Genomic DNA, 57,671 nt, shown 5'->3' with positions numbered 1-57,671 from the left:
CCTGGATGAACATCTTGGCATACTCACCAGACTGAATGCGCTTGAGTGCGTTGCGCATGGCTTCACGGGATTGCTCGTTGATGACTTCCGGGCCGGTCACGTACTCGCCATACTCTGCATTGTTGGAGATGGAGTAGTTCATGTTGGCAATGCCGCCTTCATACATCAGATCGACAATCAGCTTGAGCTCATGCAGGCATTCGAAATAAGCCATTTCGGGCGCATAACCGGCATCAACCAGTGTTTCAAAGCCAGCCTTGACCAGCTCAACCGTACCGCCACACAGTACGGCCTGCTCACCAAACAGATCGGTCTCGGTCTCATCCTTGAACGTGGTTTCGATGATACCGGTACGGCCACCACCGATGGCTGCTGCGTAGGACAGGGCAATGTTCTTGGCCTGGCCGGAAGCATCCTGCTGAATCGCGATCAGATCCGGGATGCCGCCACCGCGTGTAAATTCGGAGCGAACCGTATGTCCCGGCGCCTTCGGTGCAATCATGATCACATCCAGATCGCCACGCGGAATAATCTGGTTGTAATGAACGTTGAAGCCGTGGGCAAATGCCAGAGTAGCGCCCTGCTTGAGGTGCGGCGCAACATGCTGCTCGTAAATGTCCTTCTGGTTTTCATCCGGAGCCAGCAGCATGACAACGTCAGCAGCGGCAGCGGCTTCAGCAACGTCCGCTACTTTCAGACCGGCACCTTCAGCCTTGGCAACGGAAGAGGAGCCCTTGCGCAGTGCCACGGTGACATCAACACCCGACTCTTTCAGGTTCAACGCATGAGCATGGCCCTGGGAGCCGTACCCGATGATGACGACTTTCTTGTCCTGAATCAGCGAAAGATCGCAATCCTTATCGTAATAGACCTGCATGTCGTGCTCCTGAAATCATGTGAAGTATAAACGTGTCAGCGTTGAGCCCCTTTCGGGCGTTGCACCGTCTGCTGCAGTGCTTTGATACCTACGATAGCGCCTGAAACTCATTGCGTAAAACGCTATATTTGCAACGAAACATTGCAGGAAATGAAACGCCATGGATCTTAGACCGCTGACTCACTTTTTAAGTCTTGCAGAGCACCTGCACTTTGGACGTGCCAGTGAACAATGTCATATCAGCGCCTCTACCCTGAGCCGTTCGATCCGCCAGCTTGAAGACAGTGTCGGCGCAGCGCTGTTTGAACGGGACAACCGTACTGTTCGACTGACTACCGCCGGACGGCGCTTTCAGCAGTTTGCGCGTGACACCCTGGAACAGTGGGAACTGCTGCGTCACTCCCTCATGGAAGAACAGGCCACGCTGTTCGGAGAGATCAGCATCTACTGTTCGGTTACCGCCAGCTACAGCTTCCTGTATGACCTGCTCAGCGAATTTCGTCTGAGACATCCTCGCATCGAGCTGAAACTGCATACTGGTGATCCGGCAGATGCCATTGCCAGGGTCATGTCCGGCGTAGAAGACATGGCCATCAGCGCACGGCCCGACCATCTTCCCCACAGCATGGCATTCAAGCCCATTGCCCGTACTCCCCTGCTGTTCATTGCCCCAAGGGATGCTCCTGACTGGATGCCGGAAACGCTGACGACGACGTCGTGGCATAGCATTCCAATGATCCTGTCGGAATCCGGGCTGGCCCGGGAACGGATCAACCACTGGTTTCGGGATCAGGGCATCAAGCCGCGCATCTACGCACAGGTATCCGGCAACGAAGCCATTGTCAGCATGGTGGGCCTGGGGTTCGGAGTGGGCGTTGTACCGGAAATGGTCTACCAGAACAGTCCTCTGGCAGACCGTGTTCAGCGGCTGGATGTTCATCCGGAACTGATGGCTTACGATGTCGGCCTGTGTGTCAATCAGCGCAAACTGAAAAACCCTCTGATCATGGCCCTGTGGTCTCAGATTGATTCGCCGCCACCGGCATGAAAAGGGCCGCTCCATGGAGCGGCCCTGATAGATCAATATGCGCTGAAAAAACCTTACAGGTTCAGCACCTTGTCACCACGTGAGACGCCAGAGACGCCGGTACGCGCCACTTCAAGAATCCCTACCGGCGCCATGGCCTGCACAAAGGCGTCCAGCTTCGAGGCATCACCGGTGATCTGCACCGTATAAATACTCGGTGTCACGTCGACAATCTGCGCCCGGAAGATATCTACCGTCCGTTTGATCTCATCGCGCTGAGCGCCGTGCGCCTTGACCTTGACCAGCATCAATTCACGCTCGATATGCGCCCCTTCCGTCAGATCCACCAGCTTGACCACATCAATCAGCTTGTTGAGCTGCTTGGTGATCTGCTCGATTACCCGCTCATCCCCCGTGGTCGTCACGGTCAGACGAGAAAGCGTGGCATCATCGGTCGGCGCCACATTGAGCGTTTCAATATTGAAATTACGCTGCGAGAACAGGCCTACTGCACGTGACAGGGCGCCCGGTTCGTTTTCCAGCAAAATAGAGATGATATGACGCATCAGGAAGTCCGCTCCGTCTTGGAAAGCAGCATGTCACGCATGGAGCCCAAAGGAACATGCATCGGATAAACGTGCTCACGCGGGTCCACCTGCACATCAAGAAATACAAGCTCATGCTTGTCTGCGAAGGTTTCTTCCAGCGCCGCCTCAAGCTCTTCCGGCGTACGAACGGTTATGGCGCGAAACCCGTAGGCTGACAACAGCACTTCAAAGTCCGGCAACGACTCCATGTAGGACTGGGCGTGGCGCGACTTGTAGTTAAGGTCCTGCCACTGCCTGACCATCCCAAGGGACTGGTTGTTGAGGTTCACGATCTTTACACCGATACCAAACTGCTTACAGGTAGACAGCTCCTGCATCATCATCTGGAAGCTGCCTTCGCCGGTAAACAGCACCACGTCATCGTCCTGATAGCTCAGCTTGATACCCATGGCCGCCGGCAGCCCGAACCCCATTGTGCCGAGGCCACTGGAGGACACCCATCGATTGGGCTTGTTGAACTTGTAGTACTGACCGGCAAACATCTGATGCTGGCCGACATCAGTCACGACATAGGCATCGCCATGGGTCGCCCGGTGAACTGCCTCGACCACCTGTTGCGGCTTGAGCGTCTCGCCCTCGCCCGCCGGCTCGTACAGCTTGCCTTCACGCTCGCTGCGCCATTCATTGATGCGCGACCACCAGTCATCCAGCGACACATGCTGTTCGGGCTCACGTTCGGACAACAGCCCAAGCATGTCATTGAGTACATGATTGGCTGCCCCCACGATCGGCACATCTGCTCGCACCGTCTTGGAGATGGAGCTGGGGTCGATATCAATATGGATGATCTTGGCAGTCGGGCAGAACCGGGACACGTTATTGGTAACACGGTCGTCAAAACGCACGCCTACCCCGAGAATGACATCAGCATGGTGCATGGCCATGTTGGCTTCGTAGGAGCCATGCATGCCCAGCCAGCCCAGCGACTGGGCGTCCCCCTGCGGATACCCCCCGAGCCCCATAAGGGAAGTGGTCACCGGCATATTGAGTCGTCGCGCCAGGTCCGTAAGCGCCTCGCTGGCCTTGCCGGTCACGATACCGCCTCCGGCAAAGATAACCGGCCGCTTCGCCTTGAGAAGCAGGTCGACGGCCTTCCTGGTCTGTCCGGCATGCCCGCGGGTCACCGGGCTGTAGGAGCGCATTCGAACTTTTTTGGGGTACACGTATTCATAACGCTCGGTGGGTGCCGTCATATCCTTGGGAATATCGACAACAACCGGCCCCGGACGCCCCGAACTGGCCAGATAAAAGGCCTTCTTGAGCACCACCGGGATATCGGAGGGATGGCGAATCGAAAAGCTGTGCTTCACGATCGGTCGCGTCACGCCGACAATATCGGTCTCCTGAAAGGCATCTTCGCCGATCAGATGGCTTGCTACCTGACCACACAGCACTACCATGGGAATGGAGTCCATGTAGGCTGTCGCAATGCCGGTCACCGCATTGGTCGCGCCAGGGCCCGAGGTCACAAGGACCACCCCCGGCTTGCCGGACGCCCTGGCATAACCATCTGCCATGTGCGTCGCCGCCTGTTCGTGACGTACCAGAATGTGCTTTACATCATCCTGACGAAACAGCGCATCATAAATATGAAGCGCGGCACCGCCGGGGTAGCCGTATATATATTCAACGCCTTCATCTTTCAGAAAGCGGGCAATCATGTCTGCGCCGGAAAGCAGTTCCACAGGTATTTCCTCTAGGTTAGGTCTCGATGGCAATCACAGGGCGATGCGCACTGGAGTTCGAGGGTGGCGATGCCACCTGCCCCTTGCCCATGGCAAGCAGCACCTGATGTCAGACCTGACGCGCAGACCAGGGATCTAGGTCTGCCGGCTGTACGCAACTCGATAGACGTGCGTACGGGCATCAAGGGCGGGCGAGTAATACCCGACCCGGACAGTCTTTCGACAGGAAATGAAGCCAGGCTTCATCTTCACGCAGGCATCGGGGGTAACCCGGTGGCCTACGCCTGCAATCAGGAGGCCCCAAGATTCCAACAGCCTTCCCCGGCTGTCAACCTTGAAGGCGACGAGAAGCGTCGGCATAACGTAAAAGAGCAGAAAGGTACCGAACGGTGGTATTCAACAGAACCACGTACTGCCATTATCATACATAGACGTTGGTTGAACCCGGGCCCCGACTCGACAGGAGCCCCCAAACAGAGCCTTATCGACGGATACCATGGACAGGATCAACGACACCGCCCAGGACAGCAGTCCCATGCACAAGACGACGCCGCCCCCGCCGATACTGTGGGAGGACCTGTTTTACGACGTCCAGAACCGGCACTTGTTCGATGACAGCAAGACCTTTGTGGACATGATCCCGACCAGCGCGCCGGACACCATTCTGTCGCTGTATCACGGACTCAAGCTCGAGCAGGGGCCGCTGACTGATCATGCCCTGAAGCTGTTTATAGAGGCTCACTTCATCGAGCAGGATGCCGGGCACGACTATACCCCCGCCCCGAATCAGTCCATTACCGAGCACATTGACGGCTTGTGGCCAGTGCTGACGCGTCATCTTGGCACTGACATGAATCCGTTTTCATCTCGCCTGCCGCTGCCTTACGACTACATCGTACCAGGTGGGCGCTTCAACGAGATGTACTACTGGGATACCTACTTCACCATGCTGGGGCTGCAGATCAGCGGCCTGACCGACATGGTGAAGGAAATGACCGACAACTTTTCCTTTTTGATCGATACCTACGGGCATGTGCCCAACGGTAACCGCACCTATTACCTGTCCCGCTCCCAGCCACCATTCTTTTCCGCCATGGTCGCCATGCGGGCACTTCATGAAGGTGACGAGATATATACCCGTTACCTGCCCTCCCTGGTGCGGGAGTATGAATACTGGATGGAAGGCAGCGACACACTGCCCCCCGAACATGCCCATCGCCGGGTGGTGAAGCTCAGTGATGGTACCCTGCTCAATCGCTACTGGGATGATGAGGACACCCCGCGTCCTGAATCCTTCCGTGAGGACATCATCACGGCGCGGCATATTTCCAGACCTCACGAGGAAGTCTGGCGCAACATTCGAGCCGCGGGCGAAAGCGGCTGGGACTTCAGCTCACGCTGGCTGGCCGATGGACAACATCTGTCCACCATTCGCACCATCGATGTGGCACCGGTCGATCTCAATTGTCTGCTGCACCGACTGGAGGCCATGATTGCCAAGGCCTTCGAAATCAAGGGTGACGAGCCGATGGCGCGCCACTACCAGCACTGCGCAGACCAGCGACGTCACGCCATTCGCACCCTGTTCTGGGACGATAGCACCGGCCTGTTCAGGGACTACCTGTGGCGGGAACGCACGCAGACCATGACTGTCAGTGGCGCCACTGCCTTTCCGCTGTATGTTCAGGTAGCCACCGACACGCAGGCAGAGCGTACAGCGCACGCCATAGCGCACTACCTGCTCAAGCCAGGCGGACTCAGCGCGACCGATACGGACACGATCGAGCAGTGGGACAAGCCCAACGGCTGGGCTCCGCTCCAGTGGGTAGCCGTCATGGGTCTTCGCCATTATGGCGAACGGGATCTGGCTCACACCATTGCCAGCCGCTGGATCACCACCAACCTTGATCGCTATCGCGAAGAAGGCAAGTTGATCGAGAAGTACAATGTGATTGATGACAAGCGTGCGGAGGGGGGGGAATACCCCGCCCAAGATGGGTTCGGCTGGACCAATGGCGTACTGCGCGCCCTCATGGCGCTCTACCCGGATGTCTCCCCGACCGGACGATAGCCTCTTCCGTCGAGCTCAGGACCTACTCCCGATCAATGGATACCTGTACATGAAAAAAGCCCCGCATTCGCGGGGCTTTTTTTGCCTCAGGCTGACGTCTTGTGCTCGAAAGCCAGATGGTCGTCCTTCATGACGACCTGAATGGTATCGCCTCCACTGAATCGGCCGGATAACAGGGCCTGTGCCAGCGGATTTTCAAGCTGTGCCTGAATGGCCCGTTTGAGGGGACGCGCGCCGTATACAGGATCAAAACCGGCTTCTGCCAGACGAACCAGTACCTCATCGGTCAACTCGATTCCCATGTCCCGCTCGGCCAGTCGTGTACGGAGTCGCGCCAGCTGGATGGTAGCGATCTTCTGAATCTGTGCCTGAGCCAGCGGATGAAATACGACCACCTCATCGATCCGGTTGATCAGCTCGGGGCGGAAGTGCTGCCCGACCACCTCCATGACCGACGATTTCATGGCCTCATAGTCATAGGAGTCGCCCTGACCGGCAAACATCTGAATGACATCGCTCCCCATGTTGGACGTCATGACGATCACGGTGTTGCGGAAATCAACCGTTCGGCCCTGACCATCAGTCAGACGACCATCCTCCAGCACCTGCAGCAGGATATTGAAGACATCGGGATGGGCCTTTTCCACCTCATCAAGCAACAGCACCGAGTAGGGCTTGCGGCGAACCGCTTCGGTCAGATAGCCCCCTTCCTCATAGCCGACATAGCCCGGCGGCGCGCCGATCAGACGAGCAATGGAATGCTTCTCCATGAACTCGGACATGTCGATGCGCACCATCGATTCTTCAGTATCAAACAGGTAATTGGCCAGCGACTTGCACAGCTCGGTCTTGCCGACGCCTGTTGGCCCAAGGAACAGGAACGAGCCATTGGGACGGTTCGGATCACTGATCCCGGCACGAGAGCGGCGTACGGCATTGGCTACCGCCGTCACGGCTTCATCCTGACCGATCACACGCTCATGCAGTGCCTGTTCCATTCGCAGCAGTTTCTCGCGCTCGCCTTCAAGCATCTTGGATACCGGAATGCCGGTCCAGCGGGCAACCACCTCGGCGATTTCTTCCTCGGTGACATTGGAGCGCAGCAATTGCAGCGGCGTCTGTTCGGCCTCGGTCGCCTCACTGATATGCTGCTCAAGCTGGGGAATCAGCCCATACTGGATCTCGGACATGCGGCCCAGATCGCCCTGCCGCCGTGCCGCTTCCAGATCAGTACGCGCCTTCTCCAACTCGGCCTTGTACTGCGCTGCCCCCTGAAGGCTGGCCTTCTCACCGGTCCAGATGTCGTCCAGGTCCGCGTATTCGCGCTCCAGTTCATTAACCGTGGCATCAAGCGTATCCAGCCGCTTGCGTGACGCCTCATCGGTTTCCTTCTTGAGAGCCTCGCGCTCGATCTTGAGTTGAATGAGTCGACGCTCAAGACGGTCCATTACCTCCGGCTTGGAATCGATTTCCATCCGGATGCGTGAAGCGGCCTCATCGATCAGGTCAATGGCCTTGTCCGGCAGCTGACGGTCAGTGATGTAGCGTGCAGACAGACGAGCAGCGGCAATAATGGCCGAATCGGTGATATCGACACCGTGATGAACCTCATAACGTTCCTTGAGGCCACGCAGGATGGCGATGGTATCTTCTTCGCTCGGCTCATCCACCAGCACCTTCTGGAAACGACGCTCAAGCGCTGCATCCTTCTCGATATCCTGGCGGTATTCATCCAGCGTGGTGGCTCCCACACAGTGGAGCTCACCCCGCGCCAGTGCCGGTTTCAGCATGTTACCGGCGTCCATCGAGCCCTCTGCCTTGCCGGCACCGACCATGGTATGCAGCTCATCGATGAAGAGGATCACCTGACCTTCTTCCCGCGACAGCTCCTTCAGTACGCCCTTGAGGCGCTCTTCAAAATCACCGCGAAACTTGGCACCGGCCAGCAATGAGCCAAGGTCCAGCGACAGAACCCGCTTGTCCTTAAGCCCTTCCGGCACTTCACCGTTGATAATACGCTGCGCCAGCCCTTCGACGATGGCAGTCTTGCCCACCCCCGGCTCACCGATCAAGACCGGGTTATTCTTGGTTCTGCGCTGCAGCACCTGAATCGTGCGGCGAATTTCCTCATCACGGCCGATGACCGGGTCCAGCTTGCCGCTGGCGGCCATTGCCGTTAGATCCGTGGTGTACTTTTCAAGCGCTTCACGGTTTTCCTCGGCACCGGCATCGCTGACCTTCTCGCCACCACGAAGCTGATCGATGGCTGTTCGCACGCTCTTGGCGCTCAGCCCTGCCTGCTTGAGCAGCTTGCTGACCGCATGGTTCATTTCCAGCGCAGCTACCAGCACCAGCTCACTGGCTACATACTGGTCACCACGCTGCTGGGCCTCGCGGTCTGCCAGGTTAAGCAGCTGGCCCAGCGCCTGCCCCATGCCGACATTGCCATCAAAATTGCTGACCGTCGGCAGGCTCTCCAGTTGCTCACTCAATGCAGCGCGCAGCTGGCCGGGATTGCCTCCGGCCTTTTGAATCAGTGATTTGAACCCGCTATCGCCGGCATCAAACAGCGACAGCAACAGATGTACCGGGGCCAGTTCGTTATGACCATGACCCACGGCCAGTGACTGGGCATCTGCCAGAGCATTTTGAAGTTTACTGGTCAGTCGATCCATTCTCATATGTCATCCTCCAGCGTCTGGGCCGGCAGGCTCTAAAGCCTGACGGTCAGCGACGCGCATTTATTTCAACGATGACTTATATATGAGGTCAAAGCGGGGAATTTCAAGGTAAGGACTACTCGAAAATGACGAAAATCATGCGCCTACTGCAACCAGATCACGCTGGCCATGCGCCCGGTTTCACCATCACGGCGATAGGAATAAAACCGCCCGTCCGAAGCTGTACAGAAGTGGCCGCCATACACCTTTTCAATGCCCAGCGCAGCAAGCCGCCCTCGAGCCAGCTTGTAAAGATCGCCCATGTAGTGGCGCAGCCGATATGGACTGGGGTCGAAGGCATTACCGGCATCAGGCTGGGCCTTGAGAAAGGCATCCCGCACTTCTTCTCCGACTTCAAACTGGGCATTTGAAATGGCAGGCCCCAGCCAGACCAGCATGTCATCAGCGGGAATTGCCATGGCACTGATCGTGTTTTCAATGATGCCGTTCAACAGCCCCCGCCAGCCGGCATGCGCCACTGCTACCCGGGTACCGGCACCATCACAGAAGAATATCGGCAGACAATCGGCAGTCAGCACCGCGCAGGCATATCGGGCGTCATCTGCCATCGCGGCATCCGCACGCGGAAGCTCGGCCCAGCCGGACTGCACCTCCGTACCGTGAACCTGATCAAGCCACAGTACCGGTCGACCATCCCCGATTTCATCACTGATCAACTGCCGACACTTCGCTACCACCGCGGGATCATCCCCCACATGAGCAGCGGGATTGAAGGCCGCAAACGGACCAGTGCTCGGGCCACTCTCACGTGTGGTAACAAAGGCTCCTACCGTGCTGGGAGCTTCCCATTCAGGCAACAGCAGGGTCGGACATTCACGATCGCTCACGGCACACCTCAGGCGTTGTCATTGTCCAGGCGAAGATGATGCAACAGCACGGTCATGTCGTCAGGTAATTCTGCCTCGACCGTCACGGCCTCGCCGGAGGCCGGATGCACAAATGCCAGCCGACGGGCATGCAGGGCCTGGCGATGAAAATGGCGCAGAGCCTCTTTCAATGCCTCGCTGGCCCCGGCCACCATCTTGAGACGGCCGCCGTAGGCAGGGTCTCCCACCAGCGCATGGTGTACATGTGCCATGTGAACCCGGATCTGATGCGTTCTGCCGGTCTCGAGCCGACAGCGTATATGGGTATGGCCTCGGAACCGTTCCTGCACTCGATAATGAGTCACGGCCGGCTTGCCGGTACTGACCACGGCCTGGCGCTTGCGATCCCGGGGGTGGCGACCAATGGGCGCGTCAACACGACCGCCTGCGATCATGGTGCCCATGGCAATGGCGTCGTACTCGCGCGTGACGGTTTTTTCCTGCAACTGCTCTACCAGCGACGTCTGCGCAACCAGTGTCTTGGCAACAACCATCAGACCGGTCGTCTGCTTGTCCAGCCGATGAACAATACCGGCACGCGGCAGGGCTGCCAGCGGCGGACAGTGATGCAGCAGCGCATTAAGCAGGGTGCCATCCGGGTTACCGGCAGCGGGGTGCACGACCAGGCCGGCAGGCTTGTTGATGACCAGCACATGGTCATCCTCATAGCGAATATCAAGCTCTATTGCCTGAGGCGTCCAGCGCGCACTGTCTTCCAGACGCGCATCGATGGTCAGTGTTTCGCCGCCCAGCAGCTTGTTCTTGGGTTTGGACGGGGCTCCGTCACAGGTCAGGGATCCATCCTTGATCCACTGCTTGAGCCGCTCGCGCGAAAAGTCGTCGAACAGGTCTGCAGCCGCCTGATCCAGCCGCCAGCCCATCATGTGATCGGGGACTGTCCGGGACTGTTCTATTGTTTCCGCCATGAATTCTCCTGCACGATGGCAAATGCCCCGTATGGTGTCTTATCGCCAAACGATGCTTTATAGTAGCCGGTCAAAGCCTTGAGGGCTTGACTGTTCATTGCGGCGGATTCTACCACGCCCATCAAGAAATGCCCGACATGAGGAAGATGATGCGCGCCATTTCCCTGAGTGTTATTACACTGACGCTTGCCCTTCTGGCAGGTTGTGCCAGCAATGGGTCAACGCCGAAGGATCAGGACGTTCCGGAACAGCAGCTGTACCAGCAGGCACAGCAGGCGCTGGACCAGGGCCGTTATTCCGCCGCGGTCAATTATCTGGAAGCCCTCGACAGTCGCTACCCGTTCGGTGACTACGCCGAGCAGGCCCAGCTCGAGCTGATATACGGCTATTATCAGGTGGAGAACTGGGACCAGACGCGTGCGGCGGCCAGCCGATTCATTCGACTGCACCCGGATCATCCCCAGGTGGATTATGCCTATTACCTGCGCGGCCTGGCTGCATGGCAGGCAGGACGATTCAGCCTTGAAGGGCTGGACCTGATCGATATTTCCAAGCGAGACCTTGGCGCCACGCGTGATGCCTACGTTGATTTCAGTGAACTGGCACGCCGCTTCCCGAACAGCATTTACGCACCGGATGCGCGCCAGCGCGTCATCTTCCTGCGAAATGTACTGGCCCGCAACGAGCTGCAGGCTGCCGATTTCTACCTGCGCAAGCAGGCATACCTGGCAGCAGTCAAGCGTGGCCAGTGGGTAATTGACCACTACCCGCAGACTCCGGCTACCCGTGACGCCCTGGCGGTCATGGTGGAGGGTTACATGGGGCTGAACATGGATGATCGCGCCAATGAAGTGCTTGGTGAACTGATCAAGAATGATCCCGATAACGCTCGTCTGAGCGGCACGACCTTCCACCCCGAATACGTTGATGCCAAACCGTTGGTGTGGAAGCCATCGTCCTGAGTCCTGACGTGATATAAAAAAACCTGCCGAATCGGCAGGTTTTTTTTCGGGCATTTCCTGATTACTCGCCCGGTTTCCAGCCATTGACGATCGGATAACGCCGGTCGCGCCCGAAACCACGTCGTGTCACGCGAACACCTAGTGGCGCCTGGCGCCGCTTGTACTCGGTACGATCCACCAACTGAATCACCCGCGCCACATCGTCGGCGTCATACCCCCGTGCCACAATGGTCGACAGGCTTTCATCCTGCTCGATGTAACAGTGAAGGATGGCGTCAAGCACGTCGTAGTCAGGCAGGGAATCCGAGTCCTTTTGATCCGGTGCCAGCTCCGCAGATGGCGGACGCGTAATGACCCGATCAGGAATTACCTCACCATCGCCCTGGGCATTACGCCACCGGGAAAGCTGATAGACCCGGCTTTTGTAGACATCCTTCAGACCGTTGTACCCACCCACCATATCGCCATAAAGCGTGGCATAGCCCACCGCCATTTCACTCTTGTTGCCGGTGGTCAGAACCATCAGCCCCTTCTTGTTGGAAATGGCCATCAGCAATACCCCGCGACAGCGGGATTGAAGATTTTCTTCCGTCGTGTCCTGAGCCAGACCATCAAAGCTTTCGGCCAGCGTTGACGTAAAGGCCTCAACCATGGGAGCGATCGGCATGACGTCATAACCGACACCGAGGGTTCGGGCCTGCAGGGCGGCATCTTCCCGGGATATCTCCGCCGTATAGTGGTAGGGCATCATGACGGCATGAACCCGGTCGGGGCCAAGCGCATCCACGGCGATGGCCAGTGACAGGGCCGAATCAATGCCACCTGAAAGCCCCAGCACCACGCCCTTGAAACCGCTTTTGTTGACATAGTCACGTACGCCCGAGACGAGCGCGCAGTACAGGGATTCATTGTCGTCCGGCCAGGGATAGCGCTCACCCGCCTGCGGCTGGAAACGATGGGCGGCATCGCGCTCGAACAACGCAGGCATCAACCCGACTTCCCAGGCCGGAGAGCGCGTGGTGCACTCCCCTTCGCGGTTCATGACAAACGAGGCACCATCAAACACCAGTTCGTCCTGACCACCAATCTGATTGACATAGACAATCGAGGCATTCGCCTGACGTGCCCTGCGGGCCATGATCGAGGTGCGCTCGTCGAATTTGTCCAGATGAAAGGGGGATCCGTTCGGGGAGAGAATAATGTCGATGTCCTGGCCTATCAGCGACTCGATCGGTGCGTCGTCCCACAGGTCTTCGCAGATAAGCAATGCCAGACGAACACCCCGGAAGGTGAAGATACAGGGCGTCGTGCCCTTGCTGAAATAGCGCTGCTCGTCAAACACCTGATAATTGGGCAGGGCCTGCTTGAAATATTCCTGCTGCCATTGGCCGTTGTACAATACCCCGGCCGCATTGTAGCGCTTGCCGTGACGCACAATCGGATACCCGATAACCACCATCACATCACGCACTACCCGGCTGGCCAGTTCATCCAGCGCCGTTTCGATACGTCCCTGCAGCGCGTCGCGCAGCAACAGATCCTCCGGGGGGTAGCCGGTCAGAAACAGCTCGGGCAAAACCACTATGTCAGCCCGGTGCTCGATACGCGCCTCACGAACCGCTTCGACGGCCCTGGCCGTATTACCCGAAATATCACCGACCAGCGGATCAAGCTGGGCCATGACCACAACCAATGAGGCGTCGGACGCCCTGGTGCCGCTTTCCTTCTCCATGAACAACCCGTCTTTTTTCCTGAAGATGGCACATCAGCACAAGGAACAATGACAATTCCCCCGCGCCTCGCTAAGGTACAACGCGGTGCTAGATGCAGCATCTGTCTGATTGATTACCTGCGGTTATTGTACTCGCCAAAACCGCCTGCCTACCAAGGAATATCCATGGCTCGTTTTCTGGTACTGCTCGCTATTGTCTGGCTGGCATGGGTTGCCTGGCGCGGCTGGCAGCGCAAGCGCATGTCTTCCGCAGCCAAAAACCCTTCTCGCGCCACCCCGTCAGCCACCCGGCTTGTCGTGCCCTGCGCCTACTGCCGTCTGCATGTACCCACCGAGGAAGCACTGCATCATGGCCGGCATGCCTTTTGCTGCCAGGATCATCGCCAGCGCTTTCAGGAAAATCAGGGAAAGCGCGATCAGTGAGCTGCTGCCACCGACCTCACCTGATATGGCGCAGGGTCAACACAGCATGTCTGGCCGGTCATCTGCTCGACCAGCAGCCGGCTGGCCCCCGGCGCCAGCACTACCCCATTGCCAAAGTGGCCACTATTGACCCACAGATGCCGGACCTCGGGCACCGCACCAATAAAGGGGATACTGTTCGGCGACCCCGGTCTCAGCCCTGCCCAGTGATGAACGACCGGGCAGTCCGCCAGCCCCGGCATCAAGTGCAGGGCCTGTCTGTACAGCATGCTTCTTGTTGATGCCGTCGGGGTCTTGTCATATCCCGCATGTTCGAAGGTACTGCCAAACAGAATATGGCCATCCTGCCGCGGGATCGCATAGAACCCTTCGGACAGCACCACGTGCTGCAAGCGTCCGGGCGCGGCCTTGAACAACAGCATTTCGCCCTTTACGGGATAAACCGACAACTGCACGCCAATATCGGCCAGTAGCTCACCACTCCAGGCCCCACTGCACACCACCACCTGACGCGCGTCCAGCACGGCATTATCAGTCTCGACACCCGTAGCCCTGTCGTTGTCGATGCGTATACGGCGGACCGTCACCTCCTCCAGCAGCCGCACATACGGTGACGACATGGCCCATTGCCTCAGTGCCTTGCCCAGCCGTGGTGTGCGAAGGCTCCCAAGGCCCGGCATGTAAAGCGGCGTGCGGGCCTCACGGACAAGAGGCACCCGAGCACGGAAGTCAGCCTGATCAAGCTGTTCAAGCTCCTTTCCGTGGCGCCGGGCCCAGGCATGAGCATGGCCGGGGTCATCAACATTGACGTGAAAGATGCCAGGGGTGTGGTACTCGGGATCAATGCCGGTGTCAGCCCTCAACGTATCCACCAGCGGGCGGTAGTCTGCGATGGCCTGATCCGACAGCACGGTAACCGGGTCACTGTAGGTCCAGGGATAGAGAGGTGAAATAATCCCGCCCCCCGCCCAGGACGACTCTTGAGCGCATTGACGACGATCAATCAGCGAGACACTGGCACCGGTCTGCACAAGATGCCACGCCGTCATAAGGCCTGAGACCCCACCGCCGATAATCAATACATCACTCAATTAACTTCTCCTGATGGCAAGGACGTCTTTCATGTCACTGCACTGTCGCCCGATAAATGCTCACACCCAAAAAGGCATGTCACTGATATCCAGCATCATTTCACTGGTCTGTCTCGGCCTGCTGCTATCGGCAGGGCTCTCATCGATATCCTCGGGCCATCATCAGCGCCTGCTACTCACCGAGAGCCAGTCACTCAAGCAACTGATCACGACAGCCAAACAATACAGCTATTCGGAACAGCACCCCGTGACGCTCTGCGGATCGCGTGATGGCACAGTCTGTCTGAAACAGGGCATTTGGCAATGGGCACTGGTCATTGATACGCATACAAGAACCATCATTACCCGGCACGCAGTAGCTGATTCGCTGACTGTAAGCTGGAAAGGGTTTCGCTCCCGGCTCGACTTCAACCCCACGCCCTGGCGACAGGCACTGAACGGCCGACTGACGATATGTCATCCCGATGCACCGGAGGCCCAAGCCTACCAGCTGATCATCAATGCCATGGGACGTGTTAGAACGCAGCAGTCATCACGTGAGTGCACGACTTCCTGATACCGACAGCAGCGTATCAAGCGACTCGGGTACATGCATATGATACCCCTGTGCATAATGCACTCCCATCCCCTGAAGCAGGTCATATACTGTCTGATTTTCAACATACTCGGCCACTGTAATGGCCTTGATGTGGGCAGCCACGCCCAGAATCGATTCGACAATGGCACGATCAAGCGGCTGGCTGTCCAGCCGCCTGATGAAGGCACCGTCGATCTTGATGATATCGACATCGAATTGCTGCAGATAGCTGAAGGAACTGAGTCCACTGCCAAAGTCATCCAGCGCTACCAGACACCCCTTGTTTCTCAAGGCCGCGACCAGCTGGCGCGCACTGTCAAGATGCCCAATCAGCGCGGTCTCGGTAATTTCAAATACCAGCCTGGAAGGCGGAAGACATGAAGCGCCGAGGGTATGACATAAAAAGGCCGTGAAGTTTTCATCCCCCAGCGACGCGCCGGATACGTTGATACTGATTCGGCCATGGGTTTCCGCAAGCCTGGGGCCATACCTTATCAAGGTCTGATGAATGACCCAGCGGTCTACTGCCGGCATCAGCCCATACTGCTCTGCCACCGGGATAAATACGGCCGGAGAGACCGGGTTATCATCCTGGTCACGCATGCGCAGCAGAATTTCGACGTTACGAACCCCGCTTCCCTCCAGTGAAACAATCTGTTGTCCATACAGCATGAAACGCTCCTGTCGCAGCGCCTCACGCATATCTACGGCCACGTTCATCCGGCTGGCATATTGCTGCACTTCCGGCTGGTTCAGATCGAACACGCATACCCGGTCCCCCCCGGCATGACGGGCACTCAAACAGGCAATATCAGCCTTGCCCAGCAATTCACCGGTCTCAAATGGCATCCGGCCGAACAGCACCAGCCCCACACTAGCGGTGATATCATGCATTCGCCCTCCCCATTCAAAGGGACGCGCCCGTATTTTCTGAAGCAGGGCATCAGTAAACAGCCGGGCCTGCTCAAGGCTGTCAAACGGGGCAATGATGCCGAATTCATCACTTCCCAGCCTGGCAACCATGCTGCCTTCACTGACCTGGTCACGCAGGAGCTGGCCGACATCACTAAGCAGGCGATCACCGGCGTGATGACCAGCCAGGTCATTGATGAGCTTGAAGCGGTCAATATCCAGCACGATCAGTGCACACAGGACGGATGACGCTTCTGCATGAGACAAAATGCACTGCAGCCGCGCCTCAAGGCTTCGCCGGTTGAACAGTGAGGTGAGCGTATCAAAGCGAGCGCTGTGATCGAGTTGCTGAAGCAGAGAAATGGAATAGGTCACATCATGAAGCGTCAGTACAGCACCGGTTGTATCTCCCTCCGGGGAACGCGTGATCAGCAGCGTGCCTCGCACCTGAAACCGTCGGCCGCGATAATTGACCAGTTCGACAGGTGAGGCCAGTGTCAGGCTTTGTCCGGTCCTGAGGCACCGCATCAATGCAGGCTCATCAGCAGATGTGGTGCCATTTGACAGGCTGAACAGGGACGTCGCATGACATCCCAGAGCATCACCTTCAAGCCGGCCGGCCAGATGCTCCGCCGCCGGATTGAAAAACGTGACCCGCCCTTCACTATCCACGGCCATGACAGCATCCTCGATGGAGGTGAGAATGGCGCGCAGCCGTTCCTTTTCCTCCATCAGAACACTGTTGAGCCGGTCCCGCTCATCGGCGAACTGCTTTTCCGCCGTAATGTCCACCAGGCTCCCACACAGCATCTGCTGCCCGTGAAGCATGACAAGCTGACCTCTGGAGAGGCACCAACGAAGACGGCCACCGGCCTGTCTTATACGGTATTCGCAGCGAAAATCATCATGCACTCCTTCCAGACACTGACGCAGGGCATGCCTCAATCGAGGCTGGTCTGCCGGCTCTGCATGGGAAAGCCATTCCTCCCAGGCAATACTTCGCTCAGCCCAGTCGGAGGAGAAATGGGGTGCTTCCCTGTTGACCCGCACTGACCAGTCACCCGGGTCAAGCCACCAGATACTTTGTCCACTGATAGCCAGCGCAGCTCGCCAGGGCGTCTCGACACGCTCCCTGGCATCCAGCACTCGGCCGCGCACATGCCGCATCAGTATCAGACAGCCACAACACGTCAGTACCAGCAAAAGACCGCAAAAGACTATTAGGTTCACTGATAGGACACCGAAAAAAGAACCAGAACCGGGCAACAATACGCGAACCTGCGCCAATCGTCAGCGAAACACAAGAAGGCTCAATGCCCTACTCCCGATACCAGTATGCGGGGAACACTGCCCAGGACGTACGAACACCTCCCTTCTCGTCAAGTGGCACCGCTTCCCCGTCAGGGGTTACGTCTTTGACGACAGAGACCATGTTATCTGCGTCGACACCGGCAAGATAACTTGCCTCATCGCGCACAATAACCCGTGGCGTTTCCTGAATATACTGGCCCAGCAGCGTGGACGAAGTACGGACAACCGTGGTGGTCTTCCCCCCCCTCAGCGTCAGACCATGGAGATAGGTTTCACCTGCAGAGGGTTCACAGATGGACAGGGTTTTTCTGGGCACATAGCTCGTATAAAACAACACGTCAGACAACACGTTTGACGGGGAAAGAATCTTTTGCCCGGGATTCTCGAACAGGACCTGCCAGCCCCGATCGCTACGGGAACGCGGCGTAGTCGATGCGCCCGAGACTGATACAAGTGCCAGCTCGGAAGGCGTAATGACATCGCTTACGGCATGTTCTCCGGACAACAGCCGAGTAACATTCAGCAGGTAAAGTCGGTCATCCGTGATCACCGATTGCGGCGAGGCGCGATTGCCACTTCCGATGACCAGCACGTCGATGGCCTGATTATCAAGGGTGGTACGCCACAGATAGGGGCGATTGAAAAAGCGACGATCCGAGGCCGGGCTGCCATTCTCATGGCGCCCGAGTGATGCCACCTGTTGCAGTTCCCAGCGAGATACATCGCTGTCCTGCAGCACGCCCATCCAGACATTGCCACCGGTATCGCCAAAAAACAGCCGGTCGCTGGCACCATCACCATCACTGTCCACCATGAGCACATCGGAAGGCACACTGTCCTGCAGCTTGCCCGCTGTCAGCACACGAATCAGCGTACCGGTGTCGGCCTCCACAATGAAAACGCCCTTGCCGCGAGTATCGTTGCTGCCGAGTCCCGCCCCATCCTTGCCAGTGTCATAACCGGCGCCCATGACAAAGACCTTGCGCGAACCGCGATCCCCCGGGACCAGGGCCGGGGCAGGCGTTGACCAGCTCTGCCCCGGTACGAACCCCTTGCCGGCCTTGCGATCAGGCGAAATCTGCCAGGCAAGTGACGGGGATTCCGGGTCAGTGATATCCAGCGCATAGTAGCCAAACCCGCCACGTCGCATGCCAAAGGCCAGAATGGTTTTAAAGCCGCCACGGCCATCCGGCAGGGTATAACGTGCAAGGCTTCCATCCAGCCCGTAGCGCTGCCCCTGGGAAAAGGCGACGCCCGATGGGTCATGGTATAAGGGCGGCAGATTCAGCATGCGATATACCGCAATATCGGCCATGGCCGACGGCCAGAATGCCCAGAGCTCTTGACCGCTGTCACCGTCAAAGGCGTGCAGCATGCCTTCGTTGGTCGCGGCAAACACCAGTGTGCGGATTCCATTCGAGCAACCGGCACAGGCATAATTTATAGCCATCGGTGCCGAATGAAGGATATCCCCCATCAGCCATGGCCTGACATTATCATTGGCTACCGTGGCCCTCTCACCGGTGATATCGGCTCCCAGCAACCAGTCGATCACGTTATCCATATCGTAGGTTGTACCATCCAGGTCGCGGCGCGCCTCGTCACTCAGCGACACCCGATTGCCATTGATGTCAGCCAGCAATGGCAACCCCTTCCCGCCCCCGGAAAGGTCGGTATAAACCGTGCGAAGCCTGCGATCAAATACATACCCCTGGCCACGTGCAAATCGGGCGCGCAGCAGGCCGCCTGCCCCACCGGACTCCACGGCACTTGAAGTACTCTGCCTGTCCCAGAAATCTCCGGAGGCACTGTGCTGAAAACGGTACTTCTTGAGGTTGCCCACCCAGCGCTCACTGGGCCGAGGCTGGAAAAAGGGCTGATAAATATATTCGCCATTCTGAAAGCCATCGGCCGTGGTCGTCGTCGAAACACTTTTCTGCTCCGGCGAAAGGCCCAGAATAGACGTCACGATCGTTGTAAAGGCTTCTGTCAGCTCGTCCTCGTTCTGAGCCGTGAAATACCCCTGATCAACGACATCCGGCGGCTGGGCTGCATCCTCCAGCAGTTGCTGCTCGGTGGTAAATCCGATGGTAAAGGTATAGGCGTGCTGCTCCCCTGTCAGCCGGTCAGACAGATCCCTTTCTTTCATGAAGGCTGTCAGGGTCGGCAGGCAGTTTTCCACCCGCCTGATCCTGTCTGAATTGATCGGATCAACGGCATCATAAAAGCCGCAGGCGGACCCGGTCAGCGACTTAACAGCATTATTGGCGGTGGTATCCCATTGCGGCAAACCATCCGTCACGTAGACAACGTAGATGTTTTCACACTGCCGCAATGGCGAGATGTAATTGCCGTCTCCGCTCCGAGCACTGCCGTCGGCATTCGGTATATCGGAAGATGCCCTTTGATTGCCATAAAGTACTCTGGTACCCGCGAGGTAGCGATACACTTCATACATTGTTTCGCACAACGGCGTGGACGTTTGTGCCTGCAGGCCCGCCAGCGTGGACTGAAGCTGCTGCCGGGAGGCGATACTCTGCTTGCTGCCACTACCAAAGGCCTGAATCACTCGACCACCGTTGTTGCGGTCCTCTACCGCATAGGTTGACCCTGGAATGCAGCGCCCGTACCAGTCCAGGCTGCAATAAAGACTCGCCACGTTGGCATTGAAGACCGTCAGTGCAAAATTGACATTGGGGTTATTCTGAATCAGCCGACCGATGACCTGTTTGGCAACGCCCAACCTCGTTCTGCTGCCAGCCTGATCTCTGGTTTCCATACTGCCGGAGTTATCGAAAACGATCATGACCTGTGGCTGGCCGGACACATATTCAGGCAAGTAAATACTGGTATCTTCCGCCAGCGCCGGCCTCAGCAGCGCACAGCACAACATCAGCACGGCAGCGATCAGTCTCCACATCGGACATTTCCTTCAGCGACCTGTACGGATAAATCCAGCGAATTGGTGTTCTCGGCCGCACGGCCGGAAAATACGACACCCTGATGCAGGGTCATCATCTGGCCGTCCTCCTGCCCCGTTATCGTGATATCCACCAAGCGACGATGTACGGCGTCACGGCCACTCAAAAGACGGCTCTCCCTGAGCGAGGCACAGGTCACCATCTGGCGAACCAGCATGATCCGATAACCATTGAGCGTGGTGGTATCGCCCGCCTCCAGCGCGTTGAGGACATCAAGGGCATTTACCGTCCTCTCAGGCGACAGGTCAGCCAGTCGCTCGGCATTACCGCTGGCGACTTCAAAAGCGCGCGTGGCTGTCTCGGTCCGGTGTGATAATGACAGCGACAGCAGGCTGCCTCGACTCAGCGTCGCCCCCAGCAGCGCAAGCCCCAGCAACAGCACCATGGCCATCAGCAATGTAAATCCCTGCTGCCTCATGACCGGGTCAGTATTCTGGCGCCTTGAAGTCATGGCGCCCCCTCAATGAAACCCCGGCGATAACGCAGATTGCCAAGGCTTACCGAGGTCGAAAATACGCGACGCACTCGATTGTCACGGGGCGGGGTATAGCTGACCTGCCCGAGCCTCAGCACCGGTGAAGCGTGATTGTCGGGAATATTCAAGGGCTCGCTTTGCACTACGACGTAAAGCTGTACGCTGACAGCTCGACGCCACTCATCAAGGCTCAACGCTACCGTATTGCTGCCGGATACCAGCCGATTGGGCAGCCCATCGCCGGTATCATCCAGCCCCCACTCCAGATGCAATAACTCGACACCTGGCGCAATTTCGTTCATCCGGTATCCCCCACTGCCCAGCACCCCCATATAAAGGGCAGGCACTGCCTGTGCCCCGGTACTGCCGCATCCGACGCGTTGGCCAGCCACATTGACGCAGAGCTGTCGAACAGCAAAGAAAAGTGCCCGGTATGCCCATAGCGTGCGTGGCACCTGGTTGGCAAGGGCACCACAGCCGGGCGTCTCATCCGGCAAGTCGAGCTGCAGGCAATTACCCGTACTGGCCAGGGTAATGTCTGCACCACCGCTACTGGAGGCATCGGCGTAACGCAGCGCCAACGCCTGTGACATGGGTGAGGCGGCCGTCGCCTGGTAGGCTGCTGGCAGGAGCGAGCACCCAGGCTCAAGGCAGGGGGATTCGCCACTCCACACCGGCAGTGGCCCGGCCCCAGAGGTGTAGCCAGCCCGGGCGGGGGCTGACAGCAGCCCATCGGAGGCCGTAAAGCTGCCTGCAAATTCGGCCTGCCAGGCATGTCCCCAGAAGCCTGCCCGCTTTAAATGATCCGCCAGAAAATGTGTGGTGAACCGGCCGGTTTCCTGGACCTGAGACAACGCCTGCTGATAGTGAAAATCCCGAGCCGATTGAAGATAGAAGGTCACCAGACCCGTCATCAGAAGGCTGCCGACCAGCAGGGTAATCATCAGCTCAATCAGGGTGGCCCCCTGCTGACTGCGAGCGTTCACTGTGGCAGTACCGATGACATCAGTCGCACTTCGCGCCGCCCGGAAGGAATCGTTGCACTGCCGCAGGAGGTCACAGCCAGATCTCCTCCGCCACTTCCCTGCCAGACCACACTGACCGACACCTGAGAACCGTCAATGGCAATGCAGCTGCCGGCCAACGGCAGGGCATCGGCGACGCTCCCGTCAATACGACGTTGTAGCTGCTGATCAAGATCCCACAGGTCACGACCGGCCCAGGCGGAACTGTCACATGCAGCAGAGCAGGCAATATGCGGCCAGCGGCCAGTGCCCAGCGGCGGCGTCTCGTTTTCTCCCACGTTATATAGCGCCAGCGCCTGCGAGGTGGCATTGGCCTGAATACGCTCGATCATGCCCTCGGCCAGCAACGTGGCCCGCGTTCGCTGCAGTGCTGCATCACTGGCACGCAATGAGGACACCTGCAAGGCAACGGCACCCATCAGGCCGATGCTGACAACGACCAGGGTAACCAGTACTTCGAGCAGGGAAAAGCCGCGCTGAGCGGCGGGAAACAGCGACATGGCGGCTCCGCATCCAACCATCAGATACACCCGGAAGGTGTGTGCTATCCGTGGTTAACGGCGAAGCGCCTGAAGCCTTGAAAAAAGAAAGGTCAGCGAGCGCGCTTGCGCTTGAGGGCAGCCTTGAGGCGCTGCGCTGAGGGCACCACCATGAAACCGAAGGAAACAGCGCCATCTCGTGTACTGGTAGCATGATGCAACCGATGGGCATCAATGCGGTGGCGCCAGAAGGGAGCACGCCGGTTCAGGGGCACCCTGAATCGCCGATGCACCAGCCCATCATGAAAGATGGCATATACCGCGCCATAACCGGCAATGCCAAGCCCCAGCGCCAGCATCCAGAGCGGTCCGGTGGTCCCAAGATAAATCAGGGCAATGGAAGGTACGGCAAAACAGACGGCAAACAGGTCATTGAGCTCAAAAATGCCCTGCCGCTCCCGATGATGGGAGCGGTGCCAGCACCAGAGCGGCCCATGCATGATGAAGCGATGGGTAAACCAGGCCACCCCCTCCATGCCCACCAGACCTACTGCAAAAAACAGAATAAATGTACCGATGGCGGCCATGAGACCTCCTGATCAGATCACCCGCTGACGATAACCCGCTCGCGCAGTTCCCGGGGCATCGAGAACGTAATGGTTTCTTCCTGACCAACTATTTCGTCCGGGGCAGCCCCCCCGAGCTCCTGCAGACGCGCAATGACGCCATTGACCAGTACCTCGGGCGCACTGGCACCAGCAGTCACACCCACGCTTTCAACCGATGCAAACCACTCGGGCTGGATCTGTTCGGCATTGTCGATCAGGTACGCCGGGGTATTCATCCGCTCTGCCAGCTCGCGAAGACGATTGGAGTTGGAGCTGTTCGGGCTGCCCACCACCAGTACCACATCGCTTTGCTCGGCCAGGATGCGTACCGCATCCTGACGATTCTGGGTGGCGTAGCAGATATCATCCTTCCGCGGTCCCTGAATCGCCGGAAAGGTCTCGCGAAGCGCATCGATGACCTTCGATGTATCATCCATCGACAGGGTCGTCTGGGTCACAAACGACAGCTGCTCGGGATCGTTGACCTTGAGCTGGCGCGCATCCTCTTCATCTTCGACCAGATAGATCCGGCCACCATGCTTCGTATCGTAGCGTCCCATGGTGCCCACGACTTCAGGGTGGCCGGCATGGCCGATCAGGATGCATTCACGGCCTCGACGCGCATAGCGCAACACTTCCATATGCACCTTGGTCACCAGTGGGCAGGTGGCATCAAAGATCTTCAGGCCGCGCCGATCGGCTTCATCCTGTACTGCCTGGGATACACCGTGCGCCGAGAAGATCACGATGACATCATCAGGAACTTCGTCGAGTTCTTCGACAAATACAGCGCCCCGGTCACGCAGTGAATCCACCACAAAGCGGTTATGCACCACCTCGTGACGCACATAGATGGGGGCCCCGAAGACATCGAGCGCCTTGTTGACGATATCGATGGCACGATCCACGCCGGCACAGAAGCCACGTGGATTGGCCAGATTGATTTTCATCGGCTGAGGCATGATTTATCGTCCTCGTTAATGCGTGGTGGCGGGCGTAACATCCAGCACATCGACATCAAATGTCAGGGTGCGGCCGGCCAGCGGGTGGTTGAAATCGACCTCGATCATGTCTCCGTCCAGCGTCTTGATCACGCCCGGAAGCTCGCCACCGCCTGCCGGGTCGGCAAACGAGACCACCAGCCCTTCCTCCAGCTCGATTTCGTTATCGAAATCCTCTCGCTTGAGACGCTGCACATTCTGCGGGTTGTACTGACCAAAGGCGTATTCCGGCAGGACAGTGAACTGACCTGATTCACCGGTACTCATGCCCTTGAGCGGCCGCTCGAACCCGGGCGGCAGGTTACCGTCACCAAACACGCAGGTTGCCGGTGTCTTGCCACGCGTCGTATCGACTTCGGTGCCATCTTCAAGCGCCAGCGAGAAGTGCAGTGTCATCTGCATCCCTTCGCCAATCGTGTAATTACTCATGAGGAGCCTCACTGGATACCTTCGGTGTGTTCTTCGCGCCGAACAAGGCATCAATAATCATGCCTGCAGCGCCCAGGCAAATGGCCATGTCGGCCAGATTGAAGGCGGGGAAATACCAGTTGTCCCAGTGAAAGGACAGGAAATCCACCACATAGCCCAGCACGACACGGTCGTAGAGATTGCCTACCGCTCCGCCCATGATCAGTGCCAGGGACGCCGCCATCATGACCTCCCCTCGCCGCAGCCGCTTCAGCCAGATGACAAGCCCGGTTACGGCACCGGTCGCGATGGCTGCAAACAGCCAGCGTTGCCAGCCATCATGGTCAGCCAGAAAGCTGAAGGCGGCGCCGGTATTATGCAGCAGCATCAGGTTGAAGACCGGCAGTACTTCAACGGGACGCCCATAGGCAAGGGTCTGGGTGACCAGCAGCTTGGTTCCCAGGTCCAGCACCACAACCACCAGCGCCAGCAGTAGCCAGCGCAGCGGACGATGCATGGCCGGTGCCCTGTCGGCGGCCGGGGTCGAATCAGGCATAGTAACGCACCTCACCCGGGCCATCAGGCAGATTGAGGATCGAGCGCTCGCTCAGTGTCGGATGCTCGGGGTGAGTACCGACGTCCGGGCGACGCTCCCAGCTGCGGGCACACTTCTCGTATGGGCTGGCTTCCACCACGACACGAAGGCCTTCCAGTTCGGATGCCTGCGCCTCACCGCCTTCACTCAGGGGATGAAGTGTGACCTCGGAGGTAATCAGGACAAACCGAAGTTCCTCACCCAGCCGACTCAGCGTCGCCTGAAGATGATCATCGACATACAGCGTCAGCTGCGCGTCCAGAGAGCCCTTGATGACCCCCTCCTTGCGCGCACCTTCCAGCTGGCGATTGACGGCATGCTTCACCTCCAGTACCTGCTGCCAGAACTCACGTCCCATGGCATCGTCGGCCGGCAGTGTGCTCAGACCGTCATACCAGGTGGTGAAGAAGACACTGGTCTCCCGGTCGCCCGGAATATGCTCATTGATCTCTTCGGCCGTGAACGACAGGATGGGTGCCACCCAGCGCACCATGGCCTCGATCACGTGATAAAGCGCTGTCTGGCAGCTACGTCGCGCGAGGGAATCTGCCTGACTGGTGTACTGACGATCCTTGATCACATCCAGATAAAAGCCGCCCAGCTCGCGAGAGCAGAACGTATGCACCTGCTGGCAGACATCCAGGAAGCGGTACTCGGTATAAGCCGTCTGAATGCGCTCCTGAAGCTGAGCCGCACGATCAACTACCCAGCGATCCAGTGCAATCATGTCCTCGAAGGCAACCTGATGCACTGATGGATCAAAGCCCGTAAGGTTGGCCAGCAGGAACCGTGATGTATTCCGGATACGACGATAGGTATCGGCTGTCCGCTTCAGGATTTCATCGGACACCGTCATTTCACCGGAGTAATCGGTAGAAGCGACCCACAACCGCAGGATATCGGCACCCAGACGGTTCATGACCTGTTGCGGTGCCACGACGTTACCCAGTGATTTCGACATCTTGCGACCGGCAGCATCGACGGTAAATCCGTGTGTCAGAACAGCCTTGTAAGGTGCGCAGTCATTGATGGCGATCGAGGTCTTGAGTGAAGACTGGAACCAGCCACGATGCTGATCCGACCCCTCGAGGTAAAGGTCGGCCGGGAAGGCCAGATCATCACGCTGAGCCAGTACGCTGTAATGCGTCACACCGGAATCGAACCACACATCCAGGGTGTCGGTCACCTTGTCGTAATGAGCTGCGTCAGCACCGATCAGTTCGGCCGCATCCAGTTCAAACCAGATATCCATGCCATCCTGCTCGATACGCTGGGCTACCGTTTCGATCAGCGCGGACATGTTCGGATGAAGTTCACCAGTATCCTTGTGAATGAACAGGGTGATTGGCACGCCCCAGGTCCGTTGACGTGATACGCACCAGTCCGGGCTGGAAGACAGCATGCCTTCCATACGGCTCTGCCCCCAGGACGGCGTCCAGTCCACGCCCTTGACCGCAGCAAAGGCCTTGTCGAGCAGTCCTTCCTTTTCCATCGAGATGAACCACTGCGGCGTGGCCCGGAAAATCAGCGGCGTCTTGGTGCGCCAGCAATGCGGATAACTGTGTTCAAACGATTCACGCTTGACCAGTGTCCCTTTACGGGTCAATGCCTCACAGACCGGTTCATCGGCCTTGTAGACATGAACGCCGGCGAACTCGCCGGCGGCCTGTGCATACGTACCATCGGCCTGTACCAGATTCAGGGTACCGATACCGTAATCACGGCCGGCCACGAAATCTTCCATACCGTGATCGGGCGCAGTATGTACCGCCCCGGTACCTGCATCCGTAGTGACATGATCGCCCATGATGACCGGCACCTGCCGGTCGTAAAGCGGGTGATCAAGCATCATGTTTTCCAGGGCTCGCCCATTGGCGTGGCCCAGCACCTGATAATCCTCGATACCCCAGCGCTGCATGACACTCTCGACCATATCGGCGGCAACCACTACACGCTCAATGCCCTTGCCGAGATCAAGACTGACCAGTGCATATTCAAGAGCAGCTGCCAGAGCGACAGCCTGGTTGGACGGCAGCGTCCAGGGGGTGGTGGTCCAGATGACGATCGACACCTGGCCTTCACCCTCGACATCGCCAAAGGCTGCCAGCGCAGCGGCCTGATCCACGAGGCGGAAACGAACATCCAGCGCCGTGGAGGTCTTGTCCTGATACTCGATTTCAGCTTCTGCCAGCGCGCTCTGACCGACTACGCTCCAGTACACCGGCTTATAGCCCTTGATCAGGTGACCGTTGTCGGAAATGCGGCCCAGCGCACGCACGATGTTTGCCTCGGTCTGCTTGTTCATGGTGAGGTAGGGATTATCCCAGTCACCCACCACGCCCAGCCGAATAAAGTCTTCCTTCTGCCCTTCCACCTGACGCGCGGCGTAGTCACGGCAGGCCTGACGAAACTCACGATAGCCGACCTTGACTCCGGCCCGACCGATATCGGTTTCCACCTTGTGCTCGATCGGCAGACCATGGCAATCCCAGCCCGGCACATAGGGCGCATCATAGCCATCGATGGTCTTCGACTTGACGATCACATCCTTGAGGATCTTGTTGACCGCATGACCAATGTGAATGCTGCCGTTGGCATAGGGAGGGCCATCATGCAGGACGAACCGGGGCCGGTTCTGGCCACGCTCACGCAGCTGCTGGTACAGCCCCATCTCCTGCCAGCCCGCAATGCGCTGGGGCTCCTGCGCCGGCAGGTTCCCGCGCATCGGGAAGTCGGTATGGGGCAGATTGAGAGTATCTTTATAATCGGTCATAGCAGAAAGTCAGCCATCATCTTGATCTGTGGACGAATACGCCAGAGGCGCCGACGCCAGTGGCAGGCACGCCACGGGGTCCGAAATCGAAACCGATGACGCGGGCACACATGCCGCGTCATCGTCCAACGAAGGCCGGGAGGCCTGTGCTGCAAAAAAGGTGCGAGCCATGCTGATATCACGCTGTATGCAGCGCATCATGGCATCAATGCTGTCGAATTTTTCCTCGCCACGCAGCCGGGCGCAGGGCACTACCGTAATGATTCGTCCATAAAGCGACGGCGAAACATCAAAGAGATGGACTTCAAGCACGGGGCGCTCGGCGCCCACGGTCGGGCGCCAGCCCACATTGGCCACCCCATTCACTACCTGACCATCATCGAGCCGCGTCAATACGGCATAGACACCCCGCAATACCATGGGCCCCGGCAGCAGCGGCAGATTGGCCGTTGGAATACCGATCGTCCGTCCGAGCTGGCGGTCCCTGATCACCCGACCACGAAACCGATAGGGCCGCCCCAGCAGGCGCGCAGCCTGCCTGAAATTACCCGACGCCAGCATGGTTCGTATTCGGGTGCTGGAAACGCGATCATTATCCATCATGAAGGTTCGCGTATGCTCGACCCGAAACCCGCAGGCCTCACCTTCACGTTGCAACAACGCAAAGTCACCGGCCCGGTCACATCCGAAGCGGAAATCATCCCCTACCACCAGGTGACGAACACCGAGACCGTCCACCAGCACTCGGCGAATGAAGTCATGGGCAGACAGTTCGCGAAGACGGCGATTGAATGGCAGACACAATACCCGATCAGCGCCGTAATGGTGCAGCAGACGAACCTTTTCCTTCATCCGCATCAGACGCGGAGGCGCCTGGTCACCGGCAAAGAACTCCCGCGGCTGTGGCTCGAAGATCACGACCGTTACCGGCAGGTCGAGACGCCGAGCCTCCTGTCGCAGTTGCTCAAGGATCGCCTGATGCCCGAGATGAACACCATCGAAGTTGCCGATTGTAGCCACACAACCTCGGTGGTGTGGCGCCAGCGTGTGCAAACCTCTGATCAGTTCCATGCGCGTTGCAATTCCATTGGGCGTGGCAGTTGATTATAACGAAGGGAAGCAGGCCTATCAGCCCTGCCCCTACCCATTGAGCCGGAAATGGTGCACTCGAACTCCCATAAGGGCCAGAAGTGCCAGGTACACTCCGCACCCCAGCACCACCAGGGCGACAATTGCCACCACTCGAATCGGCGCAGACCAGTCAAGCCACTGCGCCCAGTCAGGCGTGGCCCACAGCAGTACGGCTGTCATGACCGCACACCCGGCGGCCAGCTGCAAAGCGAACCGCCCCCAGCCTGGCTGAAAATTCAGCACGCCGCGTCGAGTAAGGCCCCGCCCAAGTAAAAAGGCGTTCAGATAGGCGGACATGGCCGTGGCCAGTGCCAATCCGGCATGGGCCAGCGGCATGATGAGCGCCAGATTGAACACCATGTTGGCAATCATCGCGACCACCCCGATTTTCACCGGCGTCTTGGTGTCCTGGCGCGCATAAAAGCCTGGCGCCAGCACCTTGATCAACATGAAGGCCAGCAGCCCCAGTGAATAGGCACGCAGACTGCGTGCAGCCATCACCACATCGTGGTCCGTCATCGCCCCATAATGAAACAAGGCAATCAGCAACGGCTCAGCCAGCAGCAGAAGGGCAAGCGTTGCCGGCAGACCGATCAGCAAGACTGCGCGCAGGCCCCAGTCCAGCATTTTTGAAAAATGCTCGGGGTCCCGGGAGGCATGCTGACGCGACAGGGCCGGAAGAATTACCGTGGCAATGGCAATGCCAAAGACCCCCAGAGGCAGCTCAACCAGGCGGTCCGAATAATAAAGCCAGGACACGCTACCCGCCGCCAGCAGTGACGCCAGAACGGTATCGAGCAGCAGATTGATCTGCGAGACCGACACCCCGAACAACGCCGGCCCCATCAGGCGCAGCACACGACGCACCCCGGGATGGCGAAAATCGGGTTTGGGCACGGGCAGCAGCCCGAGCCGCAGTAGAAAAGGAACCTGGAACATCAACTGCGCGATGCCTGCAATCAATACGCCCCAGGCCAGCGCCATGATGGGCACTGACAGATGCGGAGACAGCAGGAACGCAGCTCCGATCATGCTGATGTTCAGCAATACCGGCGTAAAGGCAGGCACGGCAAACCGATTCCAGCTGTTGAGTATGCTGCCGGAAAAGGCCGTCAGTGAAATCAACATCAGATAGGGAAAGGTCAGCCGCAGCATATCTGCAGTCATCGCCAGCTTGCCATGACCGTCGTCCTTGAAGCCCGGTGCAAACACCCAGACCAGCCAGGGCGCTGCCACAATGGCAACCACGGTAATGGCCAGCAGCACAAGCCCAAGGCTACCGGCAGTAGCGTTCAACAACGACCGCGTTTCCTCTCGGCTACGCGTGGTAGCGTACTCGGAAAGCACCGGCACAAACGCCTGATTGAAGGCTCCCTCGGCAAACAGCCGTCGCAGGAAATTGGGAATTCGAAACGCAATGAAAAAGGCATCAGCACCCCCTCCGGCCCCGAACAGCGCCGCAATGGTGACATCCCTTACCAGACCCAGCACCCGCGATAACATGGTCATACTGCCGACAACCATGCCCGATCTCAGCAACCCTGCCGATTTGCTCATCCTGCTCGCCTCTGCCCAAACACCCTTGCTTTGATAAGAACGGCCTTGAAGGTTTCCCTGAACGCACCTGTCGGACACAAAAAAACCGGCCTGAGCCGGTTTTTCTGATCGCGCGCAGCTCCGGCTTAAGCAGCCAGTGCCTTGATCCGCTTGTTCAGACGGCTCTTGATACGAGCAGCCTTCTTCTTGGAGAACGAATCCTTGTCGGCAATGCGGTCGATGACCGGCTGTGCCTGATTGAATTCGGTCATCGCCTGAGCGTGATCGCCGGCCTGGATCGCCTTGATGACGCGTTTCACATGGGTACGAACCATGGAACGCTGGCTGGCATTGTGCTGCCGGCGCTGTTCAGCCTGGCGTGCGCGTTTACGTGCTTGCTTGGTGTTAGCCACCGTCTACTCCTTGGAGATCTCGACAGTCGGTGCTCGACGCGACAGTCGGTGTTCGAAATAAAAGCCACCTGACTGCGTCTGCAGTGGCGACTTCCTGCCATTGGTCAATAAATGATCAACGGGCTGTGTCTGAGAGGATGGACAAGCTTAGCACTCGCATCGTCACAATGAAAGCCCGCAGACAGCCATTGCATGCCCTCAAACCACCCCTTACTGCCCGGCACCATCCAGCAGCACCAGGTTATTGCGGTGAATCATCTCATTGGCTTCTACAATGCCCAGTACGGACTCGACCCGGGCTGAAGACAAACCAATGATACGGCGGGCATCATCGGCATCATAGTTGACCAGCCCCTTTGCGATGCGCCTGCCAGCCTGGTCAACACAAACCACCAGATCACCTCGCCGAAACTGCCCCTGAACGTCACTTACGCCGACCGGCAGCAGGCTTGACCCCTTGTCGCTCAGAACAGCGACGGCGCCATCATCAATCACCAGTGTTCCCTGGCTCTTGAGTTGACCGGCCAGCCAGCGCTTGCGCGCCGCGATCGGGGCAAAATGCGGTTTAAGCAGCGTGCCCAGCACCTCTCCCTTCAACAGACGTGTCAGCACATCCGGCTGATGGCCACTGGCGATCACGGTCTGGGCACCGGAACGGGCAGCCAGCCTGGCTGCCCGAATCTTGGTTGCCATGCCTCCGCGCCCCAGCACACCACTACCACCAGCCACGGCGGCAATGGCCGGATCATCCGCCTCGCCTTCCGTAATCAGGGTCGCGTGCGGCTCGATGCGAGGATCGGCATCAAAGACGCCCTCCTGATCGGTCAGGATAACGAGCGCATCGGCTTCGAGCAGGTTAGTCACCAGTGCGGCCAGCGTATCGTTATCACCAAACCGGATCTCGTCGGTAACCACCGTGTCGTTTTCATTGATGATGGGCACCACATCAAACTCGTGCAGCGCCGTAATCGCCGAACGCGCATTCAGATAGCGACGGCGATTGGACAGGTCGGCATGGGTCAGCAGAATCTGGGCAGTCTGGCAGTCATGGCGCTCGAAGTGCACTTCATAGCACTCCACCAGCCGGGTCTGGCCGATGGCAGCCGCCGCCTGCAGCGCACCAAGCGAACTTGGGCGCCCCGGAAGGCCAAGGCGAGCAATGCCCGCTGCAACCGCTCCAGAGGAAACCAGCGTCACCTTGACGCCGCGGTAACGCAGCATGGCCATCTGATCCACCCACTGGCCAATGGATGCCTCGTCCAGTCCCTGACCATTATTGGTCAGAAGCGCGCTACCGATCTTGACCACCACATGCTGAACGCGTGTCAGCGCATCGCGTTCCGAACCCGCCTCACTCATTACCGGCTCTCCACGTCAGGGCACGTATTCCACGTCGACATCGTAATCGTTGTCGTCAAAGTCGTCGTCATCATCCGCAGCCTTTTCCGCCGCGCGGCGGTTTTTACTGCGCGTCATACGCTCCTCTGCACGAGCGACTTCCTCGGCCTCCATGCGGCGACGCATGTTCTGCTCGAGCTCGAAGGCTTCCTTGCTCTCGGATTCCAGCTGGCGCTGTTCGACCAGCCAGCGATGCACGGACTGAACCAGTGCATCGGTCCCTTCGCCACTGATGGCAGAAACCTCAAAGACCGGGCCATCCCATTCCAGCCGGGCCAGCACATCATCAATGATTGCACGACGCTCATCCGGGGGCAGCATCTCGCACTTGTTGAGCACCAGCCAGCGCGGTCGCTCAGCCAGTGCCGGAGAGAACAACTGCAGCTCACCGGCGATGATATCAATGATATCGACCGGGTCGGATTCATCGTAAGGTGCCACATCGACCACATGAAGCAGCAGGCGTGTCCGCGTCAGGTGCTTGAGGAACCGAAGCCCCAGGCCGGCACCCTCGGAGGCCCCCTCGATCAACCCGGGCACATCGGCCATGACAAAGTGCTCATGGGCACCCAGCTTTACTACACCCAGGTTCGGCACCAGGGTAGTAAACGGGTAATCCGCCACCTTGGGACGTGCCGCCGACACCGAGCGAATCAGGGTGGACTTGCCCGCATTCGGCATGCCCAGCAGCCCTACATCCGCCATCAGCTTGAGCTCGAGCCGCAGCTCGCGACGATCCCCTTCGGTGCCCGGCACGGTGCGTCGAGGCGCCCGGTTGGTTGACGACTTGAAGTGCATGTTCCCCAGCCCACGGCGCCCACCCTGAGCCACCTTGAGCTGCTGACCTTCCTCGGTGATATCACCGATGATTTCCAGCGTTTCAACATCAATGATCGTGGTACCGATCGGCACCTTGACCTCCAGATCGCCCCCCTGACGGCCACTCATCTGGCGGCCCTGGCCCGGCTGACCATTTTCGGCCTTGTAAAAGCGCTGGAACTTGAAATCGATCAGCGTATTGAGCGACTCATCACCCACCAGGATGACACTGCCGCCATGGCCTCCGTCACCACCGTCGGGCCCACCCTTGGGCACGTACTTTTCCCGGCGGAAACTCAGGCAGCCATTGCCCCCCTTGCCCGCCTCTACCGTGATCGAGGCCTCATCGACAAACTGCATGTCATTACTCCCGGCGTGTTTTTCGCCATACTACAAAAAAGCCCCGCCTGAGCGGGGCTTCTTCAACAAGCGTCATCAACGAAATCAGGCAGATTCAATGCTGACGAACTTGCGGTTTTTCGGTCCCTTGGTCTCAAACTTGACGTGACCGTCAGAAAGAGCAAACAGGGTATGATCCTTGCCGATACCTACACCAGTGCCGGCATGAAAGCGTGTACCACGCTGACGAACGATGATGCTGCCGGCAGTTGCTGCCTGGCCACCGAACAGTTTCACACCCAGACGTTTGGACTCGGAATCGCGACCGTTGCGAGTACTACCCGCCGCCTTCTTATGTGCCATGAGAACAGCCTCCTATAAAAGGTTGAACAACCCTGCTTACGCAGAGATGCCGGTAATCTTGACTTCAGTATACCACTGGCGGTGGCCCTGACGCTTCATGTGGTGCTTCCGGCGACGGAACTTGATGATGGTGACCTTGTCACCACGACCGTGGGAAACCACTTCAGCGCTGACCTTGGCGCCTTCAAGCAGCGGCGCACCGATCTGAACGTCATCGCCGCCGATCATCAGCACCTGATCGAACTCAAGGCTGTCACCGGTTGCCACTTCAAGCTTCTCGAGCTTGATGCGCTGGCCTTCCTTTACACGGTACTGCTTGCCGCCGCTTTTGATAATCGCGTACATGTCACTCTCCTTTACACTCATCCGGGAATCGCTTCTTTCATCGACCTGCGTCAAGTGGCGCCCCTTCCGGCAGCCATCTAACAGGGAGCAGTGATGAGTCGGGCGCGGATTATACACTCGACAAGCACCTTGACACAACAGAAAAGCTGAGTTATCTGCCCGGAGAGGCCTTTGCCTTGACGCCGGGGGGGTCCATGCCTAGCATACCGGCAACCTATGGCCCGTTAGCGGCCCCACCCTTGATGACAAGCCGAGTCATGCAGCCAAACGCTTTGCCGACCCATGCCCCGGTGGCCGAGGACTTCGCCGCCGTAGATCGCAGCATCCAGCAACAGCTCGCCTCCCGCGTTCCTCTTGTTCAAACCATCGGGCACTACATTGTTGAAAGCGGTGGAAAGCGCCTGCGGCCGCTGCTTGTATTACTGGCCGCCCGCGCCCTGAATTACGACGGTGACCGCCACATTCTGCTCGCCGCCCTGATTGAATTCATGCACACCTCCACTCTTCTGCATGATGACGTGGTCGATGAGTCAAGTCTCCGCCGAGGCAAGGCCACTGCCAACGATACCTGGGGTAATGCACCGTCGGTGCTGGTGGGTGACTTTCTCTATTCCCGCTCCTTCCAGATGATGGTGGACGTGGGATCAATGGAGATCATGGCAATTCTTTCTGCTGCCACGTCGACCATTGCTGAAGGCGAAGTCCTGCAGCTGACCAATATCGGTAACGCCGATATCGACGAGCAGGCCTACTACGACACCATTCAGGGCAAGACCGCCATGCTGTTTGAAGCGGCCTCCCACACCGGTGCCGTGCTGGCGGGGGCCACCGCCCGACAGGCAGAAGCCCTGAAACTATACGGTCGTCACCTTGGCATGGCTTTCCAGCTGATCGATGACCTGCTGGATTACGAAGGCAGCGCTGACGCCATGGGCAAGAACGTCGGGGATGATCTGGCCGAAGGCAAGCCCACCCTGCCGCTGATCCATGCCATGAGGGTAGCTCCCGAAGCGGATGCCCAGCTGGTACGTGATGCCATCCGGGAAGGTGGCCTGACCCATCTGGATGAAGTGGTCGGGATTGTTCAACGCTGCGGCGCACTGGACTATACCCGCGAGCAGGCCAACAAATGTGTTGCCCTGGCCCTGGAAGAACTCGAGCACCTGTCACCCTCGCCCTACCGGGACAGCCTTGCCCTGCTGGCCCACCAGGCGGTAGAACGCACCTCATGACAAGGGGTTGCATTTTTTATTTCAAGGCGTAAAATGCGCAGCGGCTGACGAACAGAATCACCTTGCAGCCGAATCGGAATATAGCTCAGCTTGGTAGAGCGCTGCCTTCGGGAGGCAGAGGTCGTAGGTTCGAATCCTGCTATTCCGACCACAGAATATTGAAAAACCGCTACTTACGGATCATACCGGGTGGCGGTTTTTTTATGGACAACTTCCAGGTTTCAAATAGTTCCATAGAACTTCCTTGCCCCTTCTTTTATGCAGGCGTATTGGTCACGCAACCAGGACCCGCACCGCTCCTTCTAAAACGCAAGGAATCACAAGGGAATCCAACCTGCCAAACCCCTTACGCCGCCCCAGTACTGCCATTATCTCAAACCACCTGCAGGGGTGCATGCAATAAAACCGCCTATATAGGCGGCCTGGAAATCTCATAGGATATGCAAGGATCTGGTAGCTATTGCTTATAGATTTCAATCCATGCAAAGAACAGTAGAAATACTGCCAGTATTAAACAGACAATACCTATTATCCGGCATCGCCGTAGGTGTTTACCCAAATCGTTTTTGTCACGGCCTGATTTGATAATTTCGTTTAGTGTATTTTGAACGCGAAAAGATTGAATCGTAGAACTTATGCCAACGACTAAAAAAATCACTCCCAAGACGGCCGTCATATCTTTCCCTGCAGGTTCTGGATGCGTTATTGGCAATCGCCTTATTTTTCATGCTGGTGAGCAGTCTATCGTTGAACAAAGATAGAAACCTAATCACGATCAAGAGTTGGCCTGCTGCTGATTCCCGCCCAACTCATACGGCCTGAGCCTGACCACTTCCCCCCAATGTTGTCGTTGATCTCCAGAAATACCGACTGCAACGGGTCCAGCTCATTGGCCACGAACACGCGGGTAATGTTACTTGCCGGCGAACTCGTCTTTCGCCGCGACCTCATGATCAGAGTGATTTGAACGCCGTCTTTCTTGCCGTTCGGGGAATGCAGAAACAGACTGCGGAAGTTGCCGACGCCCTTGGCGGTCTTGAACGCCTCCCGCATGGCGTCGATGTCCTCCTGGTTTTGCGCGGCGTCCGAGACGTACATCACAAAGCCCGCATGACTGCCATTGAGGTAGCGGCGGCGGAACAACGTGGCGTTTTCATTCAGCATGATTGACTGCGGTGAGGAACTCACGGCCAGCAGTATTGCTCTGCCCGGCGTCACCCTCACCCGCCGCGATGGCGAACAGCACCGTTACAGCCAGACCGATCGTGACAATTTTACCGGCGTGCGGGAATTATGGAACGATATCGCCGGCAGCAAACGGCAAATAGCCATTGCCGATGAGAGGGGAAAAATTCAAGGATCTGCGCGCCACCTACGCCTCCGAGGCTGACGCCCTCGAGGCCGCCAAGACAGAGGCGGGGCACCGCCACGTTCGAGCTGACACTGGCTCAAAGGCGCGCTGATCTCATGCCTGAAACGCCAGTGATGCTCAGCGGCTGGAAACCGGAGATCGATGGGGAAGAATGGCTGGTGACCGAAGTCGAGGACTCATTTGGAGAACACGGATACGGCACGCGAATACGCTGTGAGAAACGTGGTACCACGTAAACATGTCCCTGTTTTTGAAAAAAGACCCGATCAACCATACAAGACCATAAGCAGGGGTGCCGATAGATCATAAGTGCCAGCTACACTTTTTGCTTAGGCAATACGATTTGCTGCGGCGCATTCGATAACGACTCACTGGAACCTGTACCAGACATGACCTTCCCGATACCCGATGACGAAAATCGCCGACTGGACGTACTACAGCAGTATGACCTGATCGGTATCGAGCCGGAGACCTTTTTCCATAGGTTGGTCAATATGGCGGCTCGCATGTTCGACGTTCCTATCGCGCTGGTTACGCTGGTCGATCATGATCGGTTTCACTTCAAGGCTCAAACGGGCCTCGATATCTGCAGCGTTGATCGAGAAGACTCCTTTTGCGCGCACACCATCATGCAAAACGATGTCCTGACCGCGCCTGATGTTATTGAAGATGAGCGTTTCAAGCACAGCCCACTGGTGACAGGCCCGCCTCATATTCGGTTCTATGCCGGCGTACCGCTGACCTCACCAGAAGGGGTCACGATAGGTACCCTCTGCATTGCCGATCAGCTTCCCGGGAGGCAGCTCAGCGATAATGATCGAAAGAACATGCGCGACCTGGCCGTCATGGTCATGGATCGCATGGAGAAGCGCCGACTGGAAAACATGAAGCGCATGAGCCAGCAGCAACTCGATAACATCGCTCGAAGCCTGCCCAATGCCATTCTGTTTCTGGATACCAGTGGATGCATCACCTATTTGAACGAAGGCGCCCAGGCCATGTTCGGCGGGTTGGCCGGTGAACATGCCTCGTACCTGATACATGACGATGCACTGACCGATTTCCAGACCATATTGATCCGAGCCGTGAGCGGTCCGGGCAGTTACCGCTCCTTTTCCCTTGAGACGTCCTGCGTGAGAGAAGATGGCAGCACCTTCCCCGCAGAGCTGACCCTATCGGCGTCAAAGGACAGCCATCGAAAAAGCATTGTGGTGATCATTCGGGACATTACGGAGCGCAAGGAGCGCGAACAGCAGCTCACCTACATGGCAACACATGACTCCTTGACCGGACTGGCCAATCGAAGTAGTTGCACCGCTCAGCTGGATGATCTGCTTCAAAACAGCAGCGGCGTTATCGCCATGATCATGGATCTGGATGGCTTCAAGGAAGTCAACGACACGTTCGGCCATGCAATCGGTGATGAATTACTGCTTCAGGTTGCCACCCGGCTTCGAAGCGCATGCCCGAAAGCAGATTGTATCGCGCGCCTTGGCGGCGACGAATTCATCGTTGTCATTAATGATCGGGACGCGCAAAAAGCGCAGCAACTGGCTCGGCATGTGAATGAGGCGCTCTCGCCCCCCTATGACGTATCCCGCCACCGATGTCATATTGGTGTCAGCATTGGCATCGCCGTCGGCCCGGATCATGGTCAGGACTCAAGCAAACTGATTGCCGCAGCAGATCTGGCACTTTATCAGGTCAAGCGGTCGGGCAAGGGTGACGTCATGCTGTACGAATCCGGCATGCATGAGTCGATCCAGCAGCAAAAGGCATTTGCAGCAGAATTGCGCCGCGCATATGAAGAAAGCCAGTTCGAGCTTTATTATCAGCCGCAAGTCTCCACGAAAAGTAAACGACTGTGCGGGGTAGAAGCATTAATTCGGTGGCGCCACCCCAGGCGCGGTCTACTCACGCCCGCGTCCTTCATCGAGATACTGGGTCGCAAGCCCTGTGCAGAAAGTGTCGGCGACTGGATCATCCATACGGCATGCCAGCAGGCCGCTCGGTGGCGAACCATACATCCCGAGCTTCGTATCGGCATCAATCTGTTTGATGTGCAACTGGCCACGCCCCGCATTATTTCGGTGATACGTTCAGCGCTGGATACGTTCAAACTGCCTGCCGAAGCGTTGGAACTTGAGCTGGTCGAAACCATTATCCTGAAAAACGACAGTGCCAAGCTTGACGTACTCAAGAAACTGAAGGCTTTGGGCGTCCAGCTGGCCCTGGATGATTATGGGACGGGGTATGCCTCCCTGAGCATCCTCAAGGAGTACCCGGTAACGCGGATCAAGATCGACAAGAGCTTTGTTGAGGGGCTTCCCCACAGCAACTCCGACGTCGCCGTCGTGAAGGCGATGCTCGACCTCGGCACGAGCTTCGGGCTCGATATCATTGCTGAAGGTGTTGAAGAGCAATCACAGTTCAACTTTCTGCGAGAACATCATTGCCCGGAGGTTCAGGGATACCTGTTCGGCAAGCCCTTGCCGGCAGAGGAGTTCGAAGCAATGTTTATTACGCGGCAGGGGGAATCCATTACCGAGCGCACCAGCCCATTGTGATCATGATGCTAGCAAGGCCAACGCACTCAAGGTCACCGAAACGGATGCCGAGAAACAGGCTTTGGCACTGCCCACCAACGTGCTGACACGAACAGGCGCCCGACAAGCTATCGAACGGGGCTTATCGAACGCCGGGTGCAAGGGTACGCCGCGAAGCTGGCTCCGAAGCTGCTGTTCCGCCAGTTCCTGGATGAGACACCAGATTGGCGGGGGGGGGGGGACCGGAGAGGTCGAAAGCCTGGACGGTGTATGGGGCGGCGAGGTCGCTGCACGCGAATACACCCACTACTTGCAGTCCCATATCCCAGCGCTTTACGTGCCTGACGACATAAGAGCAACCCTCATGCAACGCCGCAGATTGCGTCAGGCCCCTAAAGCAAGCCTCGTGGACATGATGATAATAAAACGGATTGCCTGGAGTGAGCGCGACCCACTGGCACCTGTTGCCGTGGATGAAGCAGGAAGAGCTCGACACCGTTAACGACGTGTTCAAGGCCTGTACGCTGGCTGATTCCCCCGATGAGCCGGGCGCACCACACAGACGCCATTTATCAACCATGGCCATCTCGAGTGACTACCAGGCCGGACCTCTGTAAGGTCATGCTTATAAATTGATCATTCCGGAGGCCCCATGTCCCTGATGCTGAATGAAGCCCTGAGTGCACCGAGTGTTCTCCGTACCCAGTGGCATCAGAACCAGGCCCGTGTCGCGGCCCTGGCAAAGGCGCTGCTCGCCGCCCCACCCAGAAGCATTCTGACGGTGGCGCGTGGCAGCTCTGATCACGCGGCAGCCTTTTTCGGCTATCTGGCGATGAAACATCTGGGCTGTCCCGTGGCCTCCCTGCCGCCATCCCTCAGTACCGAGCGCGCTGCCCCATGGCGTGTAACGGATCAACTGGCGATTGCCTTTTCACAATCGGGTGAAAGCCCGGACCTGATCACCACCCAGCGCGCTCTGGCGCTGGGTGGCGCCCGCACACTCGCTCTGATCAATGCCGAGAACACGCCGCTGGCCGCTGCCAGCGACCAGACCCTGCCCCTGCATGCCGGCAGGGAGGAAAGCGTGGCGGCAACCAAGAGTTATCTGGCAACGCTGGCCGCCGGAGCGCACCTGGTCGGCGCCTGGGCCGAAAATGCCGCATTGCTTGACGCACTGGAAGCCCTTCCGGCTCGCCTGGAAGAGGCCGCAGCCCTGAACTGGCAGCCGGCCATCGACACCCTGAAACAGGCCGACCGCCTGCTGGTAATTGGCCGGGGCAGCGGCCTGGCTGTTGCACAGGAAGCAGCGCTGAAGTTCAAGGAAACCTGCGGTATTCAGGCAGAAGCCTTCAGTGGCGCCGAAGTCCGCCACGGCCCCATGGCGCTGATTGAGCCCGGTTACCCGGTGATGATTTTTGCCCCTCAAGGGCCGGAACAGACGGGGCTGCTGGCACTGGCCGACGACCTTGAGAGCATGGGGGCCCGGGTCATGCTGGCCGCCGACGATCATGGCGGCACCAGTCACCTGCCGGTGGCGGATGCGGGCCACGAGGATCTGCAGCCACTGTCGATCATTCAAAGCTTCTACAGCATGGCCGCTGCACTGGCCGAAGCCCGAGGAAGCAATCCGGACCAGCCCAGACACCTTCGCAAGGTGACCCGTACTCGCTGAAACCGTAGAACCAACAACAATAACGAGGACATGTCCATGCCTGCCTTTTTTGAACTTGTCGCGCCTATTGATGGCGTGGTGATCCCGCTGCAGGAAGTGCCTGATCCGGTCTTTGCCGAAGGCACCCTCGGCCCCGGCGTGGCGCTCGACCCGCTGGGCGATACGCTTCATGCGCCCTGCCATGGCCGCATCATTCAATGTGCCCGCACGCGCCACGCGATTACCCTGCGCGATGAACAGGACTGTGAATGGCTATTACATCTGGGGCTAGATACGGTCGAGTTGAACGGCGAAGGCATCGAGCTACTGATCAGTCACGATGACGAAGTTCACAGCTCTGCCGGTTTGACGTCGACTATCTGGCGCGCCATGCACGAGCATTGATCACCCCCATGATTCTGACCGCCCCGGTGGGTTGGGCCCTTGAGCTGCTACCCGCCCCTGGCGATATCGTTCGACAGGGCGAGCCGCTGTTTCGGCTGGCACTGAGTGAAGAGGCGCCGCCGGGGGCCGCGCCCTCCTCCACGCCGGGGCAGACCAGCACCCGCACCGTCACCGTCGCGCTGGAACATGGCCTGCATGCTCGCCCCGCCGCGCGACTACGGCGCATTGCCAGTCAGCACCAGGTCACACTGACACTGGCCACCGATGATCATCCACCGATCGACAGCGCCAGCCTGAGCGGTCTGTTGAACATGGGAATCCTGTGCGGCACGGATGTCACATTGACCGCAGCAGGCTATCAGGCCAGTACGGCACTGGACGCCGCCGTCCATCTCCTGGGCCAGCCTGATACTACCCTCGGGCCGGAAGCACCGGCCGAAGCAGACCACGCAGTGTCAGCCGATACGACAGCCGCCGGACAGTACACCGGCCTGCCCGCCAGCCCGGGGCTCATCATCGGCCCGCTGGTCACCCTGAGCCCTGCCCTGCCGAATGTTCCCGAGCGGGGCGACACGCCGGACAGGGAACGTGCGGCACTGGACAAGGCCATTCGTCAGGCCCGGGATTCACTGGCCCGAGCCATGACCACGGCCAGTCAGGCCGGACGCCAGGAAGAAGCCGATGTCTTTGAGGCGCACCGTGCATGGCTTGACGACCCGACACTGCTCGCAGCTGCCCACAGGCATATTGACGATGGCTTTGGCGGCGGCGAGGCGTGGCGCCGCGCACTTGATGCCGAGGCCGCCACGCTGGCCGCGAGCCTCAACCCGTTGCTGGCCGCCCGCGTGAACGATCTTCGCGACCTGCAGCAGCAGGTCATGCAGCATTTTGCCACCTCGGCCCCTTCTCAGGCCCCGCTGCCACCAGGGGCTATTTTAATCAGTCACGACATGACGCCATCAGCCTTTGCCGCCATCGCCCAGAGTCTTGGCGGGCTGTGTCTGGCCGCCGGCGGGACAACCTCGCATGTGGCCATCATGGCGCGGGCCAGGGGGCTGCCCTGCATCGTGGCCTGTGGAGAAGCGCTGTTGCAGGCCAGGGGGGAGCGCGCCTGTCTCGATGCGGAGGCAGGAATACTTGAAAGCACCCCGACACCGGAACGCCTGGAAGCGCTGGAGCGGCAACTGAGCGCACAACAGGATGCGCGGGAACGCATCGCTCGGCATGCCCACCAGCCCGCCACCACCCGAGATGGTCACACCGTTCAGGTGGCAGCCAATATCGGCTCTGCCGAAGAAGCGGCGCTGGCGGCCGCCCATGGCGCCGACGGCATTGGCCTGTTTCGCAGCGAGCTGCTGTTTCTGGAGCGCGATGCAGCACCGAGCGCCCCGGAGCAGCAGACGGTCTACACCACGGTGGTGCAGGCAATGGAAGGTGCTCCGGTCATCATTCGTACTCTGGATATCGGAGCAGACAAACAGTTGCCCTACCTGACGCTGCCCGAGACTCCCAACCCGGCGCTGGGCATCCGTGGGGTACGGCTATGGGCGCATGAGCCCGAACTGCTCGATCAGCAGCTTGACGCCCTGCTGCTGGCCGCACGAGACACCCGACCGCCACACGGTCCACCGACCCTGCGTATCATGGTGCCGATGATCAGCGATGTGGCCGAATTCATGACGATCAAGACACGGCTGGCTGAACGGGCAGGAGCACTGGAGATTGATGCACTGCCGGAGCTGGGCGCCATGATCGAAGTGCCCTCTGCCGCACTGAGCCCGGGTCTGGCCCGAGCCGCGGACTTTCTGTCAATCGGTACGAACGATCTTGCTCAGTACACCCTGGCAATGGACAGGGAGTCTCCCGCTCTGGCAGCGCGTATGGATGTACTGCACCCGGCGGTACTTCGATTGATCAAGCTGTGTATTGAAGGAGCCCATGGCCACTGCCCGGTGGGGGTCTGCGGCGCATCCGCCAGTGACCCGCTGGCCGCGGCGGTGCTGGTAGCGCTTGGCATCGACGAGCTGTCGGTCGAACCTGCGCGTATCGGCACCATCAAGGATGGCCTGCGGCAACTGAACGTTTCCGGTCTTGCAGCCCTGCTGCCTGACCTGCTGACCATGGACAGCGCCGAGGCGGTCCGACAGACCGTTTCAGCGCATCTGGCAACGACAAAAACAACATCTTCCCGGGAGGGCCTCGAATGAGCACCACACCTGGTTCCCGCATCATGGGCGGACTTCAACTGCTGGGCCGCTCACTGATGCTGCCCATCGCCGTTCTGCCGGTCGCGGGTCTGCTGCTGCGCCTTGGCCAGCCGGACCTGCTGGATATCGCCTTCATTGCCAATGCCGGTAATGCCATCTTCAGCCAGCTGGCGCTGATCTTTGCCATCGGGGTAGCCGTGGGGCTGGCCGAGGACAATAACGGCGCCGCCGGACTGGCCGGCACCATCGGCTATCTGGTACTGAACGCCGTACTGAATACCCTTGATCCCGACATCAACATGGGCGTGCTGTCCGGCATCATCATGGGGAGCGTGGCAGGGCTGTTGTACAACCGCTATCGCACCATCACGCTGCCGGATTATCTGGCCTTTTTCGGTGGCCGACGCTTTATCCCCATCGCGACCGGGCTGGCAGGGGTCTTGCTGGGCGTCGGGTTCGGCTATGCCTGGCCTCCCATCCAGTACGGCATTGATCAACTGGGGCAGTGGCTGATCGACGCCGGCGAGGCAGGACTCTTTGTCTACGGCGTACTGAACCGCCTCCTGATCGTTACCGGACTGCATCACGTGCTGAACAGCCTGGTCTGGTTCGTTTTCGGCAGCTACGACGGCGTGACCGGTGATCTGAACCGGTTCTTTGCCGGGGACCCAACGGCAGGCAGCTTCATGACCGGCTTTTTCCCGGTAATGATGTTCGGTCTGCCGGCGGCGGCGCTGGCCATGTACCACGCTGCGCCCCGGGCGGCCCGTGCCCGGGTGGGCGGACTGTTGCTGTCACTGGCGCTGACCGCCTTTCTGACCGGCGTCACCGAGCCGATCGAATTCACCTTCATGTTTCTGGCCCCGGTACTGTATGGCGTGCATGCCGTAATGACAGGTATCTCGATGGCCGTCATGCATGCCCTTGGCGTCAAGCTGGGCTTCACCTTTTCGGCCGGGGCGTTCGACTATGCGCTGTCCTATGGCCTGTCGACCCGAGGCTGGCTGTTGATTCCAGTGGGGCTTGTGTATTTCGCGCTGTATTACGCCATTTTCAAATGGGCAATCACACGTTTCAATCTGCCCACCCCTGGCAGGGAGCCGGAGGCAGCCACCACGTCCACAGCCGAGGAACCGGCCCCCACGCAGGCACGTGGTGATGCCTTCGTTAGCGCGCTGGGCGGAGCCGATAACATCATCCGCGTAGGTGCATGTACGACACGACTGAGGCTGGTCATGGTCGATCATGACGCCATCGACGAGACGGCCCTTAAAGCGCTGGGGGCTCGCGGCATGCTCAAGCTGCAGGGCAACGGCCTGCAGGTCATTCTGGGCCCTGTCGCGGATCAGGTGTCGGACGACATTCGAACGGCACTGCCGGGCGCCCGCAGCGCCATGCCGTTGCCGGAACCCGCACCGGTGGATAGCCACCCTCGCCAGGCAACGGCTGGCCGTACGGTTACATCAGACACAGTGGACCGCGAAGGCTGGATGGCTGCACTGGGGGGTGTGGATAACATAACCAGGCTGACGTCGGTTGCCACCACGCGCCTGCGCATCGAAACCCGTCGGCCCGAGGCCATCGATGAGGCCGCCCTGCGTACGCTGGGCGCTCGGGGGATTCATCACACGACACCTCATGTCATGCATATCGTGATGGGTGCACAGGCCGAGGCTCTGGCTGACATTCTGGCACCATGAGACCTGCCAGAAGGAGCGCTCTGGCGCTCCTCCTGCATGGCCTGCATCAGGGCCTGGAGGAATCGGCACGTTTCTTCAGCCGACGGTTGCGCTGATACCGCCGAGCCAGCGCCACGCCCAGCGCCGCTGAAAGCATCAGCGCCAGCGTGATCCCCTGCGCGGGACGTACCATGCCTTCAGGCAACCAGGTATCAAAGGCAATAATCAATACAAAGCCGACCGCCTGAGAGGCGATGGCAATACTGCGAAGCCGGTCCTGCACGCGGATGCTCCCCTGATGATGACAAGGACGGCCCGATACGGACACATCGTGTGAATCCCGTATGCTACCAGCAAGCAAGGCGACACATCAGGCCCGTCGGTGCCAGTTGCGACAACCTCATGCTCGATTTTGCCAACAAGGCCCCGCCCTGCTTTCGCCCCACCACCCGGACTGTCTACTATCGACATTTTGGCTCGCGCACTTCAGGAGAGTTTTCCCATGCATCAGGCCACTACTCAGCTGCTGCAACGTTACTACGACGCCTTCAATGCCGGAGACATGGACACCTTCCTGTCATTGCTGACCGATGATGTCATTCACGACATCAATCAAGGTGGCCGCGACATCGGCAAGCCGGCCTTTGCAGCGTTCATGCAGCGGATGAACCGCAATTACCGGGAAACCATCGTGGACCTTTCGATCACCACGAACGAGAAAGGCGACCGCGCGGCCGTCGAATTCACGGTCGAGGGGCAGTACCTGGCGACCGATGACGGCCTGCCCGAGGCGCACGGCCAGACCTACCGGCTGCCGGCAGGTGCCTTCTTCGAGATTCGGGATGACCAGGTAGCGCGGGTGACCAACTACTACAACCTGGAAGACTGGATTGCCCAGGTCTCCGCATGATGACCAGGCTGACCTTCAGGCGCCTGTCCGGCGAGGCGCTGCACCCGTTCATCCCGGAGCTGGCCCGGTTACGCATGCAGGTATTTCGTGACTTCCCCTACCTGTACGAAGGCGACCCGGACTACGAAACCCGCTATCTGCAAACCTATACTGAAGCGCCGCACAGCGTGATCGTGCTGGCCCTTGAGGGTGACAGGGTAGTCGGTGCGTCAACCGGGCTGCCGCTGTGTCATGAAACGGCCGACGTTCAGCGGCCCTTTCATGAGGCAGGCTACAGCATTGACGATATATTTTACTGTGGTGAATCCGTACTGCTTGCCGAATATCGCGGCCAGGGAGCGGGCGTGGCGTTTTTCCAGCAGCGTGAAGCGCACGCGCGCGAGATCGGTGGCATGACCCGTTCATGCTTCTGCGCCGTGGAGCGTCCCGCGACACACCCAGCACGCCCTGCCACCTACCAGCCGCTGGATCAGTTCTGGCATCATCGGGGCTATGAAAAACACCCCGAACTTGCCACGCATTTCAGCTGGAGGGACCTCGGGGAGGCACAGGAAACCCTCAAACCCATGACCTTCTGGATGAAATCCCTGCCATGAGTGCGTTTACGCTGGCAACGGCCCAGTACGATATCGGTTTCTTTACACACTGGGATGAGTTTGCCGACAAGCTGGAACGCTGGGTTGCCGATGCCGCACAACGCGGCGCCAGCCTGCTGGTATTTCCGGAGTATGGGAGCATGGAACTGGCCTCGGTGTTCGGCAAGGCTGTGTACAGTGATCTGCACCACCAGCTTCAGGCCATGCAGACCCTGCTGGCGAAGTGGCATGCACTGCACCATAGTCTGGCACGCCGCCATAATGTGCTGATTCTGGCCAGCTCCTTCCCGACCGCAGAGCAGGATGGTCGTATCGTCAACCGCGCCACGCTGTTCGGGCCTGAAGGCCGGCTGGGCCATCAGGACAAGCTCATGATGACCCGCTTTGAAAACGAGCAGTGGCATATCAGCAGCGGCAGGCGCATCGAGGTCATCGATACCGATCTCGGCCGTATTGGCATACAGATCTGCTACGACTCGGAATTTCCCATGATTGCGAGCCGACAGGTGGCCGCCGGCGCCGAGCTGCTGCTGGTGCCAAGCTGCACCGACACCAGAGCGGGCTTTCATCGGGTGCGCATTGGCTGCCAGGCACGAGCACTTGAACAGCAGTGTTATGTGGTGCAGTCACCGACCATCGGTCATGCCCCTTGGTCAGAGGCCGTGGATATCAATACCGGTCGTGCCAGCGTTTACACGCCCGTGGATCATGGCTTTCCCGATAACGGCATTCTGGCAGAAGGCACTGACGATGAAGCCGGATGGGTTCTGGCACGCATTGACCTGCGTGAGGTCGCCCGCATTCGCGCTGAAGGCCAGGTGTTTAACCACCGCGACTGGCCGGCACAATTTGCGCTGTCAGGGCCTGCCGCCTGAGGGCATGTCTCTCGACCCGCACTGCCGGCAAGGCAGGCGATGCAGGAATGAAAAAGGCCACCTCCGGGTGGCCCTTGTTTCATCATGAGTCAGGGTCGGTCAGCCCGCATCGGACGTATCGGACCAATCCCTTACTTCATCGGACATGTTCCTGAGCCGCATCACCGCGAGCAGGGAAACCGGCTCCAGTGCGCCTCCATCGTTCTCTGCATAGTCGATGATCTGCTGCTTCATCCGGCGGGCCCAGAATTTCTTGAGGTGCATCGCGACCGCTTCGGCCGCGAGTGCATCTTCGCCATGATGACGATTGTTGATGCTGATCTGATTCACCATCCTGACCAGCGTATCCATTTCATCCATGCAAGGTATTCTCCTGTGACATCGCCCGTGAAACGGCGCTCACTTGAGCGCCACCTCCCCCGCATCGGCATGATCCAGATACCGTTGCTGCTGTTCATCGAACTGCTGGAACCGCTGCTGCCAGTCAGAGGGCTGCGTGACCTTTTCGACCTGAACCGCCGTCACCTTGTATTCGGGACAGTTGGTAGCCCAGTCCGAGTTATCCGTGGTAATCACGTTGGCGCCGCTACCCGGATGGTGGAACGTGGTATACACCACCCCCGGAGCCATGCGGTCGCTGACACGACAGCGTAGTACGGTATGCCCTACGCGACTGCGAATACCCAGCCAGTCGCCATCCTTCAGGCCACGGTCTTCGGCATCCGTCGGATGAATTTCCAGTACGTCTTCCTCATGCCAGGCACTATTGGCGGTACGGCGCGTCTGCGCTCCAACGTTGTACTGGCTGAGAATCCGCCCGGTCGTCAGCAGCAGCGGATAACGTCGATTGACACGCTCCTCGGTAGCCACGTACTCGGTAATGGCGAAATTTCCCTTGCCAATCGGAAAGTCCACGCCATGCATCGTCGGCGTGCCGATCGGATAATCATCGTTGCACGGCCACTGAATGCTGCCCAGGGTGTCAAGCTTGCTGTAATTCACCCCGGTAAACGTCGGTGCCAGCTGCGCGATCTCGTCCATGATTTCAGACGGATGACTGTAGTTCATGGGATAGCCGAGCGCATTGGACAACGCCTGCGTCACTTCCCAGTCTTCCATGCCCGCCACGGGTGCCATGACGCGCCGGACGCGGTTGATGCGACGCTCCGCATTGGTGAAGGTGCCGTTTTTCTCGAGGAAGGTAGCACCTGGCAACAGTACGTGGGCGTACTTGGCCGTTTCGTTCAGAAAGATATCCTGAACGATCAGGCAATCCAGCGCGGAAAGCGCTGCTTCGACGTGCTGGGTGTTCGGATCCGACTGGGCAATGTCTTCACCCTGTACATACAACGCCTTGAAGGTACCGGCTACGGCGGCATCAAACATGTTGGGGATACGCAGGCCCGGCTCGTCATCCAGCGTGGTATTCCATACCCGCTCGAAGCGCTGACGCACCTCGGTATCGGCCACATGCTGATAGCCTGGCAGCTCATGGGGGAAGGAGCCCATGTCACATGACCCCTGCACGTTGTTCTGACCGCGCAACGGATTCACGCCAACCCCTTCCCGTCCGATATTGCCGGTGGCCATCGCCAGGTTTGCGATCGCCATGACGGTGGTAGAGCCCTGACTGTGCTCGGTCACGCCCAGCCCGTAATAGATGGCGCCATTGCCGGCCGTGGCGTACTTGCGCGCAGCCGTGCGCACTAGCGCTGCAGGCACCCCGGTTTCAGACTCGGAGGCCTCCGGCGCATGGCGCTCTTCCTGAATGAACGTGCGCCACTTTTGATAGCCCTCGGTGCCGCAGCGGCTGGCCACGAACGCTTCGTCTTCAAGTCCTTCGGTAATCACCACGTGCGCCAGCGCGTTGACCAGTGCCACGTTGGTGCCGGGCTTGAGGGCCAGATGCAACCCCTTCTCGGCGTGCGGCGTTTTCAGAAGATCGATGCGGCGCGGGTCGGCCACGATCAGATCAGCACCCTCACGCAGGCGGCGCTTCATCAATGAGGCAAACACCGGGTGTGCATCCGTTGGGTTGGCACCAATCACCAGGATCGTATCGGCCTTCATGACGGAATCGAACGTCTGGGTACCTGCCGACTCACCCAGCGTGGTCTTGAGGCCATAACCGGTCGGCGAGTGGCAGACACGGGCACAGGTGTCGGTATTGTTGTTGCCGAACGCTGCGCGAATCAGTTTCTGAACCAGATAGGTTTCTTCGTTGGTGCAGCGTGAAGAGGTAATACCCCCCACGCTGTCACGTCCGTATTTTTCCTGAATGTCCTTCAGCCGCTTCGCCGAGAACGAGAGCGCCTCCTCCCAGGACACCGCGCGCCACGGCTGATCGATCGAGTCGCGGATCATCGGCTCACGGATACGGTCCTTGTGGGTGGCATAGCCGAAGGCGAAGCGCCCCTTGACGCAGGAGTGGCCGTGATTGGCATCACCGCCCTTGTACGGCACCATGCGAATCAACTTGTCACCCTTCATCTGGGCTTCAAACGAACAGCCGACACCACAGTAGGCGCAGGTGGTGACCACACTGTGCTCGGGCACACCCTCATCGATAACGCTCTTTTCCATCAGCGTGGATGTCGGGCAGGCCTGCACGCAGGCGCCGCAGGACACGCACTCGGAGTCCATGAAGGGCTCGTTCTGTCCGGCAGACACCATGGAACCGAACCCGCGACCGTCGATGGTCAGAGCGAATGTGCCCTGCACTTCGCCACAGGCACGCACGCAGCGCGAACAGACGATGCACTTGCTGGGATCGAAGCTGAAATACGGGTTGGAATCGTCGATTTTGGCATCGAGGTGATTGGCACCTTCATACCCGTAGCGCACTTCACGCAGGCCGACTGCACCGGCCATGTCCTGAAGCTCGCAATCACCGTTGGCGGGACAGGTCAGACAGTCCAGCGGGTGATCGGAAATATAAAGCTCCATGATGTTGCGGCGCAGTTTGGCAAGCTTGCCGTTCTGCGTGGTAACCGACATGCCTTCGCTGACCGGGGTCGTACAGGAGGCCGGGTAGCCTCGACGCCCTTCGATTTCCACTGCACACAGACGACAGGAGCCGAAGGCCTCCATGTTGTCAGTCGCACACAGTTTGGGCACCGTGATTCCGGCCAGCGCGGCGGCGCGCATGACCGACGTGCCTTCCGGCACGCTGATTTCGACGCCATCGATCACCAGACCGATCGCCGTCGTTGAGGTGCTCCCCGGGGTCCCCAGGTCGCGATCAAATAACGTGGGGTCGTAGCTGTTGACCTGGCCTGCAAGGTACTGCTTGGGATCAAAATGGTTCAGCATGGTATGCCTCCCGCCACCCGGGCGTGTCGCGGTGTCAAATCGTCAGGGAAATGCTCCATTACACTCTGCACCGGGAACGGCGTCATGCCGCCCATCGCACACAGCGAGCCATCGACCATGGTTTCACACAGCTCACCGAGCAATGTGAGATTCATGTCGGCATTTTCACCGGCACGAATGCGATCGATGACTTCTACACCGCGTACGGCCCCGATGCGGCACGGCGTACACTTGCCACAGGATTCAACCGTGCAGAACTCCATTGCAAACCGGGCCTGATCGCCCATGTCGACCGTGTCGTCAAACATTACAACGCCACCATGCCCCACTACCCCGCCAAACGCGGCAAAGCCTTCGTAGTCCAGCGGATTATCCCACTGACTTTCCGGCAGGTAGGCCCCGAGCGGGCCACCGACCTGGACCGCCTTGAGCGGGCGTCCACTCAACGTACCGCCCCCAAAATCCTCCATCAGCGAGAGCAGGCTGATGCCGAATGCCAGCTCGACCAGCCCGCCACGTTTCACATTGCCCGCCAGCTGTATGGCCAGCGTTCCACGGGAACGACCCATGCCGTAATCGGCGTAGGCCTGCCCCCCCTGATCCAGAATAAAGGGCACGGCAGCGAACGACAGCACGTTGTTAACGACCGTTGGACGACCAAACAGACCTTCGATGGCCGGCAGCGGCGGCTTGGCACGCACCAGACCACGACGTCCTTCCAGGCTTTCAAGCAGGGAGGTTTCCTCGCCGCAGATATATGCTCCGGCCCCCAGCCGAACTTCCAGATGGAAGGCCTTGTCGGTGCCCAGCAGGTTGTCGCCCAGATAGCCGGCTTCGCAGGCACGGGCAATGGCGTTATTGAGGATGGTATGCGCCAGCGGGTACTCGGAACGCAGATAGATATAGCCCTGGTCCGCGCCCACGGCGAGACCGGCAATGGTCATGCCCTCGATCAGCATATACGGATCGCATTCCATCACCAGACGATCGGCAAAGGTCCCCGAGTCGCCTTCATCGGCATTGCAGACAATATATTTCTGGCCGGGCGCTTCGTCATGAACGGTCTGCCACTTGATGCCGGTCGGGAAGGCGGCGCCACCGCGGCCACGCAGCCCGGAGGTCTTCACTTCGTCGACAATGGACTGACCGTCACGTGCCAGTGCGGCCCTGAGACCATGGAAGCCGCGCAGTGAGGTGTAATCCTCAAGCGAGAGGGGGTCAATGATGCCGATGCGGGAAAAGGTCAGTCGCTGCTGCTGCTTGAGGTAGGCGATTTCCTCGGTCAGCCCGAGTGCCAGCTCATGATCCTGCCGCCCGTCGAACAGTCCAGACTCCACAAGGCTGTCTACCGCGCCGGGCATTACCGGGCCAAAGGCTACCCGACCGTCCGGAGTATCGACCTCGACCAGCGGCTCCAGCCAGAACAGGCCGCGCGAGCCGTTACGCACGATACGAACATCCACGGAGCGCGACGCTGCCGCACGCGCGATGTGCTCTGCGACCCGGTCAGCCTGCAGGGCACGTGCCGTGGTATCACTGGGTACATAAACGGTTATTGCCATTATTTCACCTCCACGACAGTCGTCGTCAGCTCGTCGGCCAGCTCATCAAACCGGGCTGGCGTAACGCGCCCGTGAACATCGTCATTGATGCGAATGGAGGGGCCACAGGCGCAATTGCCAAGACAGTAAACCGGCTCCAGCGTGAACTCATGATCCGGCGTTGTCTGATGGTAATCCACCTTCAGGGACGCCTTGATATGTGCTTCAAGCTGCCGGCTTCCGACAGCCTGACAGGCTTCGGCGCGACAGACATGAATAACGCTTCGACCGGCCGGCCGGGTTCGAAAATGGTGATAGAAGCTGATGACCCCGTGCACATCGGCGCGGGTGCAGCTCAGCGTCTCGGCAATGAGTGGCACCGCACCATCGGGAATATGTCCGAAACGATCCTGAAGCGCATGGAGGGTGGGCAGCATGGCGCCGGGCATCGACTTGTGGTCGTCGATCACTTCCTGGATCAGCGCCGGCGTCCAGGCACCGGCGGCTGGCGAGCTGGTAGTAGACATGACCTGGTTGCCTCATCAAGTAGTCGAACGTGTCGGACGGGGTCAGACGACCGGCAGCATGTGTTCGAACGTCGTATAGGAATAATTGTTCTTAATTGCTTTATGCTTAAGTCACGTGACGGCCAAACTAGCACACCCGGGCAACCCGAAAAATATGAATGAAAATGCTTAAGACAAAGTTGCATATCACCCCGACCTGGCTGTTCAGAAACGAGGAAAATGACCTGCTGGATCCTGTCATTTTTGCGTTGCTCAATGGCGTACACGACACCGGCAAGCTGACGCGTGCAGCACAGAAGGCCGGCATCTCCTACCGCCATGCCTGGAACCTGCTTACCCGGGGTGAGCTTTTCTTTGGCATGCCCATGGTAACCATGCGCAAGGGGTACGGAACGCGGCTCTCGCCGCTGGGTGAACAGCTGCTGTGGTCAGAACAACGCCTCAGGGCACGACTCGAGCCTCAACTCGACAGCATGGCTTCGGAACTCAACCACCAGCTGCAGCAACTGCTGGAAGGGGCCCATCCGGTGCTGCGCCTGCACGCCAGTCACGGCTACGCCGTCGCCCTGCTCGCGGAGCTGCCGGGCGAGCTGGACCTGCGTTACTGCAACCCGCTGGAAGCCCTCAGCGCCCTGAATCGGGGCGACTGCGATCTTGCCAGCTTTCACCTGCCGGCTTCGCCACCACTGGCGGCACGTGTCATGGCCGCCTATCACGACCAGCTTGCCGGTCAAAACCTTCGCGTCATTCGATTTGTCACTCGGCGCCAGGGCCTGATCCTGCGTACCGAGACACGACAGCAGGTTCACGGCCTTGCGGACCTTACCCGGCCCGGGCTCCGCTTTATCAACCGCGATGAACACTCCGGCACCCGGGTACTGTTCAACCTGCTGCTGGAAGCACATCACATCGATGAAGCGCACCTCACCAATGCTGCTCAGGAGGAGTTCACTCACACCGCCGTCGCCGCTTATGTGGCTGCCGGCATGGCCGATGTGGGGTTTGGTGTCGAAGCTGCCGCCGCGCAGTTCGGCCTCGAGTTCATAAATCTGGCCACGGAGCACTACCTGCTGGTCTGTCATGAAAGCCAGCTTCGTCAGCACAACCTGTGCCAGTTGATGGAAGCCATGGGCTCTGACTCGTTTCTAAGCGCCGTTGATCACCTGGCCGGATATACGCCGGATAAATGCGGTACGCCCTGCACATTCGATGAACTGCTGAAGGATGGGATCGAACAGTCCTGAGATGGCCTCAGCGAGCTCATTGCAGGGCGCCTTCGGCCTCGGACGTTCATCTGCACGCATCAAGGGTTAAGCCCTGCCGGGCTTTAAGGTAAGATACCGCGCCCGCCGGCATGAACCTGTAAATGTGAGGCCCGATTAACAGCATGAGCGATTTCTCTCCCGGCCAGCGCTATATCAGCGATGGCGAAGCCGAACTTGGTCTGGGCACGATACTGAATGTCGACTTTCGAAGCGTCACGGTGCTGTTCAACGCCAGTGACGAAACCCGCACCTATTCCTCCAAGGACGCGCCCCTGACCCGGGTGGTATTCGGCAGTGGTGACCGGGTCGAATCCAGCGAAGGCTGGGTACTGACTGTAGAAGACACCAAGGAACAGCGTGGCCTGATTACCTATATCGGCGTTGATGAACAAGGCGAACTGAAAGAACTGCCCGAGCCGAAAATCAGCGACCGAATGCAGTTCCACCAGGCCCGTGACCGCCTGCTCACTGGTCAGATCGACCGCAATGACTGGTTCAACCTGCGCTATCGCAGCCTTCAGATCATGAACCGCCTTCAACGCCATCCCGCGCTGGGACTTTCCGGCCCCCGGATTGATCTGGTTCCCCACCAGCTTTTCATTGCCGATGATGTCTCACGTCGACGCCTGCCGCGCGTCCTGCTGGCTGACGAAGTGGGTCTGGGCAAGACCATCGAGGCTGGGTTGATCCTTCATCGTCTGTTGCAGACCGGCCGGGCGTCGCGCGCCCTGATTCTGGTGCCCGAGAGCCTGACGCACCAGTGGCTGGTCGAGCTGCTGCGCCGCTTCTCGATCGACGTTACCCTGCTGGACGAACAACAGTGCGCCGAACTCGACCGAGCGCAGAACCCGTTCGAAAGCCGCCAGCTGATTCTGGCCAGCCAGCAGTGGCTGTTTGCCAACCCTCACCGGCAGGCGCAGGCCACTGGCAGCCACTGGGACATGCTGATTGTCGATGAGGCGCACCACCTGGCCTGGACCCCGGAAGGCGGCGACACCGGTTACCAGACCATCGAACATCTGGCCAACGTCAGCCACGGTGTTCTGCTGCTGACGGCAACCCCTGAACAGATGGGACCCGACAGCCACTTTGCACGTCTTAAACTGCTGGACCCGCAGCGCTACCCGGACCTGGACACCTTTCAGGCCGAAGAGCAACGTTATTCCCACGTCGCCGAAGCAGTCGAGGCCCTCGATGCCTGGCCGGAAGACGCCTCCCGGCGCGATACGCTGGATGCCATTCTGGATGATGCCGATAGCCAGTCCCTGCTTGATCAGCTGGCTGCCGCCGACACGCCGGAAGACCAGACCCGGTTACGCCAGTCGCTGCGTCGCCATCTACTGGACCGCCATGGCACCGGCCGCGTGGTATTTCGCAACAGCCGCCGCCATGTTGAAGGATTTCCGGAACGTCGCCTTCACGTCCATGAGCTTGACATGCCGGCCCCGTATCAGCGGATGCTGAAAAAGCTGGACAGGGATGAGGACTACCTTGATGAGCTGCTGATTGATACCGGCCTCGATCATCCGGATGTGCTGCTGTATCTGGAAGAGACCCAGACAGCCCTCGACCGCGAGCGGATGAATGGCGATGGCACCCCCTGGTGGAAAACCGATACCCGAGTGGAATGGCTGAAACAGTGGCTGAAGCAGCATCCGGGCGAAAAGGCCCTGCTGATCTGCCATTTCGCAGATACCGCCCGTGAACTGTCTGCCGGTCTTCAGGTCCTGACCGGCCTGCATGTTCCGGTATTTCATGAAGGCATGACGCTGATCGAGCGTGACCGCGCCGCGGCTGCCTTTGCCGAACAGGATGCCAGCGAAGGCAGTCCGTTGCTGATATGCTCGGAAATCGGCTCCGAAGGCCGCAACTTCCAGTTCTGCCACCATCTGATCATGTTCGATCTGCCGCCCCATCCGGACCAGCTGGAACAGCGCATCGGCCGGCTTGATCGCATCGGTCAGCGCTTTCCGATCGATATTCATCTGCCCATCTTCCCGGACAGCCCGATGGCTCGCCTGCTGAACTGGTACCGCGATGGCATGGATGCGTTCAGTTTTCCCCATGGGATCGGCAGTACCCTGTTTGACGAGTTCGGCGACCGGCTGGCTGACAGCCTGCTGGATGCCGATGACATTCAGGCGCTGGTCAGCGAAACACGCGAGCGCTTCGATGTTCTCATCCAGGAGCGACTGGCCGGACGAAATCGCCTGCTGGAGATGGGCTCGCAGAATCCGGCCCATGCCGAACAGATTGCCGCGCAGATCGAGGAACTGGACAACGACCCCACCCTGCCGAAGTACCTGGATCAGGCCTTCGATATCTTCGGGGTTGATACACGAGATCTGGATGGCGGACTGACCTACCTTCACCCCGGTGGCCACATGGTCGAGGGGCTGCCTGGCCTGATTCGGGGCGAGGAAGGCTTCACCATGACCCTGTCGCGTGAGACCGCCCTGAGCCGGGATGATATTCAGCGTCTGTCCTGGGAGCACCCGCTGGTTCAGGAAATGCTGTCTCACATGGCGACCGGCGCCATGGGCAATACAGCCCTCGGGCTGTTACAGCATCCCAGCATCCCGGGTGGACGTGTCATGCTGGAAGCAGTGTTCTGCACATCAACACCGGCACCATCCGGTATTCACGTCGGCCGGTTCCTCCCGCCGACCACCGTGCGAGTACTGGTGGATGAATCCGGTAATGACCTGTCCAATAGCGTGTCGTTCGGTGGACTGGCCAAGAATCTGCAGCACGTGAAGAAAGGTATTGCCCGGAACCTGATCAAGGACCGCCATGTGATGGTGCGCGAATTGATGGATCAGGCAGATACCGTCGCCGAGCGGGCCCTGTCAGGCGTAGTGCGCAAGGCCCATGAAGAAATGACACTCACCATGGACACCGAACTGGACCGCCTGACGGCGCTGGCAGCGCGGCATGGCAGCGTGCCGGAAGCAGAGCTTTCACTGCTTCGCGACGAGAAGGCACAACTGGATGACGCCATCACTCAGTCACGCCTGAGACTGGATGCGGTTCGGGTCATCCTGACCGTCGATGC

At 58.9% G+C, this 57,671-nt stretch carries 51 protein-coding genes and 1 tRNA gene (2 of these 52 running past the window's edge); 21 read left to right on the top strand and 31 right to left on the bottom strand.

What is annotated here, in order from left to right:
• Positions 1 to 877: the 5' portion of a ketol-acid reductoisomerase gene (ilvC, locus tag NAT21_RS15360; RefSeq protein ID WP_250939822.1), read on the bottom strand. Its footprint begins 140 nt before the window's first position; the window shows 877 of its 1,017 coding nt (coding positions 1-877); it begins with the start codon at positions 875 to 877; the stop codon falls past the left edge of the window.
• Positions 878 to 1,037: 160 nt separating this feature from the next.
• On the opposite strand from ilvC, the gene ilvY reads away from it, so the two are divergent.
• Positions 1,038 to 1,925 carry an HTH-type transcriptional activator IlvY gene (ilvY, locus tag NAT21_RS15355; protein WP_250939820.1) on the top strand — a complete coding sequence of 296 codons (888 nt, stop codon included), beginning with the start codon at positions 1,038 to 1,040 and terminating at the stop codon, positions 1,923 to 1,925.
• A 53-nt stretch (positions 1,926 to 1,978) separates the two neighbouring features.
• Here the strand turns inward: ilvY and ilvN are convergent, their stop codons facing one another.
• Together ilvN and NAT21_RS15345 are read right to left on the bottom strand one after the other, a co-directional pair.
• A complete protein-coding gene (ilvN, locus tag NAT21_RS15350; RefSeq protein WP_250939818.1) occupies positions 1,979 to 2,470 on the bottom strand; it encodes an acetolactate synthase small subunit in 492 nt (163 codons plus the stop codon).
• Positions 2,470 to 4,197, bottom strand: a complete 1,728-nt coding sequence (locus NAT21_RS15345) for an acetolactate synthase 3 large subunit (protein ID WP_250939816.1) — start codon at positions 4,195 to 4,197, stop codon at positions 2,470 to 2,472. The genes ilvN and NAT21_RS15345 overlap by 1 nt, the downstream gene beginning before the upstream one ends.
• Positions 4,198 to 4,732: 535 nt before the next feature.
• Here NAT21_RS15345 and treF point away from each other — a divergent pair.
• On the top strand, positions 4,733 to 6,268 hold the full coding sequence (gene treF / locus NAT21_RS15340; protein WP_250939814.1) for an alpha,alpha-trehalase TreF: 1,536 nt from the start codon (positions 4,733 to 4,735) through the stop codon (positions 6,266 to 6,268).
• 86 nt (positions 6,269 to 6,354) lie between these two features.
• Here the strand turns inward: treF and clpB are convergent, their stop codons facing one another.
• From clpB to rluD, 3 genes are all read right to left on the bottom strand, one after another.
• Positions 6,355 to 8,949, bottom strand: a complete 2,595-nt coding sequence (gene clpB / locus NAT21_RS15335) for an ATP-dependent chaperone ClpB (RefSeq protein ID WP_250939812.1) — start codon at positions 8,947 to 8,949, stop codon at positions 6,355 to 6,357.
• A 143-nt stretch (positions 8,950 to 9,092) separates the two neighbouring features.
• Positions 9,093 to 9,836, bottom strand: a complete 744-nt coding sequence (gene pgeF, locus NAT21_RS15330; protein WP_250939810.1) for a peptidoglycan editing factor PgeF — start codon at positions 9,834 to 9,836, stop codon at positions 9,093 to 9,095.
• 8 nt (positions 9,837 to 9,844) lie between these two features.
• Positions 9,845 to 10,801, bottom strand: a complete 957-nt coding sequence (rluD, locus tag NAT21_RS15325) for a 23S rRNA pseudouridine(1911/1915/1917) synthase RluD (protein WP_250939808.1) — start codon at positions 10,799 to 10,801, stop codon at positions 9,845 to 9,847.
• 137 nt (positions 10,802 to 10,938) lie between these two features.
• Between rluD and NAT21_RS15320 the strand changes: the two genes are divergently transcribed.
• Entirely contained in the window at positions 10,939 to 11,763 is an 825-nt protein-coding gene (locus NAT21_RS15320) for an outer membrane protein assembly factor BamD (RefSeq protein ID WP_250939805.1), read from the top strand.
• Positions 11,764 to 11,824: 61 nt separating this feature from the next.
• Here the strand turns inward: NAT21_RS15320 and NAT21_RS15315 are convergent, their stop codons facing one another.
• Positions 11,825 to 13,495, bottom strand: a complete 1,671-nt coding sequence (locus NAT21_RS15315; RefSeq protein WP_250939803.1) for an NAD+ synthase — start codon at positions 13,493 to 13,495, stop codon at positions 11,825 to 11,827.
• Between the two features lie 165 nt (positions 13,496 to 13,660).
• Between NAT21_RS15315 and NAT21_RS15310 the strand changes: the two genes are divergently transcribed.
• A complete protein-coding gene (locus NAT21_RS15310) occupies positions 13,661 to 13,918 on the top strand; it encodes a PP0621 family protein (protein WP_250939801.1) in 258 nt (85 codons plus the stop codon).
• Here the strand turns inward: NAT21_RS15310 and thiO are convergent.
• Positions 13,912 to 15,009: a glycine oxidase ThiO gene (gene thiO / locus NAT21_RS15305; protein ID WP_250939799.1), complete on the bottom strand. Its 1,098-nt coding sequence runs from the start codon at positions 15,007 to 15,009 to the stop codon at positions 13,912 to 13,914. The genes NAT21_RS15310 and thiO overlap by 7 nt on opposite strands.
• Before the next feature lie 31 nt (positions 15,010 to 15,040).
• On the opposite strand from thiO, the gene NAT21_RS15300 reads away from it, so the two are divergent.
• Complete coding sequence (locus tag NAT21_RS15300; protein WP_250939797.1) at positions 15,041 to 15,565, top strand: GspH/FimT family protein; 525 nt, start codon at positions 15,041 to 15,043, stop codon at positions 15,563 to 15,565.
• Here NAT21_RS15300 and NAT21_RS15295 read toward each other — a convergent pair.
• From NAT21_RS15295 to rplU, 17 genes are all read right to left on the bottom strand, one after another.
• A complete protein-coding gene (locus NAT21_RS15295) occupies positions 15,542 to 17,665 on the bottom strand; it encodes an EAL domain-containing protein (protein WP_250939795.1) in 2,124 nt (707 codons plus the stop codon). The two genes, NAT21_RS15300 and NAT21_RS15295, sit on opposite strands and share 24 nt — an antisense overlap.
• Positions 17,666 to 17,816: 151 nt before the next feature.
• Complete coding sequence (locus NAT21_RS15290) at positions 17,817 to 20,729, bottom strand: PilC/PilY family type IV pilus protein (protein ID WP_250939793.1); 2,913 nt, start codon at positions 20,727 to 20,729, stop codon at positions 17,817 to 17,819.
• The gene (locus NAT21_RS15285; protein ID WP_250939790.1) at positions 20,717 to 21,241 is read right to left on the bottom strand and encodes a hypothetical protein; all 525 of its coding nucleotides are present in this window, start codon (positions 21,239 to 21,241) and stop codon (positions 20,717 to 20,719) included. Before NAT21_RS15285 ends, NAT21_RS15290 begins: the two co-directional genes overlap by 13 nt.
• The gene (locus NAT21_RS15280) at positions 21,238 to 22,251 is read right to left on the bottom strand and encodes a PilW family protein (protein WP_250939788.1); all 1,014 of its coding nucleotides are present in this window, start codon (positions 22,249 to 22,251) and stop codon (positions 21,238 to 21,240) included. Before NAT21_RS15280 ends, NAT21_RS15285 begins: the two co-directional genes overlap by 4 nt.
• Positions 22,248 to 22,790 (bottom strand): type IV pilus modification protein PilV, encoded by a 543-nt coding sequence (gene pilV, locus NAT21_RS15275; protein ID WP_250939785.1) that lies wholly within the window; start codon positions 22,788 to 22,790, stop codon positions 22,248 to 22,250. Before pilV ends, NAT21_RS15280 begins: the two co-directional genes overlap by 4 nt.
• A gap of 92 nt (positions 22,791 to 22,882) precedes the next feature.
• The gene (locus NAT21_RS15270; RefSeq protein ID WP_250939783.1) at positions 22,883 to 23,356 is read right to left on the bottom strand and encodes a sterol desaturase family protein; all 474 of its coding nucleotides are present in this window, start codon (positions 23,354 to 23,356) and stop codon (positions 22,883 to 22,885) included.
• Between the two features lie 17 nt (positions 23,357 to 23,373).
• Entirely contained in the window at positions 23,374 to 24,339 is a 966-nt protein-coding gene (gene ispH, locus NAT21_RS15265) for a 4-hydroxy-3-methylbut-2-enyl diphosphate reductase (protein ID WP_250939781.1), read from the bottom strand.
• 15 nt (positions 24,340 to 24,354) lie between these two features.
• Positions 24,355 to 24,807, bottom strand: coding sequence for an FKBP-type peptidyl-prolyl cis-trans isomerase (locus NAT21_RS15260; RefSeq protein WP_250939779.1), 453 nt, complete (start codon positions 24,805 to 24,807; stop codon positions 24,355 to 24,357).
• Complete coding sequence (gene lspA / locus NAT21_RS15255; RefSeq protein ID WP_250939777.1) at positions 24,800 to 25,342, bottom strand: signal peptidase II; 543 nt, start codon at positions 25,340 to 25,342, stop codon at positions 24,800 to 24,802. Before lspA ends, NAT21_RS15260 begins: the two co-directional genes overlap by 8 nt.
• Positions 25,335 to 28,154 carry an isoleucine--tRNA ligase gene (gene ileS, locus NAT21_RS15250; protein WP_250939774.1) on the bottom strand — a complete coding sequence of 940 codons (2,820 nt, stop codon included), beginning with the start codon at positions 28,152 to 28,154 and terminating at the stop codon, positions 25,335 to 25,337. The genes lspA and ileS overlap by 8 nt, the downstream gene beginning before the upstream one ends.
• Positions 28,155 to 28,163: 9 nt before the next feature.
• Positions 28,164 to 29,225, bottom strand: a complete 1,062-nt coding sequence (gene ribF / locus NAT21_RS15245) for a bifunctional riboflavin kinase/FAD synthetase (RefSeq protein WP_250939772.1) — start codon at positions 29,223 to 29,225, stop codon at positions 28,164 to 28,166.
• A gap of 69 nt (positions 29,226 to 29,294) precedes the next feature.
• Complete coding sequence (murJ, locus tag NAT21_RS15240) at positions 29,295 to 30,842, bottom strand: murein biosynthesis integral membrane protein MurJ (protein WP_250939770.1); 1,548 nt, start codon at positions 30,840 to 30,842, stop codon at positions 29,295 to 29,297.
• A 125-nt stretch (positions 30,843 to 30,967) separates the two neighbouring features.
• Positions 30,968 to 31,234, bottom strand: a complete 267-nt coding sequence (rpsT, locus tag NAT21_RS15235) for a 30S ribosomal protein S20 (RefSeq protein WP_250939767.1) — start codon at positions 31,232 to 31,234, stop codon at positions 30,968 to 30,970.
• A gap of 210 nt (positions 31,235 to 31,444) precedes the next feature.
• Positions 31,445 to 32,593 (bottom strand): glutamate 5-kinase, encoded by a 1,149-nt coding sequence (proB, locus tag NAT21_RS15230; RefSeq protein ID WP_250939765.1) that lies wholly within the window; start codon positions 32,591 to 32,593, stop codon positions 31,445 to 31,447.
• A gap of 15 nt (positions 32,594 to 32,608) precedes the next feature.
• Complete coding sequence (gene cgtA / locus NAT21_RS15225; protein WP_250939763.1) at positions 32,609 to 33,811, bottom strand: Obg family GTPase CgtA; 1,203 nt, start codon at positions 33,809 to 33,811, stop codon at positions 32,609 to 32,611.
• Between the two features lie 84 nt (positions 33,812 to 33,895).
• Positions 33,896 to 34,153, bottom strand: a complete 258-nt coding sequence (rpmA, locus tag NAT21_RS15220; RefSeq protein WP_250939761.1) for a 50S ribosomal protein L27 — start codon at positions 34,151 to 34,153, stop codon at positions 33,896 to 33,898.
• A 36-nt stretch (positions 34,154 to 34,189) separates the two neighbouring features.
• On the bottom strand, positions 34,190 to 34,498 hold the full coding sequence (gene rplU, locus NAT21_RS15215; RefSeq protein WP_250939759.1) for a 50S ribosomal protein L21: 309 nt from the start codon (positions 34,496 to 34,498) through the stop codon (positions 34,190 to 34,192).
• 257 nt (positions 34,499 to 34,755) lie between these two features.
• On the opposite strand from rplU, the gene NAT21_RS15210 reads away from it, so the two are divergent.
• Together NAT21_RS15210 and NAT21_RS15205 are read left to right on the top strand one after the other, a co-directional pair.
• On the top strand, positions 34,756 to 35,730 hold the full coding sequence (locus tag NAT21_RS15210; RefSeq protein ID WP_250939756.1) for a polyprenyl synthetase family protein: 975 nt from the start codon (positions 34,756 to 34,758) through the stop codon (positions 35,728 to 35,730).
• 74 nt (positions 35,731 to 35,804) lie between these two features.
• Positions 35,805 to 35,881 (top strand) — tRNA-Pro (locus tag NAT21_RS15205).
• 614 nt (positions 35,882 to 36,495) lie between these two features.
• Here the strand turns inward: NAT21_RS15205 and NAT21_RS15200 are convergent.
• Complete coding sequence (locus NAT21_RS15200; protein ID WP_250939755.1) at positions 36,496 to 36,894, bottom strand: phage portal family protein; 399 nt, start codon at positions 36,892 to 36,894, stop codon at positions 36,496 to 36,498.
• Here NAT21_RS15200 and NAT21_RS15195 point away from each other — a divergent pair.
• The 9 genes from NAT21_RS15195 to nagE all read left to right on the top strand — a co-directional run bounded on the left by NAT21_RS15195 (position 36,875) and on the right by nagE (position 45,611).
• Positions 36,875 to 37,120: a hypothetical protein gene (locus NAT21_RS15195; RefSeq protein ID WP_250939753.1), complete on the top strand. Its 246-nt coding sequence runs from the start codon at positions 36,875 to 36,877 to the stop codon at positions 37,118 to 37,120. The two genes, NAT21_RS15200 and NAT21_RS15195, sit on opposite strands and share 20 nt — an antisense overlap.
• A 77-nt stretch (positions 37,121 to 37,197) precedes the next feature.
• On the top strand, positions 37,198 to 37,338 hold the full coding sequence (locus NAT21_RS15190) for a hypothetical protein (protein ID WP_250939751.1): 141 nt from the start codon (positions 37,198 to 37,200) through the stop codon (positions 37,336 to 37,338).
• A gap of 153 nt (positions 37,339 to 37,491) precedes the next feature.
• Complete coding sequence (locus NAT21_RS15185) at positions 37,492 to 39,669, top strand: sensor domain-containing phosphodiesterase (RefSeq protein WP_250939749.1); 2,178 nt, start codon at positions 37,492 to 37,494, stop codon at positions 39,667 to 39,669.
• Positions 39,670 to 39,859: 190 nt separating this feature from the next.
• Positions 39,860 to 40,150: a type IV toxin-antitoxin system AbiEi family antitoxin gene (locus tag NAT21_RS15615; RefSeq protein ID WP_350355183.1), complete on the top strand. Its 291-nt coding sequence runs from the start codon at positions 39,860 to 39,862 to the stop codon at positions 40,148 to 40,150.
• Positions 40,089 to 40,265, top strand: coding sequence for a replication endonuclease (locus NAT21_RS15180; RefSeq protein ID WP_250939747.1), 177 nt, complete (start codon positions 40,089 to 40,091; stop codon positions 40,263 to 40,265). The genes NAT21_RS15615 and NAT21_RS15180 overlap by 62 nt, the downstream gene beginning before the upstream one ends.
• 35 nt (positions 40,266 to 40,300) lie before the next feature.
• Positions 40,301 to 41,320 (top strand): SIS domain-containing protein, encoded by a 1,020-nt coding sequence (locus tag NAT21_RS15175; RefSeq protein WP_250939745.1) that lies wholly within the window; start codon positions 40,301 to 40,303, stop codon positions 41,318 to 41,320.
• A gap of 36 nt (positions 41,321 to 41,356) precedes the next feature.
• Positions 41,357 to 41,704 (top strand): PTS sugar transporter subunit IIA, encoded by a 348-nt coding sequence (locus NAT21_RS15170; protein ID WP_250939743.1) that lies wholly within the window; start codon positions 41,357 to 41,359, stop codon positions 41,702 to 41,704.
• A gap of 8 nt (positions 41,705 to 41,712) precedes the next feature.
• Positions 41,713 to 43,911, top strand: coding sequence for a phosphoenolpyruvate--protein phosphotransferase (ptsP, locus tag NAT21_RS15165; protein ID WP_250939741.1), 2,199 nt, complete (start codon positions 41,713 to 41,715; stop codon positions 43,909 to 43,911).
• Positions 43,908 to 45,611: an N-acetylglucosamine-specific PTS transporter subunit IIBC gene (gene nagE / locus NAT21_RS15160; RefSeq protein ID WP_250939738.1), complete on the top strand. Its 1,704-nt coding sequence runs from the start codon at positions 43,908 to 43,910 to the stop codon at positions 45,609 to 45,611. Before ptsP ends, nagE begins: the two co-directional genes overlap by 4 nt.
• A 46-nt stretch (positions 45,612 to 45,657) precedes the next feature.
• On the opposite strand, the gene NAT21_RS15155 is transcribed toward nagE, so the two are convergent.
• Entirely contained in the window at positions 45,658 to 45,873 is a 216-nt protein-coding gene (locus tag NAT21_RS15155; protein ID WP_250939736.1) for a hypothetical protein, read from the bottom strand.
• A gap of 219 nt (positions 45,874 to 46,092) precedes the next feature.
• On the opposite strand from NAT21_RS15155, the gene NAT21_RS15150 reads away from it, so the two are divergent.
• From NAT21_RS15150 to NAT21_RS15140, 3 genes are read left to right on the top strand one after another with little or no spacing between them, the layout of a single operon-like run.
• Positions 46,093 to 46,500, top strand: coding sequence for a ketosteroid isomerase-related protein (locus NAT21_RS15150; RefSeq protein ID WP_250939734.1), 408 nt, complete (start codon positions 46,093 to 46,095; stop codon positions 46,498 to 46,500).
• The gene (locus tag NAT21_RS15145) at positions 46,497 to 47,096 is read left to right on the top strand and encodes a GNAT family N-acetyltransferase (RefSeq protein ID WP_250939732.1); all 600 of its coding nucleotides are present in this window, start codon (positions 46,497 to 46,499) and stop codon (positions 47,094 to 47,096) included. The genes NAT21_RS15150 and NAT21_RS15145 overlap by 4 nt, the downstream gene beginning before the upstream one ends.
• A complete protein-coding gene (locus tag NAT21_RS15140; protein ID WP_250939730.1) occupies positions 47,093 to 47,971 on the top strand; it encodes a carbon-nitrogen hydrolase family protein in 879 nt (292 codons plus the stop codon). The genes NAT21_RS15145 and NAT21_RS15140 overlap by 4 nt, the downstream gene beginning before the upstream one ends.
• Positions 47,972 to 48,070: 99 nt before the next feature.
• Here the strand turns inward: NAT21_RS15140 and NAT21_RS15135 are convergent, their stop codons facing one another.
• From NAT21_RS15135 to NAT21_RS15120, 4 genes are read right to left on the bottom strand one after another with little or no spacing between them, the layout of a single operon-like run.
• Positions 48,071 to 48,331, bottom strand: coding sequence for a formate dehydrogenase subunit delta (locus NAT21_RS15135; protein ID WP_250939728.1), 261 nt, complete (start codon positions 48,329 to 48,331; stop codon positions 48,071 to 48,073).
• A gap of 39 nt (positions 48,332 to 48,370) precedes the next feature.
• Complete coding sequence (gene fdhF / locus NAT21_RS15130) at positions 48,371 to 51,283, bottom strand: formate dehydrogenase subunit alpha (protein ID WP_250939726.1); 2,913 nt, start codon at positions 51,281 to 51,283, stop codon at positions 48,371 to 48,373.
• Positions 51,277 to 52,845: a formate dehydrogenase beta subunit gene (locus NAT21_RS15125; protein WP_250939724.1), complete on the bottom strand. Its 1,569-nt coding sequence runs from the start codon at positions 52,843 to 52,845 to the stop codon at positions 51,277 to 51,279. Before NAT21_RS15125 ends, fdhF begins: the two co-directional genes overlap by 7 nt.
• Positions 52,845 to 53,351 carry a formate dehydrogenase subunit gamma gene (locus NAT21_RS15120; protein ID WP_250939722.1) on the bottom strand — a complete coding sequence of 169 codons (507 nt, stop codon included), beginning with the start codon at positions 53,349 to 53,351 and terminating at the stop codon, positions 52,845 to 52,847. The genes NAT21_RS15125 and NAT21_RS15120 overlap by 1 nt, the downstream gene beginning before the upstream one ends.
• A gap of 164 nt (positions 53,352 to 53,515) precedes the next feature.
• On the opposite strand from NAT21_RS15120, the gene NAT21_RS15115 reads away from it, so the two are divergent.
• Entirely contained in the window at positions 53,516 to 54,595 is a 1,080-nt protein-coding gene (locus NAT21_RS15115; RefSeq protein WP_250939720.1) for a substrate-binding domain-containing protein, read from the top strand.
• Positions 54,596 to 54,738: 143 nt separating this feature from the next.
• On the top strand, positions 54,739 to 57,671 hold the 5' portion of the coding sequence (gene rapA, locus NAT21_RS15110) for an RNA polymerase-associated protein RapA (protein WP_250939718.1). It continues 10 nt past the right edge of the window; 2,933 of the gene's 2,943 nt are visible here — the first part of the coding sequence; its start codon is at positions 54,739 to 54,741; its stop codon lies beyond the right edge, outside the window.

The sequence above is a fragment of the Larsenimonas rhizosphaerae genome (assembly GCF_023700005.1).
Lineage (GTDB): Bacteria > Pseudomonadota > Gammaproteobacteria > Pseudomonadales > Halomonadaceae > Larsenimonas > Larsenimonas rhizosphaerae.
Note: the sequence above shows the minus strand (reverse complement) of the source record. Positions and strands in the feature narration are given on the sequence as shown.

Excerpts from the sequence above, each read along its gene's own strand:
- ilvY (WP_250939820.1), top strand. The coding sequence starts at position 1,038 with ATGGATCTTAGACCGCTGACTCACTTTTTAAGTCTTGCAGAGCACCTG.
- fdhF (WP_250939726.1), bottom strand. The coding sequence starts at position 51,283 with ATGCTGAACCATTTTGATCCCAAGCAGTACCTTGCAGGCCAGGTCAAC.
- NAT21_RS15120 (WP_250939722.1), bottom strand. The coding sequence starts at position 53,351 with ATGTCTACTACCAGCTCGCCAGCCGCCGGTGCCTGGACGCCGGCGCTG.
- NAT21_RS15170 (WP_250939743.1), top strand. The coding sequence starts at position 41,357 with ATGCCTGCCTTTTTTGAACTTGTCGCGCCTATTGATGGCGTGGTGATC.
- murJ (WP_250939770.1), bottom strand. The coding sequence starts at position 30,842 with ATGAGCAAATCGGCAGGGTTGCTGAGATCGGGCATGGTTGTCGGCAGT.
- pilV (WP_250939785.1), bottom strand. The coding sequence starts at position 22,790 with ATGTCGCTGTTTCCCGCCGCTCAGCGCGGCTTTTCCCTGCTCGAAGTA.
- rplU (WP_250939759.1), bottom strand. The coding sequence starts at position 34,498 with ATGTACGCGATTATCAAAAGCGGCGGCAAGCAGTACCGTGTAAAGGAA.
- rluD (WP_250939808.1), bottom strand. The coding sequence starts at position 10,801 with ATGGCGGAAACAATAGAACAGTCCCGGACAGTCCCCGATCACATGATG.
- ribF (WP_250939772.1), bottom strand. The coding sequence starts at position 29,225 with ATGGAACTGATCAGAGGTTTGCACACGCTGGCGCCACACCACCGAGGT.
- cgtA (WP_250939763.1), bottom strand. The coding sequence starts at position 33,811 with ATGCAGTTTGTCGATGAGGCCTCGATCACGGTAGAGGCGGGCAAGGGG.
- NAT21_RS15285 (WP_250939790.1), bottom strand. The coding sequence starts at position 21,241 with ATGACTTCAAGGCGCCAGAATACTGACCCGGTCATGAGGCAGCAGGGA.
- NAT21_RS15115 (WP_250939720.1), top strand. The coding sequence starts at position 53,516 with ATGCTTAAGACAAAGTTGCATATCACCCCGACCTGGCTGTTCAGAAAC.
- ileS (WP_250939774.1), bottom strand. The coding sequence starts at position 28,154 with ATGACCGATTATAAAGATACTCTCAATCTGCCCCATACCGACTTCCCG.
- ilvN (WP_250939818.1), bottom strand. The coding sequence starts at position 2,470 with ATGCGTCATATCATCTCTATTTTGCTGGAAAACGAACCGGGCGCCCTG.
- NAT21_RS15140 (WP_250939730.1), top strand. The coding sequence starts at position 47,093 with ATGAGTGCGTTTACGCTGGCAACGGCCCAGTACGATATCGGTTTCTTT.
- NAT21_RS15135 (WP_250939728.1), bottom strand. The coding sequence starts at position 48,331 with ATGGATGAAATGGATACGCTGGTCAGGATGGTGAATCAGATCAGCATC.
- NAT21_RS15125 (WP_250939724.1), bottom strand. The coding sequence starts at position 52,845 with ATGGCAATAACCGTTTATGTACCCAGTGATACCACGGCACGTGCCCTG.
- NAT21_RS15270 (WP_250939783.1), bottom strand. The coding sequence starts at position 23,356 with ATGGCCGCCATCGGTACATTTATTCTGTTTTTTGCAGTAGGTCTGGTG.
- clpB (WP_250939812.1), bottom strand. The coding sequence starts at position 8,949 with ATGAGAATGGATCGACTGACCAGTAAACTTCAAAATGCTCTGGCAGAT.
- NAT21_RS15295 (WP_250939795.1), bottom strand. The coding sequence starts at position 17,665 with ATGCGGCATGTGCGCGGCCGAGTGCTGGATGCCAGGGAGCGTGTCGAG.
- lspA (WP_250939777.1), bottom strand. The coding sequence starts at position 25,342 with ATGCCTGATTCGACCCCGGCCGCCGACAGGGCACCGGCCATGCATCGT.
- NAT21_RS15615 (WP_350355183.1), top strand. The coding sequence starts at position 39,860 with ATGAGACACCAGATTGGCGGGGGGGGGGGGACCGGAGAGGTCGAAAGC.
- proB (WP_250939765.1), bottom strand. The coding sequence starts at position 32,593 with ATGAGTGAGGCGGGTTCGGAACGCGATGCGCTGACACGCGTTCAGCAT.
- NAT21_RS15210 (WP_250939756.1), top strand. The coding sequence starts at position 34,756 with ATGCAGCCAAACGCTTTGCCGACCCATGCCCCGGTGGCCGAGGACTTC.
- NAT21_RS15300 (WP_250939797.1), top strand. The coding sequence starts at position 15,041 with ATGTCACTGCACTGTCGCCCGATAAATGCTCACACCCAAAAAGGCATG.
- ptsP (WP_250939741.1), top strand. The coding sequence starts at position 41,713 with ATGATTCTGACCGCCCCGGTGGGTTGGGCCCTTGAGCTGCTACCCGCC.
- NAT21_RS15185 (WP_250939749.1), top strand. The coding sequence starts at position 37,492 with ATGACCTTCCCGATACCCGATGACGAAAATCGCCGACTGGACGTACTA.
- NAT21_RS15150 (WP_250939734.1), top strand. The coding sequence starts at position 46,093 with ATGCATCAGGCCACTACTCAGCTGCTGCAACGTTACTACGACGCCTTC.
- NAT21_RS15190 (WP_250939751.1), top strand. The coding sequence starts at position 37,198 with ATGCCTGAAACGCCAGTGATGCTCAGCGGCTGGAAACCGGAGATCGAT.
- rpmA (WP_250939761.1), bottom strand. The coding sequence starts at position 34,153 with ATGGCACATAAGAAGGCGGCGGGTAGTACTCGCAACGGTCGCGATTCC.
- treF (WP_250939814.1), top strand. The coding sequence starts at position 4,733 with ATGCACAAGACGACGCCGCCCCCGCCGATACTGTGGGAGGACCTGTTT.
- NAT21_RS15320 (WP_250939805.1), top strand. The coding sequence starts at position 10,939 with ATGAGGAAGATGATGCGCGCCATTTCCCTGAGTGTTATTACACTGACG.
- NAT21_RS15310 (WP_250939801.1), top strand. The coding sequence starts at position 13,661 with ATGGCTCGTTTTCTGGTACTGCTCGCTATTGTCTGGCTGGCATGGGTT.
- NAT21_RS15315 (WP_250939803.1), bottom strand. The coding sequence starts at position 13,495 with ATGGAGAAGGAAAGCGGCACCAGGGCGTCCGACGCCTCATTGGTTGTG.
- NAT21_RS15145 (WP_250939732.1), top strand. The coding sequence starts at position 46,497 with ATGATGACCAGGCTGACCTTCAGGCGCCTGTCCGGCGAGGCGCTGCAC.
- NAT21_RS15175 (WP_250939745.1), top strand. The coding sequence starts at position 40,301 with ATGTCCCTGATGCTGAATGAAGCCCTGAGTGCACCGAGTGTTCTCCGT.
- NAT21_RS15200 (WP_250939755.1), bottom strand. The coding sequence starts at position 36,894 with ATGCTGAATGAAAACGCCACGTTGTTCCGCCGCCGCTACCTCAATGGC.
- NAT21_RS15260 (WP_250939779.1), bottom strand. The coding sequence starts at position 24,807 with ATGAGTAATTACACGATTGGCGAAGGGATGCAGATGACACTGCACTTC.
- ispH (WP_250939781.1), bottom strand. The coding sequence starts at position 24,339 with ATGCCTCAGCCGATGAAAATCAATCTGGCCAATCCACGTGGCTTCTGT.
- nagE (WP_250939738.1), top strand. The coding sequence starts at position 43,908 with ATGAGCACCACACCTGGTTCCCGCATCATGGGCGGACTTCAACTGCTG.
- NAT21_RS15290 (WP_250939793.1), bottom strand. The coding sequence starts at position 20,729 with ATGTGGAGACTGATCGCTGCCGTGCTGATGTTGTGCTGTGCGCTGCTG.